The organism is Bacillus sp. S2(2019) (assembly GCF_005144805.1).
In the GTDB taxonomy this organism is placed as follows: domain Bacteria; phylum Bacillota; class Bacilli; order Bacillales; family Bacillaceae; genus Bacillus; species Bacillus altitudinis.
In genome coordinates this window covers 687,689-745,359 of record NZ_SWFL01000003.1, presented here as the reverse complement: position 1 = coordinate 745,359, position 57,671 = coordinate 687,689, and the positions used below count along the sequence as shown (strand labels likewise).

At 40.7% G+C, this 57,671-nt stretch carries 58 protein-coding genes, 1 other RNA gene, 1 pseudogene and 1 riboswitch (2 of these 61 running past the window's edge); of the genes and pseudogenes, 7 read left to right on the top strand and 53 right to left on the bottom strand.

The window, feature by feature from the left end:
• The 7 genes and pseudogenes from FBF75_RS14125 to FBF75_RS14095 form a co-directional block, all read right to left on the bottom strand.
• Window positions 1-842 carry the 5' portion of a 5'-3' exonuclease gene (locus tag FBF75_RS14125; protein ID WP_116307035.1) on the bottom strand. The gene continues 46 nt to the left of window position 1, outside the view, so the window shows 842 of its 888 coding nt (coding positions 1-842); the start codon lies at window positions 840-842; its stop codon lies off the left edge, out of view.
• 274 nt (window positions 843-1,116) lie between these two features.
• Entirely contained in the window at window positions 1,117-1,380 is a 264-nt protein-coding gene (locus FBF75_RS14120) for a YpbS family protein (RefSeq protein ID WP_008346351.1), read from the bottom strand.
• A 41-nt stretch (window positions 1,381-1,421) separates the two neighbouring features.
• Window positions 1,422-5,015: a dynamin GTPase gene (gene dynA, locus FBF75_RS14115; protein ID WP_136944855.1), complete on the bottom strand. Its 3,594-nt coding sequence runs from the start codon at window positions 5,013-5,015 to the stop codon at window positions 1,422-1,424.
• Between the two features lie 132 nt (window positions 5,016-5,147).
• Window positions 5,148-5,234 carry a Fur-regulated basic protein FbpC gene (locus FBF75_RS14110; RefSeq protein ID WP_223251174.1) on the bottom strand — a complete coding sequence of 29 codons (87 nt, stop codon included), beginning with the start codon at window positions 5,232-5,234 and terminating at the stop codon, window positions 5,148-5,150.
• An 85-nt stretch (window positions 5,235-5,319) separates the two neighbouring features.
• A complete protein-coding gene (locus tag FBF75_RS14105; protein ID WP_017367476.1) occupies window positions 5,320-5,829 on the bottom strand; it encodes an isoprenylcysteine carboxyl methyltransferase family protein in 510 nt (169 codons plus the stop codon).
• Window positions 5,829-6,926 carry a type III polyketide synthase gene (locus FBF75_RS14100; RefSeq protein ID WP_017367477.1) on the bottom strand — a complete coding sequence of 366 codons (1,098 nt, stop codon included), beginning with the start codon at window positions 6,924-6,926 and terminating at the stop codon, window positions 5,829-5,831. Before FBF75_RS14100 ends, FBF75_RS14105 begins: the two co-directional genes overlap by 1 nt.
• Window positions 6,927-7,244: 318 nt before the next feature.
• Window positions 7,245-7,740, bottom strand: a pseudogene (locus tag FBF75_RS14095) (GrpB family protein).
• An 812-nt stretch (window positions 7,741-8,552) separates the two neighbouring features.
• Here FBF75_RS14095 and FBF75_RS14090 point away from each other — a divergent pair.
• The gene (locus FBF75_RS14090) at window positions 8,553-9,407 is read left to right on the top strand and encodes a polysaccharide deacetylase family protein (protein WP_135227113.1); all 855 of its coding nucleotides are present in this window, start codon (window positions 8,553-8,555) and stop codon (window positions 9,405-9,407) included.
• Between the two features lie 183 nt (window positions 9,408-9,590).
• Here FBF75_RS14090 and pbuX read toward each other — a convergent pair whose 3' ends face one another.
• From pbuX to FBF75_RS14025, 12 genes are all read right to left on the bottom strand, one after another.
• Entirely contained in the window at window positions 9,591-10,910 is a 1,320-nt protein-coding gene (gene pbuX / locus FBF75_RS14080; RefSeq protein WP_007500846.1) for a xanthine permease PbuX, read from the bottom strand.
• Window positions 10,907-11,491: a xanthine phosphoribosyltransferase gene (gene xpt, locus FBF75_RS14075; protein ID WP_008346333.1), complete on the bottom strand. Its 585-nt coding sequence runs from the start codon at window positions 11,489-11,491 to the stop codon at window positions 10,907-10,909. The genes pbuX and xpt overlap by 4 nt, the downstream gene beginning before the upstream one ends.
• A gap of 118 nt (window positions 11,492-11,609) precedes the next feature.
• Window positions 11,610-11,709, bottom strand: a riboswitch (purine riboswitch).
• Between the two features lie 340 nt (window positions 11,710-12,049).
• Window positions 12,050-13,555 (bottom strand): carboxypeptidase M32, encoded by a 1,506-nt coding sequence (locus FBF75_RS14070; protein ID WP_048001898.1) that lies wholly within the window; start codon window positions 13,553-13,555, stop codon window positions 12,050-12,052.
• 127 nt (window positions 13,556-13,682) lie between these two features.
• Entirely contained in the window at window positions 13,683-15,620 is a 1,938-nt protein-coding gene (locus FBF75_RS14065) for an ATP-dependent DNA helicase (protein WP_048001897.1), read from the bottom strand.
• A gap of 75 nt (window positions 15,621-15,695) precedes the next feature.
• Window positions 15,696-15,893 carry a hypothetical protein gene (locus FBF75_RS14060; RefSeq protein ID WP_017359721.1) on the bottom strand — a complete coding sequence of 66 codons (198 nt, stop codon included), beginning with the start codon at window positions 15,891-15,893 and terminating at the stop codon, window positions 15,696-15,698.
• A 105-nt stretch (window positions 15,894-15,998) separates the two neighbouring features.
• A complete protein-coding gene (locus FBF75_RS14055; protein WP_017359722.1) occupies window positions 15,999-17,153 on the bottom strand; it encodes a THUMP domain-containing class I SAM-dependent RNA methyltransferase in 1,155 nt (384 codons plus the stop codon).
• A 108-nt stretch (window positions 17,154-17,261) separates the two neighbouring features.
• Window positions 17,262-17,643, bottom strand: an RNA gene (gene rnpB / locus FBF75_RS14050) — RNase P RNA component class B.
• Window positions 17,644-17,703: 60 nt separating this feature from the next.
• Window positions 17,704-18,009: a cell division regulator GpsB gene (gpsB, locus tag FBF75_RS14045; protein WP_008344631.1), complete on the bottom strand. Its 306-nt coding sequence runs from the start codon at window positions 18,007-18,009 to the stop codon at window positions 17,704-17,706.
• 75 nt (window positions 18,010-18,084) lie between these two features.
• Window positions 18,085-18,627, bottom strand: coding sequence for an SLOG family protein (locus tag FBF75_RS14040; protein ID WP_285850555.1), 543 nt, complete (start codon window positions 18,625-18,627; stop codon window positions 18,085-18,087).
• A gap of 49 nt (window positions 18,628-18,676) precedes the next feature.
• Complete coding sequence (cotD, locus tag FBF75_RS14035; protein WP_072368252.1) at window positions 18,677-18,913, bottom strand: spore coat protein CotD; 237 nt, start codon at window positions 18,911-18,913, stop codon at window positions 18,677-18,679.
• Between the two features lie 314 nt (window positions 18,914-19,227).
• Entirely contained in the window at window positions 19,228-20,475 is a 1,248-nt protein-coding gene (locus tag FBF75_RS14030) for a ribonuclease H-like domain-containing protein (RefSeq protein WP_136944854.1), read from the bottom strand.
• 24 nt (window positions 20,476-20,499) lie between these two features.
• A complete protein-coding gene (locus tag FBF75_RS14025; RefSeq protein ID WP_136944853.1) occupies window positions 20,500-22,746 on the bottom strand; it encodes a DEAD/DEAH box helicase in 2,247 nt (748 codons plus the stop codon).
• A 160-nt stretch (window positions 22,747-22,906) separates the two neighbouring features.
• On the opposite strand from FBF75_RS14025, the gene FBF75_RS14020 reads away from it, so the two are divergent.
• Window positions 22,907-24,025: an NADH-dependent flavin oxidoreductase gene (locus FBF75_RS14020; protein WP_025207530.1), complete on the top strand. Its 1,119-nt coding sequence runs from the start codon at window positions 22,907-22,909 to the stop codon at window positions 24,023-24,025.
• A 50-nt stretch (window positions 24,026-24,075) separates the two neighbouring features.
• On the opposite strand, the gene FBF75_RS14015 is transcribed toward FBF75_RS14020, so the two are convergent.
• A complete protein-coding gene (locus FBF75_RS14015) occupies window positions 24,076-24,582 on the bottom strand; it encodes a PTS sugar transporter subunit IIA (protein ID WP_008344623.1) in 507 nt (168 codons plus the stop codon).
• A 277-nt stretch (window positions 24,583-24,859) separates the two neighbouring features.
• On the opposite strand from FBF75_RS14015, the gene FBF75_RS14010 reads away from it, so the two are divergent.
• On the top strand, window positions 24,860-25,156 hold the full coding sequence (locus FBF75_RS14010; protein WP_240692363.1) for an Hsp20/alpha crystallin family protein: 297 nt from the start codon (window positions 24,860-24,862) through the stop codon (window positions 25,154-25,156).
• A gap of 21 nt (window positions 25,157-25,177) precedes the next feature.
• Here FBF75_RS14010 and FBF75_RS14005 read toward each other — a convergent pair whose 3' ends face one another.
• From FBF75_RS14005 to FBF75_RS13995, 3 genes are all read right to left on the bottom strand, one after another.
• Complete coding sequence (locus FBF75_RS14005; RefSeq protein ID WP_007500868.1) at window positions 25,178-25,630, bottom strand: YppG family protein; 453 nt, start codon at window positions 25,628-25,630, stop codon at window positions 25,178-25,180.
• A 108-nt stretch (window positions 25,631-25,738) separates the two neighbouring features.
• Window positions 25,739-26,119 carry a YppE family protein gene (locus tag FBF75_RS14000; protein ID WP_231493314.1) on the bottom strand — a complete coding sequence of 127 codons (381 nt, stop codon included), beginning with the start codon at window positions 26,117-26,119 and terminating at the stop codon, window positions 25,739-25,741.
• A gap of 49 nt (window positions 26,120-26,168) precedes the next feature.
• A complete protein-coding gene (locus tag FBF75_RS13995; RefSeq protein WP_224558417.1) occupies window positions 26,169-26,402 on the bottom strand; it encodes a DUF5446 family protein in 234 nt (77 codons plus the stop codon).
• Between the two features lie 196 nt (window positions 26,403-26,598).
• On the opposite strand from FBF75_RS13995, the gene sspM reads away from it, so the two are divergent.
• The gene (gene sspM / locus FBF75_RS13990) at window positions 26,599-26,703 is read left to right on the top strand and encodes an acid-soluble spore protein SspM (protein ID WP_017359731.1); all 105 of its coding nucleotides are present in this window, start codon (window positions 26,599-26,601) and stop codon (window positions 26,701-26,703) included.
• 23 nt (window positions 26,704-26,726) lie between these two features.
• Here the strand turns inward: sspM and FBF75_RS13985 are convergent, their stop codons facing one another.
• On the bottom strand, window positions 26,727-27,683 hold the full coding sequence (locus tag FBF75_RS13985; RefSeq protein ID WP_136944852.1) for a DUF2515 domain-containing protein: 957 nt from the start codon (window positions 27,681-27,683) through the stop codon (window positions 26,727-26,729).
• Between the two features lie 46 nt (window positions 27,684-27,729).
• Between FBF75_RS13985 and recU the strand changes: the two genes are divergently transcribed.
• Both recU and FBF75_RS13975 read left to right on the top strand, forming a co-directional pair.
• A complete protein-coding gene (gene recU, locus FBF75_RS13980) occupies window positions 27,730-28,365 on the top strand; it encodes a Holliday junction resolvase RecU (RefSeq protein ID WP_017359733.1) in 636 nt (211 codons plus the stop codon).
• A gap of 19 nt (window positions 28,366-28,384) precedes the next feature.
• The gene (locus FBF75_RS13975) at window positions 28,385-31,072 is read left to right on the top strand and encodes a PBP1A family penicillin-binding protein (protein ID WP_136944851.1); all 2,688 of its coding nucleotides are present in this window, start codon (window positions 28,385-28,387) and stop codon (window positions 31,070-31,072) included.
• A gap of 35 nt (window positions 31,073-31,107) precedes the next feature.
• On the opposite strand, the gene FBF75_RS13970 is transcribed toward FBF75_RS13975, so the two are convergent.
• The 17 genes from FBF75_RS13970 to FBF75_RS13890 all read right to left on the bottom strand — a co-directional run bounded on the left by FBF75_RS13970 (window position 31,108) and on the right by FBF75_RS13890 (window position 46,263).
• On the bottom strand, window positions 31,108-31,617 hold the full coding sequence (locus FBF75_RS13970) for a YpoC family protein (RefSeq protein WP_076822122.1): 510 nt from the start codon (window positions 31,615-31,617) through the stop codon (window positions 31,108-31,110).
• On the bottom strand, window positions 31,614-32,276 hold the full coding sequence (nth, locus tag FBF75_RS13965) for an endonuclease III (protein ID WP_008344602.1): 663 nt from the start codon (window positions 32,274-32,276) through the stop codon (window positions 31,614-31,616). The genes FBF75_RS13970 and nth overlap by 4 nt, the downstream gene beginning before the upstream one ends.
• Before the next feature lie 17 nt (window positions 32,277-32,293).
• Window positions 32,294-32,998: a DnaD domain-containing protein gene (locus tag FBF75_RS13960; RefSeq protein ID WP_007500879.1), complete on the bottom strand. Its 705-nt coding sequence runs from the start codon at window positions 32,996-32,998 to the stop codon at window positions 32,294-32,296.
• Between the two features lie 297 nt (window positions 32,999-33,295).
• A complete protein-coding gene (gene asnS, locus FBF75_RS13955) occupies window positions 33,296-34,588 on the bottom strand; it encodes an asparagine--tRNA ligase (protein ID WP_024718525.1) in 1,293 nt (430 codons plus the stop codon).
• A 116-nt stretch (window positions 34,589-34,704) separates the two neighbouring features.
• Window positions 34,705-35,190, bottom strand: coding sequence for a cell wall elongation/penicillin-binding protein regulator TseB (tseB, locus tag FBF75_RS13950; RefSeq protein WP_017359736.1), 486 nt, complete (start codon window positions 35,188-35,190; stop codon window positions 34,705-34,707).
• A gap of 12 nt (window positions 35,191-35,202) precedes the next feature.
• Window positions 35,203-35,373 carry a YpmA family protein gene (locus FBF75_RS13945; RefSeq protein ID WP_008344594.1) on the bottom strand — a complete coding sequence of 57 codons (171 nt, stop codon included), beginning with the start codon at window positions 35,371-35,373 and terminating at the stop codon, window positions 35,203-35,205.
• A gap of 132 nt (window positions 35,374-35,505) precedes the next feature.
• On the bottom strand, window positions 35,506-38,298 hold the full coding sequence (dinG, locus tag FBF75_RS13940; protein ID WP_136944850.1) for an ATP-dependent DNA helicase DinG: 2,793 nt from the start codon (window positions 38,296-38,298) through the stop codon (window positions 35,506-35,508).
• A gap of 115 nt (window positions 38,299-38,413) precedes the next feature.
• Window positions 38,414-38,797 (bottom strand): aspartate 1-decarboxylase, encoded by a 384-nt coding sequence (gene panD, locus FBF75_RS13935; RefSeq protein WP_017359738.1) that lies wholly within the window; start codon window positions 38,795-38,797, stop codon window positions 38,414-38,416.
• The gene (panC, locus tag FBF75_RS13930; RefSeq protein WP_060832414.1) at window positions 38,790-39,656 is read right to left on the bottom strand and encodes a pantoate--beta-alanine ligase; all 867 of its coding nucleotides are present in this window, start codon (window positions 39,654-39,656) and stop codon (window positions 38,790-38,792) included. Before panC ends, panD begins: the two co-directional genes overlap by 8 nt.
• Window positions 39,653-40,492 (bottom strand): 3-methyl-2-oxobutanoate hydroxymethyltransferase, encoded by an 840-nt coding sequence (gene panB, locus FBF75_RS13925; protein WP_076822129.1) that lies wholly within the window; start codon window positions 40,490-40,492, stop codon window positions 39,653-39,655. The genes panC and panB overlap by 4 nt, the downstream gene beginning before the upstream one ends.
• Before the next feature lie 199 nt (window positions 40,493-40,691).
• The gene (locus FBF75_RS13920) at window positions 40,692-41,675 is read right to left on the bottom strand and encodes a biotin--[acetyl-CoA-carboxylase] ligase (protein ID WP_076822131.1); all 984 of its coding nucleotides are present in this window, start codon (window positions 41,673-41,675) and stop codon (window positions 40,692-40,694) included.
• Window positions 41,648-42,850 (bottom strand): CCA tRNA nucleotidyltransferase, encoded by a 1,203-nt coding sequence (locus FBF75_RS13915; protein WP_008344585.1) that lies wholly within the window; start codon window positions 42,848-42,850, stop codon window positions 41,648-41,650. The genes FBF75_RS13920 and FBF75_RS13915 overlap by 28 nt, the downstream gene beginning before the upstream one ends.
• Window positions 42,843-43,988, bottom strand: coding sequence for an N-acetyl-alpha-D-glucosaminyl L-malate synthase BshA (gene bshA / locus FBF75_RS13910; protein ID WP_136944849.1), 1,146 nt, complete (start codon window positions 43,986-43,988; stop codon window positions 42,843-42,845). The genes FBF75_RS13915 and bshA overlap by 8 nt, the downstream gene beginning before the upstream one ends.
• A 2-nt stretch (window positions 43,989-43,990) precedes the next feature.
• On the bottom strand, window positions 43,991-44,695 hold the full coding sequence (gene bshB1 / locus FBF75_RS13905; protein WP_024718519.1) for a bacillithiol biosynthesis deacetylase BshB1: 705 nt from the start codon (window positions 44,693-44,695) through the stop codon (window positions 43,991-43,993).
• Window positions 44,682-45,101 carry a methylglyoxal synthase gene (mgsA, locus tag FBF75_RS13900; protein WP_008344580.1) on the bottom strand — a complete coding sequence of 140 codons (420 nt, stop codon included), beginning with the start codon at window positions 45,099-45,101 and terminating at the stop codon, window positions 44,682-44,684. The genes bshB1 and mgsA overlap by 14 nt, the downstream gene beginning before the upstream one ends.
• A gap of 17 nt (window positions 45,102-45,118) precedes the next feature.
• Complete coding sequence (dapB, locus tag FBF75_RS13895; protein WP_136944848.1) at window positions 45,119-45,922, bottom strand: 4-hydroxy-tetrahydrodipicolinate reductase; 804 nt, start codon at window positions 45,920-45,922, stop codon at window positions 45,119-45,121.
• A gap of 5 nt (window positions 45,923-45,927) precedes the next feature.
• Window positions 45,928-46,263, bottom strand: coding sequence for a nucleotide pyrophosphohydrolase (locus FBF75_RS13890; RefSeq protein ID WP_039165700.1), 336 nt, complete (start codon window positions 46,261-46,263; stop codon window positions 45,928-45,930).
• A 137-nt stretch (window positions 46,264-46,400) separates the two neighbouring features.
• On the opposite strand from FBF75_RS13890, the gene FBF75_RS13885 reads away from it, so the two are divergent.
• Window positions 46,401-47,273, top strand: coding sequence for a YitT family protein (locus FBF75_RS13885; RefSeq protein ID WP_003215598.1), 873 nt, complete (start codon window positions 46,401-46,403; stop codon window positions 47,271-47,273).
• A 32-nt stretch (window positions 47,274-47,305) separates the two neighbouring features.
• Here the strand turns inward: FBF75_RS13885 and ypjB are convergent, their stop codons facing one another.
• The 12 genes from ypjB to trpA all read right to left on the bottom strand — a co-directional run.
• A complete protein-coding gene (gene ypjB, locus FBF75_RS13880; protein WP_008344572.1) occupies window positions 47,306-48,112 on the bottom strand; it encodes a sporulation protein YpjB in 807 nt (268 codons plus the stop codon).
• A 65-nt stretch (window positions 48,113-48,177) separates the two neighbouring features.
• Window positions 48,178-48,771 (bottom strand): lipoprotein heptaprenylglyceryl N-acetyltransferase LhaT, encoded by a 594-nt coding sequence (gene lhaT / locus FBF75_RS13875; RefSeq protein WP_136944847.1) that lies wholly within the window; start codon window positions 48,769-48,771, stop codon window positions 48,178-48,180.
• Between the two features lie 102 nt (window positions 48,772-48,873).
• Entirely contained in the window at window positions 48,874-49,641 is a 768-nt protein-coding gene (locus FBF75_RS13870) for a menaquinol-cytochrome c reductase cytochrome b/c subunit (RefSeq protein ID WP_136944846.1), read from the bottom strand.
• Window positions 49,642-49,682: 41 nt separating this feature from the next.
• Window positions 49,683-50,357, bottom strand: a complete 675-nt coding sequence (gene qcrB / locus FBF75_RS13865; protein WP_003215804.1) for a menaquinol-cytochrome c reductase cytochrome b subunit — start codon at window positions 50,355-50,357, stop codon at window positions 49,683-49,685.
• 2 nt (window positions 50,358-50,359) lie between these two features.
• Entirely contained in the window at window positions 50,360-50,866 is a 507-nt protein-coding gene (locus FBF75_RS13860) for a ubiquinol-cytochrome c reductase iron-sulfur subunit (protein WP_007500911.1), read from the bottom strand.
• Between the two features lie 144 nt (window positions 50,867-51,010).
• Complete coding sequence (locus tag FBF75_RS13855; RefSeq protein WP_136944845.1) at window positions 51,011-51,457, bottom strand: YpiF family protein; 447 nt, start codon at window positions 51,455-51,457, stop codon at window positions 51,011-51,013.
• 61 nt (window positions 51,458-51,518) lie between these two features.
• Entirely contained in the window at window positions 51,519-52,058 is a 540-nt protein-coding gene (locus FBF75_RS13850; protein ID WP_008344562.1) for a ReoY family proteolytic degradation factor, read from the bottom strand.
• 75 nt (window positions 52,059-52,133) lie between these two features.
• Window positions 52,134-53,405 carry a tetratricopeptide repeat protein gene (locus tag FBF75_RS13845; RefSeq protein WP_035702924.1) on the bottom strand — a complete coding sequence of 424 codons (1,272 nt, stop codon included), beginning with the start codon at window positions 53,403-53,405 and terminating at the stop codon, window positions 52,134-52,136.
• A 289-nt stretch (window positions 53,406-53,694) separates the two neighbouring features.
• Entirely contained in the window at window positions 53,695-54,981 is a 1,287-nt protein-coding gene (gene aroA, locus FBF75_RS13840) for a 3-phosphoshikimate 1-carboxyvinyltransferase (RefSeq protein ID WP_050827338.1), read from the bottom strand.
• A 10-nt stretch (window positions 54,982-54,991) separates the two neighbouring features.
• Entirely contained in the window at window positions 54,992-56,107 is a 1,116-nt protein-coding gene (locus tag FBF75_RS13835) for a prephenate dehydrogenase (protein ID WP_136944844.1), read from the bottom strand.
• Between the two features lie 117 nt (window positions 56,108-56,224).
• Complete coding sequence (gene hisC, locus FBF75_RS13830; RefSeq protein WP_136944843.1) at window positions 56,225-57,322, bottom strand: histidinol-phosphate transaminase; 1,098 nt, start codon at window positions 57,320-57,322, stop codon at window positions 56,225-56,227.
• An 11-nt stretch (window positions 57,323-57,333) separates the two neighbouring features.
• Window positions 57,334-57,671 carry the final stretch of a tryptophan synthase subunit alpha gene (trpA, locus tag FBF75_RS13825; protein ID WP_136944842.1) on the bottom strand. Its footprint extends 466 nt past the window's final position, so only the last 338 of its 804 coding nucleotides appear in the window; its start codon lies beyond the right edge, outside the window; its stop codon occupies window positions 57,334-57,336.

The following is a 57,671-nucleotide window of genomic DNA, read 5'->3' as shown; positions in this document are numbered from 1 at the left end:
CCTTTGATTTGATGCAAGCGAAGCATTGCCGCTGCCCGCTCTGGGTCCATTTTTATTTTTGTTTCGTCAATCGGACAGCTGAGTGGTACATCACATTTAATTTCTGCCAGTATACGAGAAAGCTTCAGATCTTCTAATCCTGCTTGCATTTTCTTTTGCTGAGCTGCCGTTAATGCATGAAGATTTTCTAACAGTCGATCAATCGTTTCATACGTTTGAATAAATTTCAATGCTGTTTTTTCGCCGATTCCTTTTACACCAGGGTAATTATCGCTAGTATCACCCATCAGCGCTTTCATATCAATCAGCGCCTTTGGAGAAATGCCCATTTCCTCTTCAAAAAGGGCTTTTGTATAATGTTTATAATTCCCGATGCCTTTTTGCATTAAAGCCACGTTCACTTGTTCATTCAAGATCTGCAGCAAATCTTTATCTCCTGTTAAGACGGTCACATGTGCTTCGTTTTGATAGATTGATGCAAGCGTTCCAATACAATCATCTGCTTCAAAACCTGTCACACCAATGTTCATGATCCCCAGTTCTGCTGTCGCCTCTTTTGCTAAATCAAACTGCGGGATAAGCTCAACAGGCGCCTCGCCTCGATTGGCTTTATAATCTTGAAACAATTCGTTCCGGTATGTCTGGCTTCCCATATCCCAGCAGCAAACGATATGAGTCGGCTCAAATGTTTGGACAGCTGTTAACAAATGCTTCAAATAACCATTCACTCCATTTGTCGGCACACCACGATCATTTATCATAAAATTGCGATGGACAGCCGTCGCATAAAACGACCTAAAAAGAAGTGCCATGCCATCTACAAGTAAGACGTGTTTATTCATTCATCTAAACTCCCTTTTTATAAACAATACTCCTATTCTATCATAGAACATCGAAACGAACATAAAAAAGGCGCCTTCTTCTTTTGATAAAGAAGAGGCAGCCCGATTATTTTTTACCATATTGCATTTTTTTCGTTTCCGCTTCTGCGTAGGATGGCATGCCTTTTTCCTTCGGCATGCGCTCCTCCTGCTGCTTTACGTTTTGCTTTTTTGCCATGATCATTCCCCTTTCTGGTTCATTTGTTAAGATGACCAAAAATGAGAAAGTTACTCTTTACTTCTGTTTACGCTGGGTGTATTCCTCCACCATCTCAATCGTGACATGTTTACGAAGGGGAACAATTCCGCCTCGGGCAAGCTCATTCATTTTAGACGTAATGGCGTTGATCTCATCTGTTGAAAATGGTTCATTGTGTTCACATTTTTTCACAGCCGATTCAATCGCCTGCTCTCTTTTTTGTTCAAGTGCAAGAAAAGATTGGATGTGGGCATGTTGTTTCTGTGAATGTGCAGAAATTTCTTCGTGTACGCTCGTCATCGTCTATCAACTGCTTTCTTTTTTATATAGTCTATCATGAATCATATCGTTTTCAACTGGTTCTTCCATTCATTTGTTTGTTCATAAACTTGTTCAATGATCGCCTGTTTTTCAGCATCTGTTGTAAGGCTCGTCATAAATGTCTGTTTTTGCTCATTGAGCTGTTGGAGAGCATCTTGTTCGTACCTTTCCGTATAGGTCTTCACTAGCTTTTCATATCTGCTCAGCAACTCTTCTTTTTCGTTATCTGCCCAACGTGTTGTCATTTGATGTAGAACATCTCGAATGGCTTCAATAAACGTAGCCTTTTCATTTTGCTCAAAAAAGGCTTTCGCTGATTTTTGTTTCTTTAAAAGCGGCTCAAATGGTGCAATCTCTGCTTCGACTTCAATTTGTTTTAGCTCAGCATTTTTCTCCTCAGGGGCTGACAGGCTGAGAGAAAAGTAAGGATCTTCCGCACATGCAGCCTGCATCCCTTTTTCCCACTCCTCCTGGAAATAATGGTGGATAAACGATTCCATTCGGATATCAAGCGCCTTGAGCTCCTGCACAAATTCAAATTCATACTCCTTTAACGCTTTCTCAAGTGCCTTTTTTAACTGCTGACCAAAATTCCCTTGAGATATGCCAGGATAAAAGGCAGACTTTAACAGATCATTCGCAAATAATGAAAGCCGCTGTACAATATGATAGAGCTGTTCATGCACGTCTTTTTTTACGCTTTCAGTCACAAGCTTAGACAGTTTCACATCTTGCATTTTTTCGAGAATGGCTTCATAGGATGTCTTGATGTTTTTCTTTTCAGCTTCTTTCTCATCTTCTGATTGATGCAAGGTCGCACGTAGTCTATCGACCGTTGTACATAATGTATTAGCTTCAAAATGCAAAAGTTCAATGGCATCTTTCGTTAATTCTTCCTCAATAAAATAGTCGAGCTGTTTTCTCAGTGTTGCATATTGATTATAAGATGTCGGCTCTTTCCCTTCGATCTCTTCCTTACTAGACACATGATGCAGGTTTGGATTGCGGATGCCTTCTTTTGTGAGCTCGCTTCGTACATAGTCAAATACGGTTTCAAGCTCTGCTTGATCCTTAGCCAAATCAGCTGCATTGATGATAAAGAACATTTTATCCATGCTAAAGGAATCTTTTACGAGTCCAAGCTTCCGTAAAAATGAGCGATCAGCTTTTGAGAAAGAGTGCTGATAATACGTTAAATAAAGAAGGGCGTCTGCATCTTTCATATACTGGAAGGCGATCTCTGTATGACGCTTATTCATACTGCTTGCACCTGGTGTATCGACAATCGTCAGCCCTTTATCTGTCAGAGGTGTGCTTAAATACACCGTCACTTCCTTCACCACACAAGAAACAGATTCTTTCGCTACATAAGGCTTTAATTCTTGAATTGTGACATGTAAATTGGTTTGGTTGTCAATGTCATCATGAAACTTGGCATAGGCTTGTAGGAAATGTTCTACAATGATTCGGTGATCCTGTTCGAGCTGCCGTTTTTTCAGTACTCTTTCCAGCTTTGCCTTAAACGAATCTCCTTTTTCTGTTGCGATCGAAAATCCAAGAATCTGATCGAGTTCCTCTAGAATGTCCTGCTTGGTTTTAAACACCACTTTGACACTTTCATGAGGATGATCTTCCGTAGGTCGTGTCAGTTTGTTAATTGTCGCAGTTGTTGGCGTAGGTGATGATGGTAACACCTTCCGTCCAACAAGCGCATTGGCAAAAGAAGATTTTCCAGAACTAAAAGCGCCAAATAAAGCGAGTGTAAATTCTTTTGCCTGCAGCCGTTCTGTTCGTTTTTCAAAGGAATCTCTTTGAGACTTTAGAATATCTAAAGGCGATAAAATGCGGGAAAGCTCTTTAAATTGTGCAATTGATTGTGCTGTTGTTAAATGCTGTGATTGGCGGTATTGATCGCGCTCTATCCGTTCAGTTGCTTGATCGCTCTCTTCAACATGAATTGATGCGCGATTCTTCTCCAGCTGGTCGTGCTGCATCCATTGCTTTTTCGCATAAAACCAGTCGCCTGGGATATGATCATCCGTTCCGTTTTGCCAAATATCCCATAAATGCTGAATATCTAGTCTTATTTTTTCATTTTTTTCGTTGTACCCCTCAAGCCTCTGAAGCTCTTGTTTCGCTTGTTTCCATTTTTCCTCTTGCTTCTCTTGTTCATTCTTGAGCTGGTCTTTCAAGGTCTCAATCATCTGTTCAATCAATTGAAGCGCTTGCTGTTTTGCCTGTCTTTTCAATGCTTCACCAGCATCTTTCGCATATTGAAGAACATATTCGTTAGAAAAAGTTGCCCCTTGGTGAATGACCTTTTCAAGCAAGGATTCTTCAACAGGTGTGTCAAATGCCATGGCTTTGTCTAATAACGCTTCCCCAAGCTGATGCTGTTTTATTTCTTTTTTAAGGAGCTCGGCAATGTGCCAGTCAACTTCCGCTTTCATTCTCTTTTTTACATCTGCTAAGAAATCACTTGCCCGCTTTTCCTTTTCCTGCTCGGTTTTATTTTTGGCAAAAAGTAAACCCACTTTAAAGCCAGGTGCTTTCGATTCGATATAGTCACTTGCAAGCTCTCGCATCTTAAATGGCGTGAGGTTTGCATTTTTTAAGATGTTCTCTACTTCAGAAGACACTTTATCTTCTACCTGCTTTGCACCATTTTCAATAAATCGGCGTTTCTCTTCTAGTTCTTTCACTTCATTCCTTTTTTCTCGAAGCTGATTATCAAGGTCCTCTTCATGCAGTTCTTCTTTTAACGAGTCTATATGTTCTTTTAAAACATGTTCGATTTTCTGCTCTGTATAGGCTCGAAGTGATGCTTTAGGCATGGTTTGTAATTCTTGTAGCTTCTTCACTAAACGGATCATTTCGTTTTTTGGGTGTGCCTCATCCGTCACAGAAGTAAAATATAGATGTTCTTCTTCAATGCCTTCTTTTAAAAGCATCTCAACGACTTGTTTTTTGTAGTTTTCAAAAGTTGTCTCTTGTTCATCATGCCGATCCACTTGATTGACGATGAAATAAAGATTAGGCACTTTCTCTTTAATCGAGCGAATGAAGCGAATGTTTTCTTCAGAATGGACATGGTTATAATGAACGACATAAAAAAGAGCATCCGCTTGATGAAGAATCGAAGCAGCGGATAAAAAGTGCGCATGATCCGTTGAATCAATTCCCGGCGTATCAATGAGTGCCACTTTTTCTTCAAGTCCACTATAATCACCGCTAATTTCCACCATCTCAATTTGTTCCCCATCTTTACAAAAACGCTGCACCGCTTCTTTATCATAAGAACCGCTCATTTTTGCAAAGCGTCCATCAGACGTATGGAGCTGAACTTCACTGACCCCTTTCCTGACAACAACCAAGTTTGCACTCGTTGGAATTGGGCTTGTGGGCAGGATGTGATCATGAAGAAGATGATTCACTAGTGATGACTTACCAGCAGAATAGTGGCCGGTAAATGCGATATACACTTCTTCTTCAGCTTCCTTTTTCATAATAGATGCAAGTTTGGCTGCACGCTCGTGATCATCCCTTTTCAGAAGACTTTGATATAAAGCACCTGTAATTTGAACGAGCGAATCTCGAATAGACAAGTCTTTCATGACGATAAACCCCTTTGTTTTTAGAAAAGTCAGTTATGTATGTGTACCATTTTACACAAAATAAAGAGATTTTTCTTCTGATCTGAGGAAATAAAAAAAATCTGCTGCCCGATCAGTCACAATGGACTGCAATCAGGAAGCAGATTTTTTTGAAACACCTTTTAATACGAAGCCAATCAATAAGCTGTATACACAGACCGTACCGAGTAAGAAAATCATTGTCATGTGATCACCGTCCATCCTTCATGATTGAGAATGTTTATCATTAATGAAAGTGTAGCACAATTGATAATGATTTTCAATATTAATTTAGTAAATATTGATTCAGCGCTTTTTCTTCTGTTTGTATTCTGACCATCATCATCCATCCATTTAAACAAGTAAACAAAATGGCAGTAATAAATGCGTTAAATAGCAGCGGAATGAACATCAGTTCAATCGCCACCACCACATAGTTAGGATGTTTTAACCAGCGATACGGCCCCTTTTTCACAATCATCGCATTGGGAACGACTAAGATTTTTGTATTCCAATACGTCCCAAGTGAACATAGTGCCCAGTACCGAATCACCTGGGTAGCAAGCAGGAACACAAGCAGCAATAGGAAAAAACGAGACGGTTGACGATGCAGCAGCCATGTCTCTCCAATAAGCGAGAGGAAAAATGCTGCATGCATAGCGACCATATAAGGATAATGGCTTGCACCAAATTCGATCGCTCCGATCGCCTTCACCTTCTTTTCATTTCTTTTCGCCACAAGCATTTCAATGAGGCGCTGACAAATGAAAATGCCAATCACTATCCAGAAAATCATCACGAGAGCCCCTCCCATTTCATGAGCAATAATTCTGACGAAAAGCCTGGACCAAGTGCTCCGCAAAGCCCCACCTGTCCTGCATCTAGTGACTGATGTTCAAGAAAATGCTTTATCACATATAAAACGGTGGCAGAGGACATGTTTCCATGCTGTTTCAGAACCTCTTTTGAAGAAAATAGCTGATGATCTTGTAAAGATAGGCTTTCAAGATAGGCATCAATCACTTTTTTTCCTCCAGGGTGAGCAAGAAAAACGGATACATCCTCTGTTGAAAACCCTAGCTGATGTAAAAATTGATCCACTTGCTCTTTTAACCACCCAGAAATGAGGGACGGAATATCACGTGAGAAGATGACCCGAAATCCGTCGGCGGTAAAATCCCATCCCATCACATCCTCAGAATCTTTCATGGTCACTGACTGCGTACCAAGCACTTTAGGTACTGTTTTTAACCGCGTATACTTAGAGGCAGCCTTTTTTCCAGTTAAAAGAACGGCCGCAGTCCCGTCACCGAACAGTGAGGTTCCAATTAAATTGCTTTTTGATTGATCTTGCGGCTGAAAAGTGAGGCTGCAAAGCTCGCAGGCAACAACTAGCACTTTCGCTTCTGGATACGCCCTGATGTATTCATAAGCTCGGGATAAGCCTGCCGCCCCGCCCCCGCAGCCTAACCCCCAAATCGGCACTCGTTTCGTATAAGGAGAAAATGGAAGAACATTCATCAGCTTTGCATCAAGACTTGGCGTTGATAACCCTGTACTGGAGATGAAAAACAAAGCATCAATCTCATCAAAAGGAACTGGCTTTGTAAGGAACGCTGTTTCATGCAGACAGTGAAAAACGGCTTCTTTCGCATGTGCCAATGCTTTTTCGATATAGAGGTTGTTTTTCTCTTCAAAAGAATGATGTTCTTGATACCAATCAATAGGCTGTACAAACTGCCTGCTCTCTATTTCGCCATTATTAAAAGCTTTTAATAGCCGATCAATATCTTTAAACGATCGTTTAAATTGAGACCTTGCAAATTGAGCAGCTGCTTGCTGATCCACATGATGTTTTGGCAGACTTGTTCCAACTGAAAGAATGTATGCCATCGGCTTCACCTCTTTTTTCGGTTAATATCCCCAATCAAAAAAAGGATATACATGCCAAAACGACACAATTCAGTCAAAATATTTTCCTCCGTCTAACTTTTTGTCTTGACGACAATTGATAAATATTGGATAATATAGATGAAAACATGATGTAGTTTTCCTCCTTCACAGGTTCGTTCCAAGCCAAGCGAACCTGCTTTTTTTATGCAATTTATGTTCAAAAATAATGGTGATTTAATGAAAAAAAAAGAACTCCGTTAATTGGGAGTTCCTCTGTGAATGACCTCTCTTATGAACATCTAAAGAGCAAACCCTCACCTAAATCTTTTCGAGGATTGACTTAATAAAAGCAGTTTTTTCATGTGCGTATTTGTGTTTGTCATTTCCATGTAATCTTGATAATTTAAGTTTAAGCTGTTGGTACTCACTTCTAGCTTGCTCATTATTTCTCAAGTAATCTCTGAAATTTAACTGTTCAAGTAAATACTTATTATGTCTTTGGTACATATGGATTTGATGTGTTCGTGGTTCTCCTTTATTAAAGTAGTGTCTTTCAGGTAATACGTCTGTTCCTTTATATGAGTAACCGAGTGCTTCCAACGCTATTACACATTTTTCACCATCAAAAAAATGTTCTATTTCAATTGCAAGGCTTAGCGCTTAAACCTTTTACTGCTGTACTTCCAATATGGTGTACATTGATTGTGTATGGACCAATATCAGCTATTATCTGGCGCTTTTCTTTTTCATATTCGTTTTTCCACTCCATAGACCAAGGCACTAAAAAAACTTCCCCTCTTGGTAATCCTAACATTTACTTATCCCACCTTTTATTAACACCCATTTGGAGAATGTTAATAAACCAACTTTATCATAAGTCCCATATGGAGAGAGCAGACAGATTTCAACAATCATCCTATTCGTTTAGATCTATTTCTTGGTTGATGTCATTCAATACGATTCTTAACCATTCACTCTCATCTTATTTTATATCTAAAGAACAAAAATGATTATTAATAGAGTTAGTTAACATAGCTTTATGCAAAAAAACACCTCTCAAATGAAAAGTGCAGACCGTAGACAAACCCCACCTTTACTTCAAGTAAAAGTGCTGTATGAAAGGAATAAGCAAATGACTTTTCACGTTCACCTTTTACATAGTAGTCAATCACTGATTCAGTTGTACTGACTTTGCTTTCTTTTGTTTCTTCTTTATTTTGTAGGGTAAGAGTTTTTCTCTATGTATTTCGCGATTAGCGATTGATAGCCTCTATCTCCAATATCCACATGAGCATCCTTTTTTCAATGAAATCGTCATTTTACAACACTTTCATACGGAATCTCCTTTCACTTCGCATTAATGGTTAAATCTGTTGCTATCTTAGCGTATAAATATCAACGTTTCGATCATTATTCAGAATTATTTCATTTAAACATGAATGGATCACCTTTTTTTCTGATCAACACAAATAAATAACCATAAAATGCAAATTTATTTGATGATTATATATGAAAAGGTTTTTTTTCCTGTATACTTAATCAATATGAACACCATGAAAAACAGTGAAAAAAGACAGAATCTACTACATGATTCGGCACAAAATTTAATTGACTGGAGTGATTGTCATGAAAAAGGTGTCCAAAAAACAAACACCCTACAACACGATATTTCTCTCGAAGATAATTGGTTTAGTGCTTCTTACACTGTTTCTCTTTTTTATCTGGGATATGTCTAAACCCCATTTGCAGGCGACAAATGGGCAAGCAACAATTGTTACTAGCAGTGACTTCCGAGACACAAGTATCAGTCTGAAAGCAAAAGATCATTCTACAAGAACATTGGATCAACAATTTAAGACCAATCCAAACCAACAGACAACGAATAAAACGGTCTTTTTAACATTTGATGATGGCCCTTCTGCTACATCAAATCAGCTGTTAAATGTCTTAAAAGCACATCAAGTGAAGGCGACATTCTTCATGCTTGGACCGCAAATCCAAGCTCACCAAGCAGCTGTGAAAAGACTTTATCAAGAAGGACATCAATTAGGGCTTCATGGCATGACGCATGATATAAACCGCTTTTATCAAAACAGTGAGTCTCCCGCAAATGAAATGAGAGAAGCTCAGCACATTCTTGCTTCTGTTACAGGCGTTTACACCCGTCTTGTGAGAACACCTTATGGCAGTGTTCCAAATTTAACATATGATCAAAAAGTACGCTTAAACCAATATGGCTTTATTTACTGGGATTGGACGATTGATAGCCTTGACTGGAGATATAAAAACTCACAATATGTTCAAGAGGTATTGAATCAACTGCAAATGTTTGAGAAAAATAAACCATGGGAACCAAAAGTTATTTTAATGCATGATCAACCCTCTACCACGAACTATTTAGATAGCCTGATTACACAACTAAAAGCAAGTGGCTATACATTTGCAGTCATTAACGAAACAATGCCGCCGGTACAACATTAATAGCGCTAATCACAATAAACCCGTATCCAAAAGATGCGGGCTTTCAGCGTGTAGACAAACCCTTACACGCCCCTTCCTAGAGCTTCAAATGTTTTTTATCAAGCTGAAAAGAAGACAAAGGGCTAAAATAAAGATCATTTTAGCCCTTTGTCAACAATCTGAACACCTCTCCAAGAGAAGTGATTACATAACAGATTGCTTAGGTTCTTCCATTAGCTCCTGCTCTGTTTCTTTTTTAAAAGGAATCATGTGATAAATAATATGAAGCAAAATAGCGGTAAAGCTTCCGGCGACAATTCCGTTACTTGTTAACAATTTAATCGATTCTGGCAAATGCTCAAACATTTGCGGTACAACCGTTACTCCTAGCCCGATGCCAACTGAGCATGCGACAATGAGCAAGTTTTCTTGTTTTGCAAAATCGACGCGTGAGAGCATTTTAATCCCGTACGCAATGACCATCCCAAACATGGCGACCATTGCACCGCCTAGAACGGACTTTGGAATAATCGTTGTAAATGCAGCGATTTTAGGAAAAAGGCCAAATACCATTAATAATACCCCTGTCACCACAATGACCTGATTTTTCTTCACACCTGTTAACTGGATCAATCCAACGTTTTGGGAGTAGGCTGTGTATGGAAAAGCGTTGAAGATACCGCCTAATAAGACGGCAATTCCCTCTGCACGATATCCCTTTGCTAAATCCTTCTCTTTTAATGAACGATTCGTTAAATCTCCGAGCGCAAAGTATACACCCGTTGATTCGACTAATGACACAATGGCAACTAATGTCATTGTCATGATTGGTGCAAATTCAAAAGTAGGCAACCCAAAGTAAAAAGGCTCAATGATGCGGAAAACTTGTGCATTCGCCACTTCTGCTGTCTCCACCTTCCCTAAGAAAGCAGCAACTGCTGTTCCGAGTAGAATGCCGATTAAGATGGCAATGGCTTTCATGAATCCCTTTGTAAATCGATAGAGAAGGACAATGATAAACAATACAAGAAAAGCAAGTCCAAGATTCTCAAAAGAACCATAGTCTGCACTTCCTTCACCACCTGCCATATTGTTCATGGCGACCGGAATTAAGGTAATTCCAATGATCGTGACGACGGAACCTGTGACAACGGGCGGGAAGAATTTCACAAGCTTCCCAAAGAAAAATGAAAGAGCAATGACAATACACCCTGCGGCGATAATACTCCCATATATAGACGAAATTCCATATTTAGAGCCAATCGCAATCATAGGAGATACCGCAGTAAATGTACAGCCTAGTACAACAGGCAAACCGATGCCAAAAAAGCGGTTTTTCCATACTTGAAGCAGTGTGGCGGCACCGCACATGAAAATATCCGCCGAAATTAAGTACGTCAGCTGGGCTGGCGTGAGCCCAAGCGCATCTCCAACAATGAGCGGGACAAGAACCGCACCTGCATACATCGCCAGTACATGCTGTATCCCTAGCGAAAGGGTTTTGGCTTTTTTAGCGGCACTCATGATTGTACCTCGCGTACAAACGTGACTTTTCCTTCCTCGAGCGATTCGATACGTGCGAGTGACTCGACTCTATAGCCCATTTGCACAAGTTCTTTTCTTCCAGGCTGGAATGATTTCTCGATAACAATTCCAAAACCAGCTACTTTTGCTTTCGCTTGCTTTGCGATTGCAGCTAGTCCCTTAGCGGCTTCTCCATTTGCTAAAAAGTCATCGATAATTAACACACAATCATCCTCACTAAGGTGAGTGTTAGAGACAGCGATCGTACTTTCTACTTTTTTGGTAAAAGAATACACACTTGCTGTCAAAAGGTTATCCGTTAAAGTCAGTGATTGCCGCTTTCGGGCAAAAACAACTGGCACATGAAGGGCAAGTCCAGCCATGACAGCAGGTGCAATACCAGAAGATTCGATCGTGATAATTTTAGTAATCCCATCATGCTTAAATAATCTAGCAAACTCTTGACCGATCTCATGCATCAACACAGGATCAATTTGATGATTTAAAAAAGCATCTACCTTTAGCACTTGATTTGACAGAACGATTCCTTCGTTCTCGATCTTTTGACGTAACAATTCCATCATTCTTCCTCCCAGCATATTAGCAACTTTCATTTTTTTGCATAAAAAAAGCATTGCTGTCCATTAAGGAGCAAGCAATGCGAAAACGATCCACAGGATCTTCAGCTCATACAAAAGCTGTTTCATTTTGCTCACTCATAGTCGGACGGTATCGGTGTCCGGTAGAAACTTGCGTGCCTTCATCACGCGATTATATGAGTGTTTCATAGTGTTCAAATTATAACAAGATTTCAGACGCTTGGAAAGCACTTTTCTAGAAAAATACCGAACTTAAATAATCATTAAGCTTTAAACGTTCGTTTTTAGAATATTCAACCAGCAAAAAAGCACCCTTCTGATTAAAGGGTGCCTCAGATTGTTGACAAAGGGCTAAAATGAACTTTATTTTAGCCCTTTGTCTTCTTTTCAGCGTGATAGAAAACCTTTGCAGTCTAGGAAGGGCGAGCACCGGAGCAGAGCGAATTTAACATTCGTGAGCACCAGCACGCAGGACTGACAACGAATGCGAGGGTTTGTCTACACGCTGAAGCACCCTTCTGATCAAAGGGTGCCTTTCATTTATGATAAATATAGTTTCGTGTACTTATCTGTTAAATAATCAATTAAGTATTGAACATTTAATTCTTCACCAGTTGCGTCTTGAATGATTTCAGATGGCTTTTTCCGTTTTCCATGCTGATGGACATGTTCAGTTAGCCATTCTTTTATCGGTGCAAAAGACCCATTTTGAATCAGTTCATCAAAATTCGGTAAATCTTTGATCATTTGCTGCTTTAATTGCGCCGCATACATATAACCAAGTGCATATGAAGGGAAATAACCAAAACTACCATCAGACCAGTGAACATCCTGCAAAATACCAAGCGCATCGTTAGGCGGCGTAATGCCAAGATATGCTTTATATTTTTCATTCCATAACGCTGGCAGATCTTCAACGGCTACTTCTTCATTGAAAATGGCTTTTTCAATTTCATAGCGAATAATAATGTGAAGTGGATACGTGAGTTCATCTGCTTCAATTCGAATGTAAGTCGGCTTCGATTCGTTCACCGCATGCACAAATTCTTCTAAAGTGACATCTTTAAATTGTTCAGGAGATGCCTCTTGTAGCTTTTGATAATACGTTTTCCAGAAATCTTCATGTCTGCCGATAAAGTTCTCAAAGAAAAGAGACTGTGATTCATGAATACCCATTGATGTGCCGTCACATAAGAGCGTTCCGCTCAGTGCCTCATCAATATTTTGTTCATAAATGGCATGGCCGCATTCATGAATGGTGCCAAAGATCGCCATGCGAAAATCGTGCTCATCATAACGCGTTGTCACACGTACATCCCCTCTGCTTAATGTCACAGCAAATGGATGAACCGTTGTATCAAGTCGTCCTGCGTCAAAGTCATACCCTAACTCTTTTAAGAAAAAGAGACTCAGCTCTTTTTGTTTGTCGATCGGGAAGCTTTTCGATAAAAATGATGTATCTGGTTTATTTGGCGAAGCTTCAATTTTTTTCACGAGAGGAACGATGGCGTCTCGAAGTGCGCCAAATTTTTGATCGAGTTGTTCAACCGTCATATCCGGCTCATAATTATTGAGCAGCACATCATATGGCGTTTTTTTCACGCCCCAGTATTGAATGAAACGCTTGTTAAAATCAATCAGCTGTTTTAAATAGGGCGCAAAGAGTGAAAAATCTGATTTCTCCCTTGCTTCTACCCAAACATGTTCTGCTTTTGATTGTAGAATGGAGTATTCTTTAAATTCTTCTTTTGGAATTTTACTGTTTTCATCATATTCTTTTTGCGATAATTCGAGTGCCTTCTGTGTGTCTTTTGACAGCTCTTTTTTTTCTTTATTTAAAGCAACAAGAAGATCTTTCATTTCATCAGAAGTCTTCATATTAAAGATATCGCTGGATAATTGACCGATGGTTTCTGCTCTGAAATCAGCGCTTTTTTTAGGCGCTTGTGTTCGAGAGTCCCAATAAAGTAAATGAAGCGCCTCTGTATAATGGGCGATTTTTCCTAGTAATTGATAAAACGCTTTCTCTTTTGATTCAAGACTCATGCGTTCGTTCCCCCAATCAATAAAATATGTATGTACGTTTCAAGGCTACTTCAATAAATGTTCTTTTGTCAATGAAAAAGGAGGATACGCTGCACGTATCCTCCTTTTGTTGAATCATTTTCTATTATTAAGAGATCACTGGCCTCACTGGAAGAACGGATTCAATTTTACTTTGTAGCTCAATATCTTTCTGACTGCCAAAGTAAATATGAATGCTGCCAGCATCTTGGCTTGTCCGAATCAGTCTCCCAATGCCCTGCCTTAGACGAAGCAGCATGTACGGAAGGTCCACTTCAGTAAATGCATCTTTCGCTTCATTCCGTTTTGCTTCAAATACTGGGTCATGCGGTGGATATGGAAGTCCCCAAATGACCACATTTGTTAGAGACTGTCCTGGAATATCCAGCCCTTCCCACAGGTGAACGGAACATAACACAGATGTTTCATCTGCTTGGAACTTTTGAACAATGGTACTGATCTCCTCGTCTCCTTCAAAATACACATGGAAAGGCAGTGGTTCATTTGATGCATCGAGCTGCTTTCTAAATACATGCAGTTCATCAAATGAAGGGAATAAAATAAGAGATCGACCGCCATTTTCTTTTACCTGAGCCAGCACGTGCTGACCTTTTACATCTGACTCTGTCATTGGCTGCTGAATTCCGTGGAAATACATTTGCATTTGCTCCTCATAATCATACGGCGAAGCCACACTCATGGATAAATAATCTTTGATCCCAAGGCTTTCAGCTAAATAATCAAATGATTGATTTTCAGACAACGTAGCAGATGAGAAAATATAAGGGATTTTTTGTGAAAATACCTTTTCACCAAGCACCTCTGCTACCGTTTTTGGCATGACGACAAAGGTTGTATCTAATTCCTGCTTCTCCAGCCAGCTAATGGCATTTTTCTGATAAAGCGACAGAGAATACGCCATCTGTTCAATGTACTCTTCCACAACAGACAATTCATATTGATCAATTGTGTACATCTCTGATTCAAATACGAGCGCTTCTCCAATCTTCTCAAGCAAATCACATAATTCACTTGCTGAACGCTTCACCTCATCTACACGACCAATTTCAAGACGGTGTGATCCTTTGATTTCTTTGGCATTCGTTTTTAAGAGGTAAAAGAACTGATCGTTTGTTGCAAGTGCATCTTCAACAAGTTCTGCAAACTCTTCACGAATATCATTTTGCAAAAGACGCTCCAAAAACGTCTCAAGTGTTGATTGCTTCACTCGGTATGTTAGCGCTTTTTGTGCTGCAAACTCAAGAAGATGTCCTTCATCAAATACAACAGAGCTATGCTCAGGAAGGAGCGGCAGCTGTCCTTCACGTTTACGTGACTCCTTTGTCCATACATGCTCCATGTAAAAGTCATGAGAACAAATGATGAGGTCTGTGGCTTTTCGGTAATGGTCTCTTGATAAATTCAAGCCACAGCGGTGCCGCATGTCGCACGTTAAGCAGTCCTGAAAAGAGTCATAACCAATTCTTGACCACTCATCATTTGTTAATTCTGGATACTCTTTTCGATCACCATACGGATAAAATGTCTGCATCCCATGAGATTCATGAACAAATGAAGGAAGCGATTCATAAATGTCGAGCCACTTCTCATCATCTTCACGTTGCATCGTTTTCTCTAGTTTCTTTAAGCACAAATATTGATCATGCGATTTACTTAATCTCGCATCTATTTGAATATCAAGGTGATTGGCAATTTTATAGATATCACCTTCTTGTTTGACCAGCTGTTCAATTAACGTTTCGTCTGCACATGCAATGATCGCAGGTTTCCCTGTATATCTTGCATATGTGACCGCAAATAAAAGGTAAACGATTGTTTTGCCTGTGCCTACCCCAGCTTCGGCAAACATCACACTTTTTTCTTTAAAGGCTCTTTCTAACTGAAAAGCCATGAATATTTGTTCATCTCGAAGATCAAAGCCCTTTTCTGGCAAGATGTCATAAAACACATCACCAATCCAGTTGCCCAGTTCTTCGTAAAAATTATGTTCTTTTGTTAATGAAAAAGGCAAACGAGATGCTGTCACCTGCTCCAACCCCCAACTTTTGAATCATTCAGACATTCAATAGTAACATTTATGCTGGGGTATGACAATCTTTTTTTAAGAGCGCAGGCGATGCTGGTAGCTTTCCTTCATTAAAAATGCGTGCTCTGAATGGTCTATGTAGTTTTGAGCCATTGCTAAGTTCTCGATGGCTGCCGTAAGTTTAGCAGATTGTCCTGTTTCAATCCCCTCTATTTCTCGGGCTGTTGAAGCGAGTGCTTTTTGAATTAACTGAAATTGATCATAATGAATCATGAAGACACCTCTTTTTTTAAAATCAAGTTCAGTTTATTCCGTCCCGAGAAGACTTATACCTTTTTAGCATAAAAAATCCACACCTTCTCGTGGTGTGGACATTTGTTACGATTCAGTTGTTTCTCTTCTAGGTCGGCGTTTTCCCCAGTATTGATAATAGTCTGTTTTAATAAATCCATTAAACAGTTTTCTCTTTTTCGTCGCTTTTCTTCCGAAACACTCTTCGAATTTTTCATGTGACGTTAAAATGTAAATGGACCACGTATCTAGATTTTTCAATGCTTCGCCCATGCCTTGATACATTTTTTCCACAGCTGGCTTATCGCTGAGACGTTCACCGTAAGGCGGATTTCCGACAATCACACCATACTCTTCTTTTGTTTGAAAGTCCTTCACTTGCATTTGCTTAAATTGAATCAGTTCACTAAGTCCAGCTTCTTCTGCGTTCAGTTTCGCAATCTCTACCATACGATGATCGATATCGCTCGCGATAATGTGAAGCGGCTGATCATAATTCGCCTTTTCTTCTACTTCAAGGCGTGCTTTGTTCCAAACGTCCTCACCGATCCATTCCCATGATTCAGATGCGAACTCACGGTTAAATCCAGGGGCAATGTTTTGTCCAATCATCGCTGCTTCAATAGCAATTGTTCCTGATCCGCAAAAAGGATCGACAAACGGACGGTCAGGTGTCCAGTTCGTTAATAAGACAAGCGCCGCTGCAAGGGTTTCTTTAATCGGCGCGCCCCCTTGATCTGCACGGTATCCGCGTTTATGAAGACCCACACCAGACGTATCAAGCGTCAGCAATACTTTATCTTTTAAAAGCGCTACCTCGATTTTGTATTCAGGGCCTGTCTCTTCTAGCCATTCAGACTGTATGTTGTAAGACGATCTAAGTTTTTGCGCGATAGCCTTTTTGACGATGCGCTGACAATCCGGCACACTGGCAAGCTGAGATTTAACAGATTTACCAATGACAGGGAATGTGCTATTTTTCGGTAAAAAAGCAGCCCAGTCAATGGCTTTTGTCTGCTCAAAAAGCTCGTCAAATGTTCTAGCCGAAAATTCAGCAACTTGGACCTTGATTCGGTCTGCTGTACGCAGCCATAGATTCGCACGGCAGATGGCAAGCGCATCTCCTTGAAAAATAACTTTTCCGTTATCTACAGTGCACTCATACCCGAGGTCTCTTACTTCTTTTGCAACAATCGCTTCAATTCCCATTGGCGCTGTTGCGATGAGTGTATAGGTTTTCATTTGTTTATCACCTGTTTTCTCGTTCTTTTCTTAATCAAGATAAAAGCTCTCCATATGTAGAAATAGGAGAGCTTTGATTTCATCATGTTTATGATAACGGATATAACGTTCTGTAAGCCATGTTTTGTTCCATCGTACTACAAACGGCAAAAGCCTCGTACTCAGGTGGTAATCATCTATCTACAGAATTCTCTGTCCTTCTCTCCGTTTGGTTCCTTTGAGAAAGTTCCCCTACCAAGTTTGGGTTTCTCGCTCGAGGGGTTTACCGCGTTCCACTCTCACCATTTCTAGTAAGACTTCGTCACTGTGGCACTTTCAAGGATACTTTGCCATATCCTAAAAGGACGTAGGCATTTTTCCTGCCGTCAGCCTTTCCCAGGCTGCCCTGGCTTATTTTTTCGCCAGGCACGAACACTACGGGCATCTCAGCACCGTGCGAGCATGGACTTTCCTCTGCAATGTCAAAGCATTACAGCGATTACCCGAACGTTAATCAACATGCGTTATTATAAACGACAATGTCATCTGACACAAGCTTTTTTGGTATTACTCAATCATAAAGTTTGCTGCCGAAAACGTGTTTCTCAAGATTAGATAGTCTTTTTAAAATATCAAAGTTTGTTGTATTGGACTGTGCAGGCTGTCTTTTCCCTTGCTCAACCGCTTCTTCAAGCTGTTTTGACAAGTGAAGGTTTTCTTGTTGCAGTTTTTCAATTTCTTGATGGAATGTCTCATAGTCTTTAATGACCATATCTAGAAATTTATCGACTTCTTCTTGTTTATACCCTCGGACACCTGTTTTAAATTCTTTTTCTAAAATTTCTTTCGCAGAAAGCTTTACTTTATCAGCAAGCATCTTTTTCACCTCATATCGTGAATTCATAGTATATTTTTTCAGAAATACGTGACGTTGTCAAATTTTCTCTTGCTTTTAGTCAAAAAACGGATCTTCCGCCTCAACCTGTGCTCTTAAATCATCCATTGTGATATACATAATTGGGTAGTCGGTATAGGTTTCAGCTTCTTTGATCATATATTTTGGCGAGCCTTCATGCTCGGGATCATATAAGACGAGAAGACCGTCCGTTTTTTCAATAAAAAAGCGGTTCTTTTGTTTAAATTGTGCCGGACTTTCATACGGTCTATGCGTGACACTTTCTACAAAATCAGCTTGTGCAAGAACGCCTTCATACAGCTCTTTATTTTGTTCATTCCAGCGCTCTTCCTGTTCATAAAATGGTGTAATGACAGCAAGTTTTAAATCTGGGTACTCCTCTTGAAGCTCAAAGACCACTTCAGCTGTCCATATTTCTGCCCCTAACTGACCTGAAATGAGCACCCATTCCAGCCCGTCTTCAATGAGTGCCGCCAGCCTTTTCCGAAGTTCCGCTTTTATGTATTGAAGTGCAGGCTCGTCTTGTTTGAAGATCCCAAGCTCAAATGGCTTGTACCCTGTGACAGCGATAATTTTCATTTTTTCACCTGCTTTTAAAAAAAGGGACTTATAAAAGTCCCATTTCACTTTATCTGTTACAGCAAGGTCCACCGCAGTTAAAGTGTTGATGTGTTGCCGGGTCCACCTGAGAAAACGTATGCGGGAAGTAGTGAACATGTTGGAAATTTTGGTGATGAACATTTGTTACATGCTGCGGGTGGATGTGCGGCACAATTGTAGTTGACTCACTGTGCGTACAGCAGTGATTCGTTGGATGTACAATTGGCTGTGTAACATTTGGATTGCAATGATGATGATGGTACATGTAGCATTCCCCTCTCCTTGATTTTCTTACATTAACAATGTATGAATCAAGAGGTGTACATGTACTAATGCATTAACCTATTTTAAAAGTTTGCAAGAAAAACATCTTTATAGTTTGAAAAAACAAAAGCGACCAATATGACAACAAGAAAAAACAAGTAGAAAAGACCCTTATACATGCTCTACGCTCCTCATTCAATATCTAACGTTATTTTACAGGATTCGTGACTTTTCTACAATAAAAGTGCTAAACAATTTTTATTTTCGGCCGAGAGCCGAACGTTGTCATTTTTTGCGCTTTCCCAGGCAATAATTTCATTGCCCAGCTTTTCTTAAGAGCCGCTTTTCTCGCTTGTCAAGTTCCACAATGTCTCGTTCACTTAAAGACGATTGTGATAACAATGTTTGGGTAATGGAAAGGGCTGCTTTTGGATCTTTTTGACGGTGTTCTTCATACTTTGCAAGCTCTACACCCGCTTTTAATCTTACATGAACATCACTTGATTCAAATAGACGCCTCCATATGCATGCCGCTTCATCCCATTGTTTTAATCGCTTGTACTGTAATGATAGATCATAAGCTGCTTGATCCGCATGCTCAAACGCTGCTCCCGTTAATTCTTGCAGGTGCTTTGTTGCTTCCTGCACATCACGGTGAGCAAGATGCCACTTAGCTAATGCATATTTCTCATCGTCTTCCTTCACCGCATCTTTGGATAAGATTTTTTTAGACAAATGAATGTAGAGACTGATTAACGATAAGACATCAAGTTCATTGTGAGTCAAAATTCCTTCAATCAGTTTCGGGTTTTGTTCCTTTAAAAAGTGAAAATAGATCATTGGTGCGAGGAACCCCGGTGTATCTCCCTCTCGATTGACGTGCAGTTCCTCTTTTTCTACAACCGAAAGAGCCATACGCTCATATTTATGTTTCCACAATCTCCTTGACCCATGAAGAAGGTCAAAATGACCAAATTCAGGTAGAGCAGGTATTTGATCGCGTAATAATGTATGCCTCGTTTTGACTTGAGGCCAGTCAAATGATTTTCCATTATATGTTACAAGTGATTCGACATCCACCTCACTAAGAAAGCTTTTGTAAAGTGCCGCTTCATTTCCTGGATTCGTGAGCAGATGTTGTTTTACCACCACTTTATCTGAATAAACTCTCGCATGCCCAAGCAAAAAAATCATATTTCCCGTTCCGCCAGATAGTCCTGTTGTTTCTGTATCGAAGAAAAATAGCTCGTGAGGCTTGTAGCCTTTTGCAGAAAGAGAATGCTGAATCTCACTTTTGTTCCATGCACTCACCATCTCCGGCAGTTCTGCAAATGAATATCGCCCATGCTGATGGTCAAGTGGATAGGTCACTTCCCGAATGAGGCAGAAAGAGTCTTCAAAGTAGTAAGGAGCTGCACCTAATTCCCCCCACTCTTTTAGAAATGGAATGGTTTCAGCCGTCACAGTGTGCGTTTGTCCCTTTTTTACTGCCCCACGCTTTTCATCTGACTGATTGTGCGACAGGTGTTTTTTCATTCTGTTTAATTTTCCTTTTAATGACATGAGTAGGTCTATTCCTCCTTTCCCTTAAAATCCTGTCATCAATTGAATGATACTGCTTTTTCCATTGATCTCTTTCATTTCCATGCCAATACAAGATGGACAGCCGTTCTCGCAGCTGCATCGCTCAATCAGCTGAGTGGCTGCACGAGCAATTTCATCAAAGCGAGCCTGGACCTCTTTACTTAAACCGATTCCACCTGGGTAATGATCATATAAAAATACGGTCGGTTTCCCCGTATGGGCTGCCTTTATTTGAGAAATAACATGAATGTCTGAACGGTCACACATGACAAACGCCGGAACAATATGCTGAAGAACATTGGCAATACCGAGCAAGAGCTGTTCAAGTGTTTTTTCTTCAAATGTCCGCTCTGCTTCATGTAATTCAAACCAAGCAGCACTCGTATGAATCTCTTCTTCAGGTAAGTGAATCGGGCCGGAACCAATATTTTCACCGGTTGATAATCGAATTTTTTTGAAAATGGTCGGCATTGCATTGACGGTCACATCACCGTAGTGAACAGATACCGCTTCCTTCTCTGTTGTCTGATCAATTTCAAGCACCTTGAGCTGAACCGCTAAATTCGCATCTGTATAATATTCTACATCGACTTGTTTCACATAAGCCTTAAGATGCTCATAATCTAGCTTTTCCACTTGATACTGAACCCCTTCATGTAAATAAATCGCTTCATCATGAAGTAAGGTCATCGCACTGAATCGATCCATCTCCCCAATAATTCGAACGTTCGCTACATCGGATTGATCGACAATGACGACATTTTCCTGACTTGCAGATCTCAGACTGATGCCATGAGCCGGGAACGATTGATCTGACCAATAATAACGGTTCCCGCTGAAATGAAGAACCCCTTCTTCATGTAAGTATTGCAAAATTTCTTCTACTTCCATACCGCCAAACTGTTCATCTTCTCGAAACGGTAACTCGTAGGACGCACATTTTAGATGATCGACTAGGATGATAAGGTTCTCGGGATTGATTCTTGCCGATTCAGGTGGTCTGTTAAAGAAGTATTCAGGGTGTCTGACAATATATTGGTCAAGTGGCGATGAGCTTGCGACCATGATAATGAGTGCTTCCTCATGACGCCTTCCAGCTCGTCCAGCCTGCTGCCACGTACTCGCTACACTGCCAGGATATCCGGTCATGATACAGACTTTTAGCTGTCCAATATCTACTCCTAATTCTAGTGCGTTTGTGCTGACTACACCGAGAATGTCTCCTTCCCTTAAGCCTTTTTCAATCATGCGCCGCTCTTTCGGCAAATAGCCCCCGCGGTAACCACGGATCGATTTAGGACCAATTTCTTTTTTCACTAGTTCTTGAATATGACTTAGGATAACTTCAACTCTTACCCTACTTCTAGCAAAAACAATCGTTTGAATTTTTTCTTTTAAAAATGTTTTAGCGAGCTGATTCACAACACTGGCCGCACTTTGTCTAATATTTAATGGCTTATTGACGACTGGCGGGTTGTAAAAGACAAAATTCTTTTTACCGCTAGGTGCTCCGTTTCGTTCAATGAGATGCACCTTGCTTCCGGTCAGCTGCTCTGCAAGCTCTTTCGGATTCGCAATGGTCGCTGATGTACAAATAAAGGTCGGGTCACTTCCGTAAAATGCACAAATTCGCTTTAGTCTACGAATGACATTGGCGACATGACTGCCAAACACACCTCGGTATGTATGAAGTTCATCAATGACAATATACTTTAAGTTCTCAAATAAACTGACCCATTTCGTATGGTGAGGCAAAATCGCTGAATGCAGCATATCTGGATTTGTGATGACAATATGTCCTGCCTGTCTGACGCGCTGGCGAATCGCTGGGGAGGTGTCCCCGTCATAGGTTTCACTGTGAATTGGAACATCCATCTCATAAATGATTTCGTTTAATTCACTTTTTTGATCTTGCGCAAGTGCTTTTGTTGGAAATAAATAGAGGGAGCGGCTTGTCTGATCTTCTGCGATCGACTGAAGAACTGGCAGATTGTAGCAAAGCGTTTTACCTGAAGCTGTAGGTGTCACAGTCACCACATTTTCACCATCCATCACACGTTCAAAGGCTTCCTTTTGATGAATGTACAGTTCGCTCACACCTCTTTTTTCAAGCGCCACTTTGAGCCTGTCATTTACTCTTTCAGGAATTGGAGAAGTCAGTGCAGGCTTCGCTTCAATTTCATGCCAATGCTCGACCTGTTCGTCTTTTTTTAAATCTTCTATGAGTTCGTTCATTGTTTTCTTCTTCATCTGGTATCCACCTCTCATTCTAGTGTACCGAATATTTGTTTGCATGACTAGGCGGCAATTTTTTAATGCACCGCTTGTGAGCAAATATTTTGATGTGTTGTAACAATATCTATTACACTTCTATAGTGAAATGATTTTATCAAGGAAGAAGATGATCAGATTGAAAAACGAATTTAAGCCTTTATTTGAACCTTTTACATTCCCAGGGGGTGCCTCTATTGATGGCCGTTTAGTCGTTGCACCAATGACACACTTCGGTTCTCATGAGGATGGCACGATCTCAAAGGAAGAAATTGATTTTATTACCGCTAGATCAAGCGAAATGGGCATGGTCATCACCGCATGTGCAAACGTGACGCCAGATGGTAAGGCGTTTGAAGGACAGCCTTCTATTGCAAGAGATGAAGATATACCTGGCCTTCAAAAGCTTGCTTCTGCGATTCAAGCGAAAGGAACAAAAGCCATTATGCAAATTCATCATGGCGGCTCTCAGGCTCTCCCTCATTTAGTCCCAAACGGTGATGTCGTTGCGCCAAGTGATGTATTTAAAGATGGAAAACAAATTGCGAGAGCTTTGACAGAAGAAGAAATTCCTCACATCATCGACTCATTTAAAGAAGCAGCAAGACGCGCGATCCAAGCAGGATTTGATGGGATCGAAATCCATGGAGCGAATGGATATTTATTACAGCAATTCTACTCCCCGCATAGTAATCAGCGTACAGATCAATGGGGCGGAAGCGAAGAAAAGCGTCTCGCATTTCCAATTGCAGTAGTAGATGCAGTGAAAGAAGCAATCAAAGAACATGTAACAAAACCATTTATCTTTGGGTATCGATTATCACCTGAAGAACCAGAAACACCTGGTTTAACCATGACAGAAACATTTACTTTAGTGGACGTACTTAAGACAAAAAACCTTGATTACTTGCATATTTCTTTAATGGAGATTGACGCTAAGGCAAGACGTGGTGCTGATACAAGTAAGACGCGGATGGAGCTATTAAAAGAGCGCTGTGGTGACACGCTTCCACTCATCGGCGTCGGCAGCGTCATTACAGCTGAAGATGCACTGAATGCATACAATCAAGGGATTCCACTCATCGCTGTTGCAAGAGAAGTCATTGTTGATCCCGATTGGGCAGTAAAGATTAAAGAAGGCAGAGAAAACGAGATTGAAACCGTCATTAAACGCAGTCAAAAAGACAAGTACTTGATTCCAGAAGGTTTATGGACTGTCATGGAAGCAAGTAAAGGCTGGGTTCCAATGGAGGATTAATCTCCTCAATCAAAAAACTACCCTATCAACTCAGGGTAGTTTTTTTTGGATTATTTCATTTTCACTGTAAAAAGCTTGGACGTCTGCTTTTCTACAGAGCCCTTAGGTTCTTTGTCAAGATGTTCTACTAAATCACCATTCATGATGACAATTGGTGTCACTGTGCTTGCGGCTTTTTCTTCAATCAGCGCTAAATCACACGTAATGAGAGGATCACCTGCTTTCACTTTATCCCCTTCTTTTATGTGTGCTTCAAAGCCTTCACCATTTAATCCAACCGTTTCAAGTCCGATATGAATCAGAAGCTCAAGCCCTGAGAGTGTTCGAATCCCAATTGCATGTTTTGTATGGAAGAGTTGAATAATTTCACCATCTACTGGTGACACAATGGTGCCGTTTTTTGGTTTTACAGCTACGCCGTCTCCCATCATCTTTTGAGAAAAAACGGGATCTGGTACATCGGTCATATCCATTAACTCTCCATCAACTGGAGAATAAATGACTTCTTCCTTTACATCATCTTGGTTTTTTCCGAAACCGAATAATTTTTTCAGCAATGTTCATTTGCTCCCTTCAAGCTTTGCTTCTAGATCTATTCAGCGTATAAACCTTCACGCCCATACACCTTGCTTCATTCAACACTATTTAATCATAATTTTTTCCTCTCATCAATTAATAACCGCCTGAGCCCCTTTTGCATAGGCTGTAGATGAGAGGTGATTCAAATGAAACATGAAAGTGAAAAGAAACACGAGTTGTTAGCAATATGAAGCGATTGAACAATTTTTTGCATCATCGCCGTTTCACGACATTTTAAATAGTGCAGAGGCGCTGATGACCACGAGCCATTCACTTGCATCCATTACAACCGATGTGACAGAAGATGATCAATATGTATATATTGAGATTCGATTTCCAGACCATTTTGTCGAAGGTGATATCGCACTAGAAGTGAAAGCGCAATATTTACACTTATCGGTACAGGAAAAAATCAAAACAGACACGACTTCCTCCTATTCGAGCTTTACCAAAACCATTTTAATGCCTGCAAAAATAGATGAAACCAATATGAAGAGCGTTTGGAAAGATCAATCACTTCGTGTGACTGCGCCAAAACAAACAACCCAATAGATGTATATCTATTGGGTTTTGCTACGCTTTAAAAATACTAGTAAATCCTTTCGCCAATGAGCCCACTTGATTCATTGTACTCATCATTTGTCCAGCAGTATCAAACATTTTATTAAAATCGTATTGCCCATTCGTTTTTTTAAATTGTGACAGCACACTTTTAAATTGAGATGATTGCTGTTTTTGCGGCCTTGGCAAAGGATAAGGATTCATAGGCTGCTGCATAGGCATCATGCCCGGCGGCTGCATTTGCGGCTGATTCATTGCTTCAGGCTGCGACTGATAAGGCTGGAAGTTTTCCTGATATCCAAAAGGCGGCTGATAGCCTGCAGACGGCGGCTGGTTCATTTCACCTTGATATGGGGGCATGAAATATTCTGGAGGCTGCGGAGGCTGCTGCATATCTGGATACGGAAAAGGCCGTTGCTGAAATTGATTCATTTCATAAGATGGCTGGTTTGAATAAGGGAACACGTATCTCGCTCCTCTCGCTCTGAAAACATATTGAAGTCAATGATATATTATGTTCAGGTAGCAGAAGATGTGCCTACAGCAGCCATAAGAAAAACGCAGGCTGTTTCATCAGCTGCGTTTGTTGATTTCTTCTATTAAAAGGTTCAGTGTATAAATCACTGACTCAACTAAATTTTTCACACGAGGTGCATGCTGTTTGCCAAAATAAGATTGCAGCACAACCTCTTTTCCATTTTCTTGGACGGCTTCAAGCTGTTCTTGATGTAAGTATCTAGGTTTGGCCTGATGAATAAATGAGGTAGCAGCAGTAAGCCACTTTTCCATTTGCTGATCAAATTTGACAACGGCCGGTTGAATATCGTTGTAAAAATCATAAACTGGGTATTCCTCTTCTGCCTTTCCCTTTAGGTACTGCTCGTATGCTTCTTCGATCCACGTGATCAACTCTTGTGTATGTTTAAGTAATGTTTGATTATCCAAAGTGTTCACCTCTATGAACCATCCTATCAAACGTTTACTTATTGCTCAAATAGAAAAGCTATCCGGCGTGATATGCGGGTCTTGCCTGCAGCTTATACTCTGCTGCATGAATTTTCAATTCACATTCCTTCACTTCAGATTCAAGACGGTCAATGATTTGTTCTTGCTCCTCTACGGCAGCGTTTTTTGTTTTTTTGACAGCTAAAGACAGTTCTTCTTCCACCGCATCAATCTTTCGCTCAATTTCCTCTAACAACTGCATAATGGATTCTTTTGATACAAATTCGCTCATCATCAGATTCCTCCTTTATCATCTCTCGTTACATTCTCTTTTCTTTTGCTCCCTCCTTCATACATGACAAAACTAGAACTAAATCGCCAATCTAAGTGAAGATAAGCGCAATTTCTTCCATTTCGACACGTGCTTGTCCTTCTTTGTATGATCGCGTCCGATTGTGTAAATTCTAAGGACAAAGGAGGTAGATGTCATGAAAAAGCAGCAAGCACCAAAAGAGCAAAAAACAAAAGGGAAAGAAAACAGTACAGATCAGCTTGATAAAAAGCTCGGCGGCCCTAACCGTCCATCCACGTAAAAAAAGCAGGTACCCCCTGCTTTTTATTTATGCAAAAAATAGTGTTCTAATGAGAAAAGAAAACGAAGCTGCCTTTTTTTATGAAAATACCAGTCGGTCAGCTCAATTTGTTTTGGTAAACGCTCTGCTTCAAACAAGGATGGACTCAATTTCTTTTGAAACCAATCTTCCCTTCGATCGTCTAATGAATGTGTCATGACTGGATACACCGTTCTGAGGAAAGGGCTTGACCTTCGCGCAATCCCTAAAAACGGTTCAAAATCAAATCGAGATCCCGTATGCGGCACGGTATGCAAAAAATGATAAAAATCCGAAAACAAATCGGCTCGAAACAATAGTTTTGCTAGTTTTTTCCCTAACGTAATGCGCTCTTTTACTTGGGAAAACTTTCGTATGGTTAAGCCGTACAAATGCCCGTCTACTGTCGGAAAAACGACGGTTTGAAAATGTGCCCACTCGCTGAAAAGATATTGAATCGAGTGAAAAACATTCTTTTTCAGGAGAGGATTTTGTATAATAGGAGATTGTATAGTATATTGTTCATTTATGATGAGTGCATGCAGCAATCGCTCTGTGTCACGCTTTTGCCAAAATCGTTCCCATTCAGCGTTCATAAAACGTGACACACCGAAATGGGGCAGCAGATGAAATAAAGGTTTGCGGCACCTTTTTGACCATTCATACAAGAGAAGCTGCGGGTAAGCATCTGAAAAGATCAGCCAATTCGCTCTTTCATACGCTGTAAAGAACAGACGCCCTTGCTGATCCGTTAAACCCGGATGGAAGAGCTCGCCTTTTAAATCTGTCATCGACCATCCAGCATTTCTGGAGACAAAAGAAGCAAGCAGAGACCATTTCATCTCTGGATGACGGTCATAAAAGCGCTTGTACGCATTTGTCCTTGTCAGATTGTCCTTATTTTTCGCTTTCGTTTCATGTAAAATATGCTGGGTAATCATGTGCTCTTGTTGTGACAACATGGTGATCTCTCCAATACAAAATGCATTAAAAGGAGGCTGAAACTTGATGATTCGGTATCCTAACGGAAAATCGTATCAGCCCATTCAACAAATTGGGACAAAAAAAAGAATCAGCGGCGAATCATCTTATAGTAACCGCGGGATGACGCTTGAAGCTGACTTAAATGAAACGAACCAGTACTATTTGGTCAACGGGATCGCAGTCATTCATAAAAAGCCTACCCCTGTTCAAATTGTCAATGTGGATTATCCAAAAAGAAGCGCTGCTGTCATTAAAGAAGCCTATTTTAAACAATCCTCCACAACAGACTACAACGGGGTATACAAAGGGCGTTATATCGATTTTGAAGCAAAGGAAACCAAAAGCACCACCTCGTTTCCACTCAAAAATTTCCACGACCATCAAATTGAGCATATGAAACAGGTTGAAAAGCAAGGCGGTATTTGTTTTGTTATTATATCCGCATTTGGTTCCGTTTATTATTTGTCCGCTACTGACCTCTTCTTCTTTTGGGAGCGGCAGCAGCAAAACGGCCGAAAATCCATTAGCAAAGATGAATTAATGGAAGCAGGTCACCTCATGACACTTGGATATTCGCCAAGAATTGATTATATTAAAGTAGTGGAGACACTTCATTTTTCGGATGACAGCAAGCAACATTTACGTTCGAAAAAGGTTTAACACGAAAGGTTGAGATGTGATGTCTGATCAATTTACAAGTCGTGAACAGCGACGTAAAGCAAGTCAAGAAAACAATAAGAAGCAAAAGAACAAAAAAGGCAAAAAGAAAGCAGGTCTATTTAAAAAAATATTTTTATCTTTACTCGTGATCGGTCTTCTTTGTTTAGTAGCCGGAATCACAACTTTTGCCGTTTTTGCATCAAGCGCTCCTTCTATTGATGATAGCAAGCTAAAAACGCCGTATTCTTCAAAACTTTACGATAAAGACAAAAAAGTCTTTGCAGAAGTCGGGGCGGAAAAAAGAACGTATGTCTCAATTAAAGATATACCCGACGTGGTAAAAGACGCGTTTATTGCCACTGAAGATGCACGTTTTTATAAACACCACGGGATTGATCCTATCCGTATTGGCGGTGCTCTTGTCGCAAACGTCGAGGACGGTTTTGGCGCAGAAGGTGGAAGTACGATTACACAGCAGGTTGTGAAGAACTCCCTGCTTAACAATCAAAAGACGTTAAAACGTAAAGTACAGGAAGTATGGCTCTCGATTCAGCTTGAGCAAAAATACTCTAAAGATGAAATTTTAGAAATGTATTTAAACCGTATTTTCTTCTCTCCTTATGCTTATGGTGTTGGGAAAGCGGCTGAACAATTTTTCGGAGTAACAGATTTAAATAAACTAACTGTTGCACAGGCTGCCACACTTGCAGGTATGCCGCAAAGTCCTTCTGCCTATAACCCTGTGAAACATCCAGAGGCAGCGGAAAAACGCCGTAATATCGTTTTAGGCCTAATGAAAAAACAAGGCTATATTTCAGAGAAAGATTATGAGGAAGCAAAAGCAACACCTGTCAGCAAAACCGTTGTTTCAGCTGATAAATATAAGAGTCAAAACTCAAGTAAGTACTCTGCTTATATTGAAGAAGTCATGGAAGAAGTGCAGAAAAAAGCCAAAGTAGATGTATCAACAGATGGATTAAAAATCTATACTTCTCTTGATCGAAAAGCACAGGATCATCTGGATGACATCATCAATGGGGATTCAGCCGGATTTACGAAAGGTATGCAAGCTGGAGTCACCCTGCTAGATACACAAAATGGTGAAATTCGTGCCATTGGCGGTGGACGTGATGTACCAGCCGGCGGCTTTAACTATGCCACTGATGCAAAACGCCAGCCGGGATCTACAATTAAACCAATTTTAGATTACGGCCCTGTAATTGAAAACAAAAAATGGTCAACATATCAGCAAATTGATGATGCGCCTTATACGTACTCTAACGGTACACCAATTAACAACTTTGACAGAAGACACTTAGGGAAAATGTCGATGAGAAGTGCTTTGGCACAATCACGAAACATCCCTGCTTTAAAAGCTTTCCAAGAAGCTGGTACAGATAATGCTGTTCAATTCGCCAATAACTTAGGTTTGGACTTACCTTCTGACATTCCTGAGTCTTACTCAATCGGCGGATTTGACGAAGGTGTCTCTTCTCTTAAAATGGCTGGTGCATTTAGTGCATTCGGTAACAACGGATACTATAATGAACCGCATGCTGTAACGTCTGTTGAATTTAATGACGGAACGAAGCTTGACTTAACGCCAGACTCTAAAGCAGCCATGAGTGATTACACTGCATTTATGATCACAGATATGCTGAAAACTGCTGTACAATCTGGAACAGGTACACTCGCACAAGTACCGAATGTTCAAGTAGCTGGTAAAACAGGTACAACCAACTTTACACAAGATGATATTAATAAATACAACATCCCTTCTGGCGGGGCGAAAGATTCATGGTTTGTCGGTTACACGCCGCAATACACAGCAGCTGTGTGGACTGGAATCGGCAACTCAAAAGATGCAGACGGCAAAATGTGGCTTACGGATTATGAACAACGTGTTGCCAAAGTTGTCTTCCAGAAATTAATTTCTCAAATTGATGATGGAAGCGGCTCATTTGAAAAGCCAGACAGTGTCGTTGAAGCAACGGTTGAAAAAGGATCAGATCCAGCGAAGTTAGCTGGACCAAACACACCAAGTGATAAGAAGACAACGGAATACTTCGTCAAAGGAACTGTCCCAACAAAAGTTTCTGACACATATGAAAAGAAAGAAGCTGACAAACCATCTGACTTAAAAGCGGTGTATGATGAAGAGAAAAAATCGATTACACTCACTTGGGGTTATGATGACGATGCAGATGCAACATTTAATGTGAAGCAAGCGGTCGATGATGGCGGCTATAAAGATATTCAAAACAGCTCTTCTAAAGAAGCCGTCATCTCTGATGTGAAGCCAGGTTCCACCTATAAATTCCAAGTGACAGCGACTGTAGACGATGTCACAAGTAAAGCTGCTTCTACTTTCCTCACCATTAAAGATGACGAAGAAGAGGAAGAAAAAGCAGATGATGAGAACAAAGAAGAAGAAGAGCCACAGCAACCTGATGATGAACAGACAGATCAAACAGATGATAATCAAAACCAAGGTGGCACTGATGAGCAGAAGCCTGATGATAAAAAAGATCAAGGCGGAAATACAGAAAACGGCAATGGTGGTTCAAGTGATGGCTCAGACAGTACAAATGGAAACAGCAACTCACAGAGCGATGCCAATAAAGATAAAAAGAAAGACGACGAGAAAGCCAATTCTCAAAGCTCAAATACTCAGTCAAATTCTACTTCTCGCAAAGAAGACGAATAACAAAAAAGCACTTGCCCTATGTGGCAAGTGCTTTTTTAACGATTTTGTTTAAGCTTTCTGAGTGCTTCGTATTTTCCATACTGCTTTTTGAGCTCTGTGTATAACTCGTCCAATTGAATAAAGCAATGATATTGAGTAGGTTTAAGCAAAATAAACTCTAATCGTTCTGTCCAGTTAATAGGGGCTACTGGAAACGTCTGTTGTTTAATTTCCTCCCAATCAAAGGTTTGAAGCTTCTCTCCTTTGATCCAGTAAAACATTGCAATCATACTGACAATGCCTTGCAGCATATCATCCTCTTCACACCGAGATTTTCTCGTTTGAAAGCGAGGAAGCATGTTGTCTTTTAATTCATTCCACAGTTCAAACATCAAAGGAACAAATTCTTCCGTTTTCTGCCACGGTTGCTCATCTAGTAAAGGTTCTGAAGATAGATCAAATGCGAGTGGATTGTTTCTTAATATATCTTTTTTTTCGCCGCTTATCTCTACCTTTTTCTCTTTTAGCTTTTCGACATATGAGGTGAAAACAGCTGCTCCGCTCATGCCAGCTTCACCAGCCCTTTTTTCAGCCTCTTCTGCCCTTCTCTGCACATATCAAGAAGTGGACAAGATTCACACTGTGGCCGCTGCGCCTTACAGTGATATCTGCCGAAAAAGATGAGACGATGATGGGTTACGGACCAATCCTCTTTTGGCACCTTCTTCATTAAGGTTTGCTCTACCTCAAGAACAGAATCCTTCCAGCGGCAAATCCCAAGTCGTTTGCTGACACGCTCGACATGTGTATCTACTGCAATGGCGGGAATTCCAAAAGCGACAGACACAACGACATTTGCTGTTTTCCGTCCAACCCCTGGGAGCTTGATTAGCTCATCTCGATCTCTTGGCACTTCACCGCCATAATCTTCAATCAGCATTTGGCTTAATTTTTGAATGTTTTTTGCCTTATTACGATAAAGACCGATCGAACGAATATCCTGCTGCAACTCTTCAAGCGGCACACTTAAATAGTCTTCTGGTGTTTTATATTTTTGAAATAGATGTTTGGTCACTTTGTTCACTAAAACATCTGTACATTGCGCTGAAAGTGCGACAGCAATCACTAGTTCAAATGGATTGGAATGAACGAGCTCACACTCAGCCTCTGGAAACATATCTCCTATTATATCTAAACATTCATTGATTTGTTTTTTTGATAACATGCCTTCTCCTTTATTGGTTATTGTTCCAGCCAATTATAAAAAGGAACTTGTCGTTTATATGAAGATGTTTCTTCTTTTGAAGGTGGGGCTTTTTGCTGCGAACGGAAATGCTGGCTATGTTCTTTCGCTTCTTCCGCTGTTTTCAGCCCTTTCTTTTTCCACTCAAATAAAATTCGATCGATATAGCGGAAATTTAATTTTCCTGATAAAACGGCTTCTCTTAGAGCAAGACGAATCATCTCAGCATCATGATGGTCTTGGTCCATCCAGATTGAGAGTGTTTCCCCTTCAAGAGGAGAAAGTGGTCTGCCAAACTCATCTTCAAATAGCGCATATAAAGACTTTTCAGCCTGCACATGATTCTTTTGCAGGTCTTTCGCCTGTTTTGCTTCTAAAAAGTCATACAGCACACCCCATAAGGGTTCTACCGAGTATCGGTCATGCTGAATACCAGACCTGTCTTCAAACGGCTGGATCGAAATAAACCCTTTTTGAATCAGATACTGCACCATATAAGCACATTCTTCGGCCGAAATGGTCATACCATGTGAAAGCTCTTCAAATGTCTGAAAAAAGACACCTTGTTCTTCATTCATTTTAATCTTTAACATGACCATCATTTGTGATTCATTCAGTCCTAATTGCTCATAATGAGCAATCAGCAAATTAGGCAAACTGGTCGAACCCATTTTCTGCATATCTATAAATTGCTGCCTTTTCATCGGATACACCTCTTCACTTTCAGTATATCACGTTTTCTCATACGTGCTGTCCTTAAGACGTTTGAAAAAGCCTCCATATGTTGGAGGCTTTCAGCGTGTAGACAAACCCTCGCATTCTTTGTCAGTCCTGCGTGCTGGTGCTCACGAATGACAAATTCGCTCCGCGCCAGTACTCGTCCTTCCTAAACTGCAAAGGTTTTCTATCACGCTGAAAAGAAGACAAAGGGCTAAAATAAAGTTCATTTTAGCCCTTTGTCAACAATCTGAAAGCCTCCATATATTGGAGGCTTTCACGTCTTAAGGATATAAACGGTTTAATAATCTTGGGAATGGAATTGTTTCACGCACATGCGGCGCTCCGCTAATCCAAGCAACTGTTCGTTCAAGTCCAAGACCAAAACCTGAATGTGGTACAGAACCATATTGTCTTAATTCTGTGTACCATTTGTACGTTTCTTGATCTAATCCATGTTCTTTTAGTCTTGCTTCAAGCAGATCTAAATCATGAACACGTTCAGAACCGCCGATAATCTCACCATAGCCTTCTGGCGCAATTAAATCTGCACAAAGGACGACATCATCACGGTCTGGTGCAGGCTGCATATAAAATGGTTTTAATGAGGTTGGGTAATGAGTGATAAAGACTGGTTTATCATAGCTTTCGGCGATCGCTGTTTCATGCGGCGCACCGAAGTCATCTCCCCATTCGATGTCATCAAATCCTTTATCCTGCAAGAATTTAATCGCTTCATCATATGTGATGCGCGGGAATGGTGCTTTGATGTTTTCTAATTTTGCTGTATCACGGCCAAGTGTGTGCAGTTCTACTTTACAGTTTTCAAGTACACTTTGAACAACGTGAGACACATAATTTTCTTGGTACTCAAGGTTCTCATTAAATTCAACAAATGCCATCTCAGGCTCGATCATCCAGAACTCGATTAAATGACGTTTTGTTTTCGATTTTTCTGCTCTAAATGTTGGACCAAATGAGAATACTTTTCCGAGTGCCATCGCAGCAGCTTCCATGTAAAGCTGTCCACTTTGAGAAAGGTATGCATCTTCATCAAAATATTTAGTAGCAAACAGCTCTGTTGTTCCTTCTGGAGCACTTCCTGTTAAGATTGGCGGATCCACTTTCACGAAACCTTCTTGATGGAAAAACTCATATGTAGCACGAATAATTTCATTACGGATTTTCATAATGGCATGCTGTTTTTTAGAACGCAGCCATAAATGACGGTGATCCATTAAGAATTCTGTTCCATGTTCTTTTGGTGTAATTGGGTAATCTGTTGCTTCGTGAATCACTTCAATGGATTTCACTTGTAATTCAAAACCAAGTGGTGAACGCTCATCTTTTGTTACTTGTCCTGTGACATAGACCGATGTCTCTTGTGTCACTGATTTCGCAAGCTTAAAGACTTCCTCTTCCACCTCTGCTTTTACAACGACTCCTTGAATAAAGCCTGTCCCGTCGCGAAGCTGCAAGAATGCAATTTTCCCGCTTGAACGTTTATTGGCAATCCATGCGCCGATTGTTACTTCTTCATCGACGTGTTTGAACACTTGATTAATAGTTGTTTTCAACATATTTCCCTCCAAAGCCAGAAAGAAACTCACCTTGTTAAATAGGTGTGATTCTTTTTTCATACATTTTATTATAACCGTTCTAAATCAGCATGGTCAACGCAAGACAGAAGAAACTACGGTGTTAAATTTTTTTCCACTCGTCCTGTCGTAAAATCAACATAGCTGAAACTATATTGGCTGTTCTCATTTAAGTACGTTACTTCCCAAAGGAGGACGTCACCTTCTCTTGCTAATTGAACATTTTTCAGCTTAGAAATGGTGTTCTCCTTTTGAACGGCTTGTACTGCTTGGTTTGAAGTAATGCCTTCTTTTGCTTTTTTAGCAATGACTTTTTCTTTTTTGCTGGCAGGTACCCACACATAGATCGCTTCGTTTTGTTTGTTTTTACCTTCCACAATAAATTGCTTTTCTTTCCCAACAAAGGTATCCACTTGCTCTACTTGTGCTAATGATGCTTGCTTTTTTGCTCGTTCAATTGCTGCCTCATGACCTTCTTCTTTTTGACCCATGGCCATTTGATAAATCCACGAAAAGCTAATGATGCCAATGAGTAAAACGAGCGCAGCAACGGATGAAATAATCCAAACTATTTTTTTCATGTCAAGCTTCCCCTATGTGCGATATATGGTAAATATCGCTTGATTTTGATCTTCTTGATCTAATGCTAATCCAAACATAAGATCTTCCCTTTTAAGCGTTCTGTTCAGCAAATCGACGATTTTGTATAGGTCTTCTGAATGCTTAATTTGAACAGTTGAAAGTACCTCTATTTTACTTTCCACTTCTAATTCCTCCTCGGTACGTAAATATTGTTAGTCATACTTTTCAATGTGAGAACCGATACTATTTTTACAACGGAACATAAAAAGCCGTTACGATAAATTAACTCCAAACCCACACCAGTGAAAGGCCGCTTATGACAGCGGCTTTTCGTTGTTAAGCTTTTCTATATAAGCCTCAAGCGACTCTTTGGACATCTCGTGAACTGGCGCATGATGAAGTGATTCTAAAAATAGTTTTCCATACGAAGCGGTTTTCACTCGGCGGTCTAAAATCAGCAATGTTCCAATGTCTTTTTCCGAGCGCAGCAAGCGGCCGGCTCCTTGCTTAAAAGTTAACACAGCTTCCGGGAGAGCGACGGCTTTAAACGGATTCTTCCCCTGTTTTTTTGCCGCTTCGCATTTTGCTTCAATGAGCGGAGAATCAGGCGGTCGGAAAGGAAGCCTTGCCATAATGACGGTCGTTAGCTCTGAGCCAGGAAAATCCACACCTTCCCAGAAAGTCCCTGTTCCTAGCAAGATGGCTTGCTTCGCCAATTTGAACATTTTTGTCAATTTTACAGGGCTCCCGCCTGTCAAACCTTGAGCAAACAAGGCCGATTGCATACCTTCTGATTTCAGCTCTTCATACACTGCTTTTAACATCTCATGTGAATTAAATAACACCAATATTTTCGCTTGATCCTGCTTTTCCATGATCTTAATATATGTTGCAGCTTGCTTCACATAATCGCGTTCATCACGGTTTGTGATCGGCGGCATGTCAGCCGGTACAACGACCTTAAGCTGTTTTTCAAGTTCAAAAGGTGAATCAATTTGGACAAGGTGTGGGTAAAAATCTTGCAGGCCAAAACGTTCCAAGCAATAATCAAAGCGTTGATTGATGGTAAGCGTCCCTGATGTGAGGACAACGCTTTTTTTGTTCATGAAGAACCGATCAGCTAGCAGCTCCCCTGTATCTAGCGGCTGCGCGTGCATAAAGACAGCATTCTTGGCACCCTTTGCATCAATCTCAATCCAAACGGTTTCATCATTGTTTGGTTCAAAGATAAACCGGTACAGCGTACTGCAGAATGTCTGCATAAACGACATCACTTGATCGTATTCTTCTGCTTCAAATGCAAACTGATCTATGAACTGATCACTTTTGTGAAGCAGCTCATTTTTTTGCTGCTCATACAGTTTCTCACAAGCAATCAATAATGAACAAAGCTTACTCGCTGATTCTTTAATTCGGACCCACTGAGCATGTTTTGAATGATGACGGACTCTATGAATGAGACGATTGATGTCCGCTTTTGGTTTTGTCCTTTTGACAAAAGAATGTACGGTACTAAAAAATGCGTCACTTTCCATCTGAAGCTGCTGAAGATACTCGTCCATTTCAATAAAGGTGTCAGTTGATAAACCTGCCTCATGAAATCTCTTTTTCAATTTCTTAAGCAGCCCGCCATGCAAAGAGCCAAGTTGCGTTAATTTCGCATGAAGCTGGATATAAGACGCACTGTCACCTAGCGTTTCATTGGCTGTTTTTTCAAATTGGTGGGCCTCATCAATCACATAGACGTCTGCATGCTGAAAGATAGAGGCTCCTTCCGTTTGGGATAAAAGCAGACGGTGATTCGTCAAAATTAAGTCAGCGGTTTGAGCCTTTCGTTTAGCTCGTTCATAAAAACAATGTTCTTTAAAACGGCGTTTTTTCGATGTAAATGGCATGTGTACACAGGAGATACGGTCTTTTATATTTACAGCTCCTGACGGTAAATTCAGTTCAGACAAATCACCTGTTTCAGTGACAAGGAGCCACATTAAAATTTGCGCTTTTGTTAAGACAACATCATAGTTATCATCTTCCTCATGCAGGACATGCTCAAACTTATCTAAACAAATATAATGTGCCCGCCCTTTAAACACACAGGCGGCTGGCTCAAATGGGAGCAATTGCTTGAGTAGCGGAACATCGCGCTGAAGCATTTGCTGCTGCAGTAAAATAGAATATGTACTGATAATGACAGGTTTTCCTGATTTCTTTGCTTCTAAAGCAGCCGGTATAAGATAAGCGAGTGTTTTCCCGATTCCTGGCGCCGCTTCAATTAACGCATAAGCTCTTTCATGGAACGCATCTCTTACTTTGTTCATCATCGTGAGCTGGCCTTCTCTTACTTCATAGCCTTCTAATGTTTGAGGAAGTTTCTCTTTTATCTCCTCAAACAGCTGCTCGTCGTCAGCGCCTACTGCATATGTCGATTCAGTGATCGGATTGGTCACATCTTTCACAGCAAAAGATCCTACTTCTACAAGCGAATCATCTTGACTCGTGTGATTGGTTTCAAGCTGCTTAATTAAAAGTCCTATATCACTTAGAAGATAAGAGGATAATCTGCGCAGCTGTTTTAACACATTTGGCGGTGTATTCCTTAATTGATGTAATAAGGTTAAAAATAACATGGCAGTAACTTCCGCATCACTATCCGCCCTGTGCGGGTGGTCATGTGGAAGCATGAGCTCTTCGCTTAATTCAGTTAACTTATAACCTTCAAGCTCAGGATAAAGAATTCTAGAAATTTCAACCGTATCAATCACTAGCACATCCAGCTCATTTTTCCCGCATGCTTTTAGTTCATCGTTTAAAAAGTTCAAATCAAAATGAACATTGTGCGCAACAAAATAAGCGCCCTGTATGAGATCATACACCTCTTGGGCAATGTCCTCAAAAAACACCGCGTCATCAACCATGTGCTGTTTAATACCTGTCAGCTGTTCAATAAATCCAGGAATCGTTTTCCCTGGGTTCACATATTTTGAATACCGTTCGACAATTTGTCCATTTTCAATGACCACCGCAGCAATTTGAATGATTTTATCACCTTTTTTTGGTGAATTCCCGGTGGTTTCAATATCAACGACAACAAACCTTTGATCGGTCATAAAATGGACACCTCAATTCCTCGTTCCACTCATAGTGAAACACACTCTGGGCAATATAGCTGAAACAGAACAGCTTCCTTATGATGAAACTGTTCTGTTTCCATGTGAGCGTGCGTTATAAAATCGTTCTCGCAGGCTCTTGCCCAATCATTTGTTCAATTTGATTTTGTTTATTTAACACGACCACTTTAGGTGTGTGCGATTTCGCTTCTTCCTCTGACAACATCCCATAAGCGATAATAATGACTTCATCTCCTGGCTGAACCAATCTTGCTGCCGCACCATTTAAACAAATGACACCGCTCTTTCTTTCTCCAGGGATAATATATGTTTCAAGTCTAGCACCATTGTGATTATTGACAATTTGCACTTTCTCATTTGCCATCATGCCTGCCGCATCAAGCAAATCTTCGTCGATGGTAATACTACCTACATAGTGTAAGTTTGCTTCAGTCACTGTCGCTTTATGAAGTTTCGAGGTCATAAAAGTTCTATACATGTTTTTCACCGCTTTCAGGAACATGGAAAATCACATTATCAATCAATCTTGCCCGGGAGAACTTCACAGCAATGGCAATGATCACTTGCCCCGTTAAGTGCTGAAGGGGTTCAAGCTCTGGATAGGAGTAAATGTCAATATAATCGATTTCCCCACTCGTTTGAAGAATCTCCTCTTCCACTAATTGATAAATACGATTTACATCATGTTCACCCTTTTCTACAGCTGTCTGTCCTTTTTTTAATGCCCGGTATAAAGCAGGTGCTTCTTGCCTTTCTGTTTCAGACAAATACACGTTTCTTGAACTTTTCGCTAAACCGTCTTCTTCTCGAACAGTAGGAACAGACACAAGGTGAAGATCAAAAAAGAAATCCTTGATCATCGCATCGATAACAGCGACTTGCTGTGCATCCTTTAGACCAAAGTATACATTGGTTGGTGCGACAAGGTGAAACAGCTTTGTCAGCACCGTGACAACGCCGTCGAAGTGTCCTGGGCGTTTCTTCCCGCATAAGACGTCTGTACGCTTTTGAACAGTCATCGTAATCGATGGCTCATCTTTGTACATTTCCTTCACATCAGGTGTAAATAATATATCTACTCCAGTTTCTTTGGCAAGACGCTGGTCTCTTTCCATATCTCTTGGATAGGATTCAAAGTCTTCATTCGGTCCAAATTGCAATGGATTAACAAAGATGCTCATCACTACGATGTCATTTTGATCTCTTGCTTCTTTTGCAAGCGTAAGATGTCCTTCATGAAGGAAACCCATTGTAGGGACAAATCCAATGGAATGCTGCTTCTTTTGATGCTGCTTGATCATGTCTTTTAGTTCATGAATATGGGAGACAACCTTCATTCCTTGATCCCCCCATATAAACCATCAAGGACTTCTTCTTTCATATGAAAGGTATGAACATCCTCTGGGAATGTGCGTGCTTTTACTTCTTTTGTATATTGTATGAGCGCTTCTTCTAATACAGCATCGATTTGCGCGTATTGTTTCACAAATTTAGGTGTTCTAGACACACCGTACCCTACCACATCATGGTAAACAAGAACTTGTCCATCTGCTTCAGCCCCTGCCCCAATTCCGATCACAGGAATCTTTAGCATGTCAGTAATCCGTTTTGTCAGTTCACCAGGTACACACTCTAACACAAGAGCGATGGCACCTGCTTCCTCACATTTCAGACTATCTTCAATCAACTTCTGTGCACTCTCTTTGTCTTTTCCTTGCACTTTATAGCCGCCAAGGACACCGACTGATTGAGGGGTGAGCCCTAAATGGCTTACAACAGGAATACCGCCTCTTGTAAGTGCTTGGATGGATTCAAATACTCCGTCTCCACCTTCAAGCTTTAATGCATCAGCACCGCTTTCTTGCATAATGCGTGCTGCATTTTTCATCGTTTCTTCTAATGAATAATGATAAGACATAAATGGCATATCCGTCACAACAAATGTGTCTTTTGCTCCTCTTTTGACTGCTTTTGTGTGATGAATCATATCATCCATCGTCACTTGCACTGTGGAATCAAGTCCAAGGACAACCATCCCAAGTGAGTCACCAACTAAGATCATGTCGACTTCCGCTTTTTCCGCTTGCTTTGCAGCTGGATAGTCGTATGCTGTCAGCATCACAATAGGTTCGTTTTGTTCTTTCATTTTGAAAAAATCTAACTTTGTCTTCATTTGTTCCTCCTCATTCTGGAGAGGAGATGGCTTGTCTGATCTCACACGTTTTTATCTCTCATGTGCAGACGAATCATCCCTCTGTCCAAGTCCCTTAGGATCAAGGCAGAAATTTATCGAATTTTTCTTCCTAACAGGTACAGTTCTTTTACAGATACTGCCCACACGAAGTATATCAAAAATGTGCCGGGTGTTCCACTTAAGTTGACTTGATCTCAATGTCAGCGGAGTAGATGTTTTGGATTCCGCCCTCCGTTTCGAGTAAGAGAACGCCTTCATCATTAATCCCAAGCGCCGTTCCAACATATTGTCCATTGACGGTGCGTGCGATGATACGCTTTCCAATGGTCATCGCATACGATTCCCATAATTGTTTGATCGGAGCAAAACCATAAGTCATATATTCATCATACCTTTTTTCAAAGGTGGACATGATGGTTTGAATCAATGCCGCTCTGTCTACCTTTTCACCCAGTTCCATTTGCAAACTCGTCGCAACATCCTTTAATTCTTCAGGAAAATCATTAGCCGTCTGATTCACGTTAATGCCTGGACCAATAATGACTGCGTGAACCTGATCAGCTTCTGCTTTTAATTCAGTCAAAATACCAACGACCTTTTTTCCGTTTAGCAAAATATCGTTTGGCCATTTGATTGATGGACTGAGACCCGTTTGCTGCGCTATGGCTTCAGTGATGGCGACAGATGCTAAAAGCGTCATTTGCGGCGCTTTGTGCAGCGGTATTTCCGGCCGGAGAATCAAACTCATCCATATGCCTGTCCCATTTGGTGAATGCCACGTTCTTTGAAGGCGTCCTTTTCCGTTTGTCTGATGATCACTGACAACAAGCGAGCCGTGCGGGGCTCCTTTATTAACGAGGTCATGGGCAATGATCTGAGTTGAGGCGACTTCTTCTTGAAAGTAAATATGCCTGCCAAACAGCTCTGTTTCCAAACCAAACAGAATTTCGTCTTCACTAATTTTGTCCGGTTTACGAAGCAGCCGGTATCCTTTTCTTCTGACCGCTTCGACCTCATATCCCTCTTTTCGCAAATCCTCTATATGCTTCCATACCGCCGTTCGGGAGCAGCCAAGCTCATCACATATTTGCTGGCTTGAGACAAAATCTTGCTCAGATGCTGTAAATAGTTCAATTAATCGTTTTCTAATCGCTGATCGCACGCTATGAGCCACTCCTCTATGGCTTCTTTTCGGTTTTCAAGCTGGTTTTGCAAAACGGCTTTTTTTACAGAAGCAAGCTCTTCTGCAATCCATTTACCAGCTGGCTTTTGCCGAAAGGCCATCAAATCTTTTCCTGACACTGCAAGGTCTTGAAGCTGTTTAATAGGCAGCGCATCATATGAACGTTTCGCCGCCTCCAGCTCATCAAAGAAAATGCGGCGCTCATGTTTGAGCTGCGTGATTTTCATACTAGAAAGCAGGACATGTTCACCAGCTTCAAACATTTTTTCCGCATCCCAGTCACAATCAACATATTTGCTAATGGCAACGGCTTCTTTTAAAAGTTTCGTTGATAACTTCCATTCTTTTAAAAAGGACACCGCCTCCGCCTCATCTAGACCAAGTAAATGGATAAAGGCTCCCCACACCTCATCTAACCCATCCAATAAATAATACGGGAAAGCTTGGAACGTTTCATTCAGCTGATCCTTTTTGAGGCCAGGCAATTCTTCATACAATTTGGTGGAGATGAGCACCTTGATGGCTTGCTCACAGTAGCGTCCTTTTAAAAGTTTTTCCATTTCGATCTTTTTGCGTTCAACTGATATATTAGCAAGCAGATGTTTATCTTTTTTCATTGCTTCTTCCGTCTCTTTAGAAAGCTCAAACCCGAGCTGGCTTAAAAACCGCACCGCTCTCATCATCCGAAGCGCATCTTCTTGAAAGCGGCATGCAGGATCTCCAACCGTTTGAATTCGTCTTCGCTTAATATCCCGCTTGCCGCCTACATGGTCAATGATGTCACCATGAATATCCATGGCCACTGCATTGATCGTTAAATCTCTTCTTAAAAGATCTTCTTTTAGTGATGAAATAAACGCCACTTCTTTAGGCCGGCGAAAGTCTTCATATTCTGATTCAGTCCGAAACGTAGTGACCTCATAGCTGACCCCGTCAAGTAACACAATAACAGTGCCATGCTCTTTGCCGACATCTACTGTTTTATCAAATAAAGACTCCACCACATCAGGTGTGGCATCTGTCGCAATATCGATATCCCCAATTTCCCTGCCTAAAAGGACATCTCTCACCGCACCGCCGACAAAATAAGCTTGATACCCATGTTCGTGCAGTGTATGTAAAATAGGGATCGCATGTGTGAATGGTTCATTCATCTTCAACATCACCTTCGATCATTTCTAAGTAAAGCTCTTCATACTCTCTCACAATTTTGTCAGAAGAGAAATTGGCTTCCACACTAGACTGGGCTGCCATCGATATTTGCTGATGGAGCGCATTGTCTTTCAGAATAGTGATGGCATGTTTTGCTGCTCCATCTACATCACCAAGCGGAACAAGGAATCCTGTCTCTCCATGTGCAATCACCTCTGGGATTCCTCCAACGTCTGTTCCTATACAAGGTACTCCGCATGCCATTGCTTCAAGTAGTACAAGACCAAAACTCTCTTTCTCAGAAAGCAGCAGCTTCAAATCACTAATCGAATAGAGCTCCTCCACCTTCTCTTGCTTTCCTAAAAATAACACGCGGTCCGTTAATCCAAGCTTTTTCACAAGCTCGCAAACAACCGATTTTTCAGGTCCGTCCCCAATCAGTAGCAGTTTTGCATTCACCTGTTCAGAAATCTGTTTAAACACATGGATTACGTCATGCACCCGCTTCACTTTACGGAAATTTGATACATGGATGACGACCTTCTCATCCTGCAGAAGACCATAATGCGTCTTCAGCACTTCGTGATCTTCACGCAAATATACGCGCTCATCGACGAAATTATGGATCGTATCAATTTTTTTATTCGGTTTAATCAGATCGTATGTCTGCGCAGCTAATGAATGTGATACAGCCGTTACGCGGTCAGATGATTCGATCGCAAACCGGATAACTTCCTTTAAAGATGGATCATAGCCTAAAACCGTAATATCCGTCCCGTGAAGGGTGGTGACGACTTTGACAGACTGTCCAGTCATTTGTTTGGCTAAGAACGCACAGACAGCGTGAGGGACCGCATAATGCGCATGAATAATATCAAGCTTCTCTCGTTTTGCCACTTCTGCGAGTTTACTTGCCAGTGCAAGGTCATAAGGCGGATATTGAAACACAGCATATTGAGTGACATCCACCTCATGAAAATAAATATTCGGATACACTTTATTGAGTCTAAACGGAATACTCGAGGTAATGAAATGAACATCGTGCCCTTTTTCAGCTAAACGTTTTCCAAGCTCTGTGGCAATAATGCCCGAACCGCCAACACTCGGATAACAAGTGATTCCGATCTTCAATTTTTTCATAATTACCCCCCAAGTAAGTCATCGTCCATCAAAAGTGGCTTCTTTGTCAGAAACCCTTCTGCAAAAGGTTTATTGACTTCCCTTCCATACATCGACTCTCTCATTTTGACAAAATCGATATAACCATTTACAAGCGGTGTCTCCACTGAACTCTCTGTTTTGACAAATTGGCTTTTATACGCATGTAAGCTATCAATTTTTTGCTTCATCTCGTCTGAAATATCGATCACAAAATCTGGACGATGGTGGCCATTAATCATGTAATAATACATCTGGCTTATTTTATGCGCTGGCTGCTTGTATGAATCTTCAAATTTATGTATACCTGCAGAAAAAGCGGCCTCTTCTACAAGTGAACCCGCATGACCATGATCAGGATGTCGATCTTGGTGGTGCGGGGCAAAAATAAGTCTCGGTTTGTATGTTCGGATGACACCTGCAATTTCTTTCATCGCTTCGTCATTCAGATAAAGTCCTCTATCTGGCAGCGTGAGCTGGATTCGAGTCGTGACGCCTAAAATGGCAGCGGCTGCTCTGGCCTCTTCTTTTCGGCTTTCAACCGTTCCATTTGAAGATAATTCAGCCTGAGTCAAGTCACAAATCCCAACACGTGCCCCTTTTTTTACGTATTTTGCAATCGTTCCACCCATACCGATCTCTACATCATCGCTATGGGCACCGAATGCAAGGATATCAAGTGGTTTCATGCGTTCCTCCGTTTTTTGCTACATCTCGAAAATCAAACGTACCTTTATTTAAATTCCTGACTAAAATTTCGGCAGTCCCCATATTGGTTGCTAATGGGATGGCATACACATCGCAAAGCCGGATGAGTGCAGATACATCCGGTTCATGCGGCTGTGCAGTGAGAGGGTCTCTAAAAAAGAGCACAAGATCCATTGCATTATCAGCAATCATAGCACCGATCTGCTGATCTCCTCCAAGTGGTCCTGATTGGAAACGATGAACGGGAAGCCCAGTCGCTTCTTTCACTCTTAAACCTGTGGTTCCTGTTGCATAAAGTGTATGATCTGCCAAAAGATCTCGATACGCAATGGCGAATTGAATCATGTCACTTTTTTTCTTATCGTGAGCGATTAAAGCAATGTTCATCAGGGATCCACTCCTTATTAGTCGATAATATTTTCTAAGCCATAGACGAGTTGATCAATATGCATCACCTGTTCAACAGAAAGCTTCACACCTGACATAAAGGATGCACGGTTATAAGAATCATGACGGATCGTGAGCGTCTGTCCGTCCATTCCAAACAGCACTTCTTGATGAGCAATCATGCCTGGAAGCCTTACGCTGTGAAGACGGATGCCATCATAATCTGCTCCTCGAGCACCTTCGATTAGTTCTTTTTCTTCAGGGTGCCCCTGCTTTTTGCTTTCTCTTACTTCAGCAATCATTTCAGCCGTTTTTAGTCCTGTACCGCTCGGAGCGTCCAATTTTTTATCATGATGAAGCTCAATGATTTCAACATCAGGAAAATAATTCGCTGCCATTTTGGCAAACTTCATCATTAAAACAGCACCAACAGCAAAGTTAGGCGCAATAATACAGCCTATCCCTTTTTCTTCTGTTAATTGCTGAAGTTCTTTTAGGTCGTCTTCTGAAAAACCTGTTGTGCCTACGACTGGACGTACGCCATGTTCAAGGGCTTTTTTTGTATGTACTTTCCCGATTTCTGGGGTCGTCAAATCAATTAATACATCCGGTGCTGTTTCTGAAAGACACACGTCAATATCCGTATAAATGGGCGCATCAGATGTTGTATGAAGCACATGTGATAGCTTTTTCCCCTCATGTGTGTGATCAAGTGCTGCTACTAGTTCGAAGTGGCTTGTTTCTTCTGCCAGCTTGACAGCCTCTATCCCCATTCTTCCTCTTGCTCCAGCGATTACTACTTTGATGGTTTGATTCGTCATCTTCTCTACTTCCCTTCTTTTTTCGTCCAGCGGTCTTTGTCTCTTGTATTGAATTTATGCATCACACGATCATGGGCTTCTTCAAGTGATATATTGAGTGAATTGGCAAGGCATGTTAACACAAACAGCACATCGCCAATTTCTTCTTCCATGCTTTTTTCTGTTTCTGATGTTTTTTTCGGCTTTTCTCCATAGTAATGGTTGACCTCTCTTGCCAGCTCACCTAATTCTTCTGTCAGACGGGCCATCATGGCAAGCGGGCTGAAATAGCCTTCTTTAAATTGTCCTATGTAATCATCGACTTCTTGCTGCACGTGACGCAGCGTTTTTTCATTCGTCATGAAGCTCATCCTCCTATCCATCTCTTACATGTTAGCGAAATCATAAATATTTGACAAATGTTTAAAACTCAGTTTGCTTGTTTCTCTTCCATACCATATAATATTATCGCTGTCTAAGCAAAAAAAGGAGTGATCTTTTGCTAAAAGAAATTCGTCTTAAAAATATCGTATTTATTTTAATAGGATCTGCGATTTTTTCTTTCGGCCTTGTTCATTTTAATATGCAGAACAACTTGGCGGAAGGCGGATTTACAGGTATCACACTGCTTTTATATTTTCTATTTCACATTGACCCATCTATTTCAAACCTTGTGTTAAACATTCCGATCTTTTTTATCGGCTGGAAAATGCTTGGCAGAACCATGTTTACATATACAATTGTCGGAACCGTCAGTCTTTCTGTCTTTCTAGCCATCTTCCAGCGCTTTCAAATACATATGCCTCTTCAGCACGATTTAGCCTTAGCCGCACTCTTTGCAGGTGTGTTTATCGGAACAGGCCTCGGAATCATCTTTAAATTCGGCGGGACAACAGGCGGCGTGGACATTATTGCAAGACTGATCAACAAACATTATCAAGTCGCAATGGGAAGAACGATGTTTATCTTCGACGCATGCGTCATTACCATCTCTCTCACCTATTTAAATTACAAAGAAGCCATGTATACACTTGTTGCCGTATTTGTTGCTGCAAAAGTCATCGACTTCATGCAAGAAGGCGCTTACGCTGCCAAAGGAGCGATGATTATTTCTGAAAAGGATGACATCATTCAAAAGAAAATCACAGAGGAAATGGAGCGCGGAGTGACCATTTTAAAGGGTGTCGGCTCCTATACGAAACAGGAACGCAACGTCCTTTACTGCGTCGTTCCAAAAAATGAGCTTGTCCACCTCAAGAGCGTCGTAACTTCCGTCGATCCTCATGCCTTTGTATCAGTGAGTGACGTGCATGACGTACTTGGTGAAGGCTTCACATTAGATGAACATAAAAAGCCGCTCAATCCCCACTAAAAAAAAGAAGCCCGATAACGGTGCTTCTTTTTTTATGATTTTGGATAATCGGCTTGTCGCTTTTGCTTTTTTTCTTTTTCAGCACGGTATTTCCTAAACCCAACATACGTTAGAGTGAGTAAAATCATACTTCCTGTTGTTAAGATGACCCATAAAAGCGATGGATCCGCTTCATCTTGATCAACGTTCGCAAACACACTTGATAAATCTTCTTCAAGTTTCGTGAGACGCTCAAGCTTTGTCCCACTCGATGCTTTTAAAAATTCACCTTGTTCAATTACTTCCATGTGCTGCTTAATCGTCTGCAGCTTTTCAGGCGAGATATCAATGGTTAAACTCGGATAAATCATATCATACAATGAAACCAGCTCATTCCAAGTTTCATAGAACGTCGTCGATTCTGGATCTTTTACTTCTTTCTTTAATGTCGGAAAAGACCCCATAATCGGCTTCTCGAGCGAACCCCAAAGAGGTTCTGAATTTGATTGTATCGCATCGAGAAGCATTCTAAACTGAGAGGCATACCGAAGTTTTTCGCGCTCATTTAAGTCTTCCTGCGGGAGTCCTTTAATGATATCTTGATAGCCAAGTGTAATTTGCCGAACCTGCGTATTCGTCAGAGTTCCACGCCAATTCTCAGCTTTAAATGTCTTTTCAGCATACAATGCAACTTGTAATGCCTCATCATATTTAGCTTGTCTCGTTAATTGAAAGATTGAATCTGATAGTTCCGTTAATTCTTGCAGCGCTTTAGCAGCTGTTGTTTCCTCACCTTTTGCAGCTGCTGGATGCAAGACGAGAAATAATAATAGAATCATCGCGATTGACTTTCGTTTCATGCAAGTCCCTCCTAGCCTTTCTCCATACAGCGTATGAAGAAAAGGACAAGGTTAGACCAACATTGTTAAGGGAGTTCAAGCTTGACCGATTTTTTCGAGATGACAAGATAATACGAAACAAGAAGAACGGCAATACTTAACCAAAACGTCACGTAGCCGATCTCATTTGAATAGGCAGAAAGCATAGAATAGCGCGGCATCATTCCAAATACATAATCAATCACATCATTATGTAAAATCCATATGCCTGCTACAACCAAATGACGCATGTGAAAACGATAATACGGCGCAAATAACACAGCCTGTACCGCCATCGCAAAGTGCGAACCAATTAGCATATATCCTTCCCACGGAAAATCATCAACAGAAACGAGCACGAAAAGATTCATCCCTACAGCCCATAATCCATATTTGATCAAGGTGACAAGGGCCAGTGCTTCAAAATAAGGAGCATGGCGTTTCATTAGAAAGGCTAGTAATACAAATAAAAAGAAAAAGCTTGCCGTCGGACTGTCTGGAACAAAAGGTAAAAAGATAGCCGGCGTCTCAACGAGCTGTGGGATATACCAGTAGTAGCCATACACAGTACCAAGAAAGTTGACAATGAGCACCAGCACAAGCATGTAGCGTGTGGCTAGCAGATATTGAATCCATCTCATATTTCTCTTCACTCACGATCTGTTAAAATCAGAAAAAAGCTGACAGCGCCAGCTTTTTTCTCCTTTTGAGTATATCCTTGTACTTGCATTTAAACAACTGAATTATTTAGATTTGACCTCAGATAAATATTTCGAGAGCTTTTCAAGTTCTTCATCGCTGCCTTTAAAAATGCCCTTAGGCATGTTGCCTTTTCCTTCTACAGCGATTTTCGCAATTTCCTCTGGTGCTAAAGCATTGTCAACAAGTGACGGTCCAGCTGCCCCGCCTTGCATATTATCTCCGTGACAGGAGATACATGTCTGCTCTTGATAGATTTTATACTCTTCAGCTGAGGTATCAATCTCTGCTTCTTTCTTGATTTCACCTTGCTTCGCAGCTGCTTCCCAGTCATGAGTAGCAACAGACTCCCATGTTAAATAGGTTGCTGCACCAACTGCAAGAATCATCATCCCAACTGCAATTGGTCTTCGATATGGCCTGCGTTCAGGACCAGAATCAAGAAATGGTGCGAGTAAAAGAGCACCAAACGCAATTCCAGGCATAATCATTGCGCCAACTACCGTATAGCTCCCTGCAGCAAACTCATATTTTAACAACTGGTACAAAAATAGGAAATACCAGTCTGGCAACGGAATATAGCCCGTATCTGTCGGATCAGCCATCCGCTCAAGCGGAGGTGCATGAACAACAGTTAGGACAAGAAATCCAATTAAAAAAACAGCACCTACAAGCCATTCCTTTAAAAGAAAGTTCGGCCAAAAGGCTTCGGTTTTTCCCGGATATTCGGAATAGTCTTTAGGTATGTTAGGTTTTCTTTCTGCCGGTATTCTGGAATCTCCGACAAACTTCATCCCTTTTCCCCTATGCAAAGTCATCCCCTCCTCATTGAACATTCATCAAACGCAAAATTTTACAGCGGTCCAGAAATTCCTTGCTTACGAATCATAATAAAGTGGGCAGCCATCAGCCCAAATAATGCCGCTGGCAAGAAAAAGACATGGATAGCGAAAAATCTCGTCAGCGTTTGTGCACCTACAATGTCAGGATGACCTGCAAGCAGCGTTTTAATCTCTTTCCCAATGAAAGGTGTCGCCTCTGCAATTTGAAGACCAACCTTCGTCGCAAATAGCGCCTTCATATCCCACGGTAAAAGATATCCTGTAAAACCAAGTCCAAGCATCACAAAGAAAATGAGCACACCGACAATCCAGTTTAGCTCTCTAGGCTTTTTATACGCCCCTTGGAAAAAGACCCTCAGCGTATGTAAAAACATCATAACAATGACTAGACTCGCACCCCAGTGGTGCATCCCTCTTACAATCTGTCCGAATGCCACTTCATTTTGCAAATAATAGACAGATTCCCATGCGTTTTTAATATCCGGTACATAATACATCGTTAAAAACATGCCCGAAAGGACTTGAATGACCGTCACAAAAAACGTTAAACCGCCAAAACAATACACAAAAGCAGAGAAATGATGTGCTGGATTGACGTGCTCAGGCACTTCATGATCCGCAATGTCTCTCCATATCGGTGTAATGTCCAGCCGCTCATCTACCCAATCGTAAATCTTGTTAAGCATCGTTACCCTTCCCCTTTCGGCACAGCTTTTCCAAGATAGAGGTATCCGTCCTTCACTTGCTGCTTATAATGATCAAGCGGTGCAAGCGGTGGAGTTCCGGGTACGTTTGTACCATCCTTGTCGTACAGCCCATAATGGCATGGGCAGAAAAATTTGTTTGGATTTTTCGGATCACTGTTCCAGTTCACTGTACATCCCAAATGTTTACAGATTGGCGATAAAGCGACAATTTCATCCCCTTCTTTGTACACCCATGCAGACCTAGATTCCTTTGACTCATACCATGCATCTACTTGATCAATTTTAAAGTCAAAGCGCTTCGGTTCTTTTGTCAGTTCATCTACACTGACAACTTGAACCATATCCTGATCCTCTGTTCCTTTTAGCACAGGGTCAAGCGCAAAGCGAACCATAGGCATGAGCATTCCAGCGGCCATAAATCCCCCCACGCCGGTCAACGTGTAATTCAAAAATTGACGCCTGGACACTCCATGTCTCTTCTCGCTCATTTTTTTCTCCCCCCCTCAGGTCGTCAGCTACTTTATAACTGAATTAGAAAAAATTTCATAAAACTAGGACACCCTCATAATATATCAATCTATTCACAAGGTCAACAGCCTAAAAAGCTATGTACAATGCAAATGTAAGGGTTTTTATGAAGGGTTCCATTTTTGTAACAAAAAGTTCAAAATTTGTTCTACACTGTCTTGAATGACTTTTTGCTTTAAATTGACCTTTAAATGCTCAAGCGGAACAGACTGCAATATAAATGCCGATTCGCTCACTTCTAGCTGTTCTTTCCATTTGTTATCAGATGTGATAAACACAACATGCTGAAAATGTTCTTGCAATGATTGTTTTACTGCAAGTATGTCTTCTTGCTTACGATGATTTACTTCTAAATATGTATGTGGAGGAAAAAGAAACACTCTGCCTTTCAGTTGCCTTTCAAGATCCTCTGCCACAAGCATTGTAAACTCACCTAAAGACACGGTTTGTTTGATATGGCTTCCATCTATCCCAACTAATGGAATGATAGCGGTATCAATGTAATCTTTAGATTGTAAAAAGAGATCCGCGTCCTCCGCCTGAAACTTCATCTAGTTCCCCTCTTTCATCACATAAGCCCTGCCTGTATAGGGCAAGGCTTATTGGCTTGGTTTATGATAATAGGCTTAATTCTTTTGCTAACTTATTAAATGTTTCTTGATCATGACGGTCAAGCGCTTCATCGATTTCTTTCATCAGCCGTTCTTTTTGGAAAGTAGCAATAGAATGCTCTAGCACTTTCTCAGCAAGATCTTTATCTTTTTCATTTTCATAAAGATCTTTAGGAATATGAGGATTTGTTTCAAGTACAGCGGCATATTCCGGCGAACGATATGCAGATCGGAAATTCAATTGAATAAACAAATCTTGCTGTTTATTCAAACGAATATCATGAAATGATTTTTCTGCATCTGTCGTCATGATATTTTCTTTATAAAATCTAAAGGGAACTTCATCCACACAGTGTGTTGACATAATAATTCCCCTTGGGCAAAATTCTGCTTGCTCTACAAAATGAACCTTTTCCATCAAAGAGTCGTGACTCATTAAATAATTTAATATCCAAACACACTCTCTTCGCTTTAACTGATAATGGTTTAAGAACCACCGGATAAATTCCTTCTTTTCATTGACAGAAACAGGGGTCTGCATGTTATTCCCTCCTCTATCGTAAATTAAATTGCTATACATGAATTATTCAACAAACCAGTTCTTCATTCCTGCAAACTATAAGGAAATTTCGTCTTCAATTCTTAAAATCGTTTCTTCAATTTCTTCATTCGTGCCATCTTTCTGAAGAACTTTTCGTAATAACGGCAAGGCTTCTTTTTGTCTGCCTTCTTCTAAAAGGAACGAAGCATATTCATATAAAAAGTCACGTTCCTCATCAAAATCAGGCAGAGCAAGTTTGAAATACTCAGCGGCTTCATCATATTCTTCTCGTCCGACAGAAGCAGAAGCAGCATACCAATTCCATTTTGGATCTTCTTCCCCAAAACTTTTAACCTCTTTAATCACATCCAGAATTTCATCAAACAGCTCTTCATTTAAATAGATCGCAAGCAGCGTTTGAACTGCTTCAATATATCCTGGATCAAGAGCAAGTGCTTCTTGAAGCAATTTTTTCGCATCTTCCGAATGGCCATTTTTCAAATCAATCTTTGCCCCATATAAATATAACTCTTTGTTATACTCATCCACTTTAATTCCTTCTTTTACTATCTCTAAAGCTTCATGATATAGTCCTTCTTCCTCATAGCTTTTGGCTAAAGGCATATAAAGTGACGAATACGAAGGATCAATATCTTTTAGTTCAGAAAGCTGCTGAATAGCCGTTTTCGTTCTGCCAGCCCTCATCGCTGTAAATCCATAGCCAAAAAGTGTATTTGGATCCACTTGATCCTTTACAGCCTTTTCATACCATTCAAGGGCATCTTCAAATTCTCCAGCTGTGCTTAATGATTCAGCGAGCCGCTGATATACATTGACACCGCCAATTTCATTTTGTTGATCGGCCACTTTGTAGAAATAGTCGGCTGCTTTCTTTGAAAGACCTTGAGAAAAATACAATTCCCCTAAAGCAAAATCAATGACGGCTTCATGAGGTAGTAACTCTTTCGCTTTTAAAAGCTTTTGTTCACTGACTTCAAATAGTCCTTGCATTTGATACAAATCTGCCATTAACAATAAACTCTCTGGATACGCATCGTCATCTTCAGGAATCGTTTCAAGAACTGCTATTGCCTTCTCTTCTTCATCAGAGTCTATTAACAACTCTGCATAAAAACAGGTTAATCCTGTTTCTTCTGGATATAAATCATGTAAATCACTAATGAGATTCCGCGCTTTATCAATATCTCCCCAGTCATAATATAACTGAGCTGCCTGCGCTTTTTCTTCATCATGAAGATGCTTCTCTGCTTGAGCAAGTGTTTGGAGTCCCTTTTCAGTCTCACCCGCCTCAACTAATTTTATGGCTTCTTGTAATGAACTATTCAAATCAAACCGTTCCTTTCTGTTTCCAAAAACCTAAACTGTTGTTACTTCATATCATAATCGACAGCTGCATATCCAGCAAATATGTTGCTCTTTTAACATGAAGCCATTTTTGTGTTTTGAAGACTCTTTTTCAATCAATACTTTACTAAACTGACGATTTGTAAACCGAATACACTAAAAAATTGTTTTTGAATCAGCAAAATGCTCTTTTTCAAGGTTTCACCTTGAGACAAGCTATGCTATAGTTCTTTCAAATATGCAAAAGGAAAGAAAAAGCCTGAGGAAATCCTCAGACTGTTTGCGTTAAGTATTCAATGTGTTCAAAGAAATTTGGGTAAGATACACGTACTGCATCTGTATCTTCAATCTCGATTGCTTGCTCTGTTATACATGCCGCAATTCCTAACATCATACCAATTCGATGATCTCCGTAGCTTGAGACGACTGCGCCGCCTTTAAGGCTCGTTTTACCATGAATCTTCATTCCATCATCTGTTGCTTCAATATGAGCACCTAGTTTTTTAAGTTCTGAAACGACTGTATCAATCCGATTGGTTTCTTTCACTTTTAATTCAGCAGCATCTTTAATGGTCGTTGTTCCTTCTGCTTGAGTAGCTAGGAGCGCAATAATAGGAATTTCGTCGATGAGTCTAGAGATCATATCACCTGAAATGTCGATCCCTTTTAATGAAGAGCTAGAGATCGTTAAATCACCGTACGGTTCTCCGCCTTTAGCATCCACTTCTTGAATGTCGAGGTCTGCACCCATTTGTTTTAGCACATCTATTATACCAGTTCTCGTTTTGTTCAAACCGACATTTCTCAATACAATCCGGCTGTTTGGAACGATAGATCCCGCCACTAAGAAAAATGCAGCTGAAGAAATATCTCCAGGGACAAATACATCTGTTGCTTTTAACGTTTGTCCACCTTCAATTGAAACATTTTGTGCATCTTCATGTAGCGAGACACCAAACATTGATAACATTCTTTCGGTATGGTCTCTTGATTTATGCGGTTCAGTTAACGTCGTTGTTCCTTCTGCCTGCAGTCCAGCTAAAAGGACAGCCGATTTAATTTGCGCACTTGCAACCGGAGACTCATAAGAGATAGCTTTTAAATTACCCCCACGTATAGAAAGCGGTGTATACTCGCCATTTGCTCTGCCATCTATCTTGGCTCCTAATTGTCTTAGCGGACCTGTTACCCGTTTCATCGGTCTTTTGGCAATACTTTCGTCTCCGATCAGCGTACTGTGGAACTCACAGCCAGCCAAGATTCCCATCATTAAACGAATGGTCGTGCCAGAGTTACCGACATCGAGAATATCACTCGGCTCTTTAAGTCCTTTTAGTCCCTTACCATGAATGACAACATCTGTACCTTTTTGTTCGATGTCGACACCCATCTTTCTAAAACAATCGATCGTGCTTAAACAATCAGCGCCAGGAAGAAAGTTTTTTACTACTGTAGTACCGTCAGCAATAGCGCCAAACATCACAGATCTATGAGAAATGGATTTATCTCCTGGAATATGAATTTCTCCATTCATAGGAGCACTTTTATGAATTTTCATGTTCCTCACCTCAATCAGCATAAAATGTATCGTAATTTGCTCTATTTTTTATACAGAGTTCTGCCCGCTTTCGATCGTCATCTGTTTGAAAACTAATGCGTAAAATCCCGTTAATGTCTTCTCGCGTTTCAATAATACGGATATTTGTAATACTGATGTTTTCATTTGCTAGATATCCTGTAATTTCCGAAATAACACCAGGATGATCCGGCACATCGACATAAAGATCATAAAAAGCAGGGATAGCTCCTTTTTTCCTCAGAGGCAGGCCGTCGCGATATTCCTTGGCCTCTTGGAAATAAGAGAATAACCCCTCAGCATCTTCTTGTTGCACAAAGGATTCAATGCGGTCAATCTCTTTTTTCCATTCATGAAATCGGTCTAAAATCTTGTTTTTATTGTGCAAAAGGATATCGCGCCACATTGCAGGATTACTTGATGCAATACGGGTAATATCTCGAAAGCCTCCAGCAGCAAACCGTTTTACAAGAGGAAATTCTTCTTCAAAATGATGCGCTTGATGCACAAGACTGGCAGCGACGATATGTGGAAAGTGACTAATCACACTTGTCACAGCATCATGTTCTTCGGGTGTCATTTCAATGAAATGAGCATTGGTTCCCTTCAGCAGATCCTTCAAACGGTCAACAGCCTGACGACTTGTTACCTTTGCTGGCGTTAAAATGTAGAATGCATTTTCAAATAAAAAGTCTTTCGCTGCAATGACACCTGATTTATGAGACCCTGCCATCGGATGCCCGCCAATAAATTGGTAATGATCAGGCAACGTTTTTTCAGCAAAGTGAACGACCTTTTGCTTTGTGCTCCCTACATCCGTAATCGTGAGCTCTCTTTCAATTCCAGATGCTGCAATATCACTTAACATTTTGACGGTTTGTTGTACTGGCGTTGCCAAAATAATCGTTGCTGCTTCATTTAAGCCTTCCATAAAGGACTCGGCAGTCGCGTCGATGATCCCTAGTTTTATTGCAGCAATCATTTGTTCTTTAGAGACATCATAGCCTACAATTTTTTTATGTGGAAATTCTTTTTTAATCGACAGTGCAATAGAACCACCAATTAAACCGAGCCCAGCGATTAATATGGTTTCGTTTGCTTCATTCATGTTCATCACCTGATTTTTCGCGAAAATTAAACAAGCTGTTTCAATAGCTTATATGTATATTGGATGAGTTACAACGAAAGCCATATCCCATAAACAGGATATGACTTCATTGTTATGCTACGCACGAATGCCTTGTAATAAATCGGCAAGTGTAGTTAGGATTTCTTCATTTTGCTCCTTTGTTCCAACAGTAATACGTAAAGAAGTTGGGAATCCAAGAGCTTGACCAGATCGAACGATATAGCCCTTTTTCAAAAGTGCGTTGAACAGCTCATCAGCATCTCTTTTAAAATCAATTAGCACAAAGTTTGTTTGAGACGGATAGATAAATAATCCAAAGCGGTCTGCAAATTCTTGATACTGCTTGAGACCTGCTTCATTTTTTTCCCTGCACGATTGAATGAAGTCTTGATCTTTTATGGCTGCACGTGCAGCTGCTTGAGCGATACGACTTGTATTAAATGGCTCTCTCGCAGGTTCAATGGCGGTAATCAATTCCTCTGAAGCAACCCCATAACCTACTCGAAGTGCCGCAAGTCCATATGCTTTAGAGAATGTGCGCAGTACAATGACATTTTGATAGGCTTTTAATAGAGATAAACTGTTCGGAAAGTCTTCCGCGCGAACATATTCAAAATATGCTTCATCTAGAACGACAAGCACGTGAGCAGGCACTTGATCTAAAAACGATACGAGCTCAGATTCTGACAAATGATTTCCTGTCGGATTGTTCGGGTTACACACCCAAACGACTTTTGTGTTGTCATCCATCGCATCCAGCATTCCCTTTAGATCATGAGCTCCACCATTTAGAAGTGGTACTTCTCTAATCTCTGCATGCTCAATTACTGCATTGTGACGGTATTGCGGGAATGACGGAGATGGGATCACCGTATTTGTATGTTGATCAAGGAATGCCCTAGCAATAATTTGCACAAGTTCATCTGAGCCATTCCCGAATATTAATTGTTTTTCATTTACTTGAAGAAACTCAGCCAGTTCCGTTCTTAAACTTGCGCTGTATCCGTCTGGATAAATCGCTAAATGTTCAAGTTCAGCTTGTATGGCCTCTCTTGCATGTGTGGAACATCCAAAAGGGTTTTCATTTGAAGCCAATTTCACAATTTTGTCTAATTGATATTCTTTTTTGACCTCTTCAATTGGTTTCCCAGGTTGATACGGTTTTAGCTGTTTTAATTGATCTTTGATTTGCAAAATGTTTCACCTCATTTGAATGAATAGAGGGGACTAAATGTTTTTGCATATGTTTCAAATTCTCTTAAAGCCTCTTGGCGTGTATCACTCGCTACTAATTGTTCTTGAAGCTCTTCAATTTTTTTGACAAGTGCACTGCCGACAACGACACCATCACTCATTTTATTCATTGAGTCTACTTGTTCTCTCGTTGAAATACCAAAACCTACAGCAACTGGTATTTGACTCAGCTGTTTCACTTGTTGAATAAAATCTGTAATCGATGCGTCGAAAGATTGTCTGACACCTGTGACGCCGAGAGATGAAACACAATACACAAAACCTTTTGCCTGCTCTACAATTTTTTCTA

Bases quoted from the DNA above. Each gene is read 5' to 3' on its own strand.
- dinG (WP_136944850.1), bottom strand. From the start codon at position 38,298: ATGACCGATCAAAGGTTTGTTGTCGTTGATATTGAAACCACCGGGAAT.
- FBF75_RS13890 (WP_039165700.1), bottom strand. From the start codon at position 46,263: ATGACGAATGAAAAAACGCTGCGTCACGTGCAGCAAGAAGTCGATGAT.
- ypjB (WP_008344572.1), bottom strand. From the start codon at position 48,112: ATGAAACGAAAGTCAATCGCGATGATTCTATTATTATTTCTCGTCTTG.
- FBF75_RS14100 (WP_017367477.1), bottom strand. From the start codon at position 6,926: ATGGCATACATTCTTTCAGTTGGAACAAGTCTGCCAAAACATCATGTG.
- sspM (WP_017359731.1), top strand. From the start codon at position 26,599: ATGAAAAAGCAGCAAGCACCAAAAGAGCAAAAAACAAAAGGGAAAGAA.
- lhaT (WP_136944847.1), bottom strand. From the start codon at position 48,771: ATGAGATGGATTCAATATCTGCTAGCCACACGCTACATGCTTGTGCTG.
- FBF75_RS14025 (WP_136944853.1), bottom strand. From the start codon at position 22,746: ATGAAGAAGAAAACAATGAACGAACTCATAGAAGATTTAAAAAAAGAC.
- FBF75_RS13995 (WP_224558417.1), bottom strand. From the start codon at position 26,402: ATGAGCGAATTTGTATCAAAAGAATCCATTATGCAGTTGTTAGAGGAA.
- dynA (WP_136944855.1), bottom strand. From the start codon at position 5,015: ATGAAAGACTTGTCTATTCGAGATTCGCTCGTTCAAATTACAGGTGCT.
- tseB (WP_017359736.1), bottom strand. From the start codon at position 35,190: ATGAAAAAAATAGTTTGGATTATTTCATCCGTTGCTGCGCTCGTTTTA.
- FBF75_RS14055 (WP_017359722.1), bottom strand. From the start codon at position 17,153: ATGAAAACCTATACACTCATCGCAACAGCGCCAATGGGAATTGAAGCG.
- nth (WP_008344602.1), bottom strand. From the start codon at position 32,276: ATGTTATCAAAAAAACAAATCAATGAATGTTTAGATATAATAGGAGAT.
- FBF75_RS14010 (WP_240692363.1), top strand. From the start codon at position 24,860: ATGACCACGAGCCATTCACTTGCATCCATTACAACCGATGTGACAGAA.
- FBF75_RS14120 (WP_008346351.1), bottom strand. From the start codon at position 1,380: ATGACGAGCGTACACGAAGAAATTTCTGCACATTCACAGAAACAACAT.
- FBF75_RS14110 (WP_223251174.1), bottom strand. From the start codon at position 5,234: ATGATTTTCTTACTCGGTACGGTCTGTGTATACAGCTTATTGATTGGC.
- FBF75_RS14070 (WP_048001898.1), bottom strand. From the start codon at position 13,555: ATGAGTCTTGAATCAAAAGAGAAAGCGTTTTATCAATTACTAGGAAAA.
- pbuX (WP_007500846.1), bottom strand. From the start codon at position 10,910: ATGAGTGCCGCTAAAAAAGCCAAAACCCTTTCGCTAGGGATACAGCAT.
- bshB1 (WP_024718519.1), bottom strand. From the start codon at position 44,695: ATGAAACCACTTGATATCCTTGCATTCGGTGCCCATAGCGATGATGTA.
- FBF75_RS13970 (WP_076822122.1), bottom strand. From the start codon at position 31,617: ATGAGCGGAGCAGCTGTTTTCACCTCATATGTCGAAAAGCTAAAAGAG.
- panD (WP_017359738.1), bottom strand. From the start codon at position 38,797: ATGTATAGAACTTTTATGACCTCGAAACTTCATAAAGCGACAGTGACT.
- xpt (WP_008346333.1), bottom strand. From the start codon at position 11,491: ATGGAATTGTTACGTCAAAAGATCGAGAACGAAGGAATCGTTCTGTCA.
- FBF75_RS13835 (WP_136944844.1), bottom strand. From the start codon at position 56,107: ATGAATGAAGCAAACGAAACCATATTAATCGCTGGGCTCGGTTTAATT.
- aroA (WP_050827338.1), bottom strand. From the start codon at position 54,981: ATGAAAATTCATAAAAGTGCTCCTATGAATGGAGAAATTCATATTCCA.
- panC (WP_060832414.1), bottom strand. From the start codon at position 39,656: ATGAAGGTTGTCTCCCATATTCATGAACTAAAAGACATGATCAAGCAG.
- bshA (WP_136944849.1), bottom strand. From the start codon at position 43,988: ATGAAAAAATTGAAGATCGGAATCACTTGTTATCCGAGTGTTGGCGGT.
- FBF75_RS14090 (WP_135227113.1), top strand. From the start codon at position 8,553: ATGAAAAAGGTGTCCAAAAAACAAACACCCTACAACACGATATTTCTC.
- panB (WP_076822129.1), bottom strand. From the start codon at position 40,492: ATGAAGACAAAGTTAGATTTTTTCAAAATGAAAGAACAAAACGAACCT.
- FBF75_RS13975 (WP_136944851.1), top strand. From the start codon at position 28,385: ATGTCTGATCAATTTACAAGTCGTGAACAGCGACGTAAAGCAAGTCAA.
- recU (WP_017359733.1), top strand. From the start codon at position 27,730: ATGATTCGGTATCCTAACGGAAAATCGTATCAGCCCATTCAACAAATT.
- FBF75_RS14040 (WP_285850555.1), bottom strand. From the start codon at position 18,627: ATGAAAATTATCGCTGTCACAGGGTACAAGCCATTTGAGCTTGGGATC.
- FBF75_RS13985 (WP_136944852.1), bottom strand. From the start codon at position 27,683: ATGTTGTCACAACAAGAGCACATGATTACCCAGCATATTTTACATGAA.
- FBF75_RS14105 (WP_017367476.1), bottom strand. From the start codon at position 5,829: ATGATTTTCTGGATAGTGATTGGCATTTTCATTTGTCAGCGCCTCATT.
- FBF75_RS13860 (WP_007500911.1), bottom strand. From the start codon at position 50,866: ATGAGCGAGAAGAGACATGGAGTGTCCAGGCGTCAATTTTTGAATTAC.
- FBF75_RS14030 (WP_136944854.1), bottom strand. From the start codon at position 20,475: ATGTCATTAAAAGGAAAATTAAACAGAATGAAAAAACACCTGTCGCAC.
- FBF75_RS13960 (WP_007500879.1), bottom strand. From the start codon at position 32,998: ATGAAAAGGCAGCAATTTATAGATATGCAGAAAATGGGTTCGACCAGT.
- gpsB (WP_008344631.1), bottom strand. From the start codon at position 18,009: ATGCTTGCTGATAAAGTAAAGCTTTCTGCGAAAGAAATTTTAGAAAAA.
- dapB (WP_136944848.1), bottom strand. From the start codon at position 45,922: ATGACGAATCAAACCATCAAAGTAGTAATCGCTGGAGCAAGAGGAAGA.
- qcrB (WP_003215804.1), bottom strand. From the start codon at position 50,357: ATGCTTAACAAGATTTACGATTGGGTAGATGAGCGGCTGGACATTACA.
- mgsA (WP_008344580.1), bottom strand. From the start codon at position 45,101: ATGAACATTGCTTTAATCGCTCACGATAAGAAAAAAAGTGACATGATT.
- FBF75_RS13850 (WP_008344562.1), bottom strand. From the start codon at position 52,058: ATGCAGACCCCTGTTTCTGTCAATGAAAAGAAGGAATTTATCCGGTGG.
- FBF75_RS13855 (WP_136944845.1), bottom strand. From the start codon at position 51,457: ATGAAGTTTCAGGCGGAGGACGCGGATCTCTTTTTACAATCTAAAGAT.
- FBF75_RS14060 (WP_017359721.1), bottom strand. From the start codon at position 15,893: ATGATTCATTATGATCAATTTCAGTTAATTCAAAAAGCACTCGCTTCA.
- FBF75_RS13915 (WP_008344585.1), bottom strand. From the start codon at position 42,850: ATGAATGAACCATTCACACATGCGATCCCTATTTTACATACACTGCAC.
- cotD (WP_072368252.1), bottom strand. From the start codon at position 18,913: ATGTACCATCATCATCATTGCAATCCAAATGTTACACAGCCAATTGTA.